This window comes from Nocardia sp. NPDC055053 (genome assembly GCF_053608285.1).
This window is the reverse complement of the sequence record NZ_JBSGVD010000008.1, coordinates 173015-226599: the sequence shown is the minus strand read 5'-3', so window position 1 is coordinate 226599 and position 53585 is coordinate 173015. Positions and strand designations below refer to the sequence as shown.

Sequence of the window (53585 nt, the reverse complement as noted above, 5' to 3'; positions counted from 1 at the left end):
ATTCGCATGACAACTCCTGTGTTCCGGTGATGTCGCGCCCAGCGGCGACGACCACACCGACGCTAGGAATCCCGATAGGCACCCGCGGGTGCCTATCGACGGTGGCAGGCTGGTTCGCATGACCGCCGTACCGGCCGAACCGACGGAGTATCCGCCCTACGGGGACTTCGAGGCCGACTGTCCAGCCAGGATGGGCGTCGATCTGTTCGGGAATTCCTGGTTGCCCGTGATCGTGTACATGCTGCGCGATGGTCCGCTTCGTCACAGTGAGCTGCGTACCGCCGTCGGGGGGATCAGCCAGAAGATGCTCACCCAGACGTTGCGGCGGATGGAGCAGATGACGCTCGTACGCAGGCAGCGCTACGCCGAAGCGCCGCCGCGGGTCGAATACGAACTCACCGAGGCGGGCCGCGATCTGCTCCAGCCGATTTATGCGCTCGGCACATGGGTCGAGCGGCACGGTGCCGTGGTGACCCGCGCGATGTACGGCGAACCGCCGGATTGACACGCCCGGCGACGCTCCAGGTGCCCGCCGGGTGAACGGCGCGAGAACACCACGCCAAGGGCCTGTGACCTGCGCGAAACTTCGACGACCCGCCACCGCTACGTCGGTCGGCACTCGTACGATCAAAGCGTGAGTGTTCCGCAGGCCGTGCTGTTGGCAGTCCTCGCGGCTGTCGTCGGGCTGGCAGTCGGGGGCCTGCTGATCCCGTATGTCAACGCCAGGCACGCCGCCCGCACCCAGGAAGACACCGGGCTGACGATGTCGCAGGTGCTCGATCTGATCGTGCTCGCCTCCGAGAGCGGCATCGCCGTCGTCGACGAATACCGCGACGTGGTGCTGGTGAATCCGCGCGCCGAGGAACTCGGCCTGGTCCGCAACCGGCTGCTCGACGAACGCGCGTGGGCCGCGGTGGAGAAGGTGCTCGACACCGGGGAGTCCGCCGAATACGACCTCACCGCCAAGAACCCGCTGCCCGGCCGTGGCCGGATCGCCGTGCGCGGCGTCGCCCGCAAGCTGTCGCGCGAGGAGACCAGCTTCGTCGTGCTCTTCGCCGACGACGACTCCGAGCAGGCGCGCATGGAAGCGACCAGGCGCGATTTCGTCGCCAATGTCAGCCATGAGCTCAAGACGCCCGTCGGCGCGATGAGCCTGCTGGCCGAGGCCATGCTGGAATCCGCCGACGATCCCGACGCGGTGCGCCACTTCGGTTCGCGCGTGCTGGCCGAATCGCGGCGCCTCGGCAAGATGGTGACCGAGCTGATCGCGCTGTCGCGGCTGCAGGGCGCCGAGAAGCTGCCTGATCTGGCCGTCGTCGACGTCGACACCGTGGTGCAGCAGGCCGTCGACCGGTCGCGCACCGCCGCCGAGGCCGCCGGCATCACCGTCAGCACCGACCGGCCCAGCGGGCTGGAAGTGCTCGGCGACGAGACTTTGCTGGTCACCGCGCTGTCGAACCTGGTCGAGAACGCCATCGCGTACTCGCCGCAGGGCTCGCACGTGTCGGTGAGCCGGTCGTTGCGTGGCGATCACGTCGCGATGGCAGTCACCGACCGCGGCATCGGCATCGCCAAGGAAGACCAGGAACGGGTGTTCGAGCGGTTCTTCCGCTCCGACAAGGCCCGCTCGAGGTCGACCGGCGGCACCGGGCTCGGCCTGGCCATCGTCAAACACGTGGCGGCCAACCACAACGGTGAGATCACCCTGTGGAGCAAACTGGGCACCGGCTCGACGTTCACGCTGCGCATCCCCGCCCATCTGGAAACCGATGGGGACGAGGACGCGGAGCAGACGCCGGAGCTCGCCACGAGAGAAACCATCGTCCAGCGCACCCCTGCTGGACGAACGAACGGTGTGGAGGCACGCAGATGACGAGTGTGTTGATCGTCGAAGACGAGGAGTCGCTGGCCGATCCGCTGGCGTTCCTGCTGCGCAAGGAGGGCTTCGACGTCACCGTCGTCGGCGACGGTCCGTCCGCGCTGGCCGAATTCGATCGCTCCGGCGCCGACATCGTGTTGCTCGACCTCATGCTGCCCGGCATGAGCGGCACCGATGTCTGCAAGCAGCTGCGCACCCGCAGCGGCGTTCCGGTGATCATGGTGACCGCGCGCGACAGCGAGATCGACAAGGTCGTCGGCCTGGAACTGGGCGCCGACGACTATGTCACCAAGCCGTATTCGGCGCGTGAGCTGATCGCCCGCATCCGCGCCGTGCTGCGTCGTGGCGCCGGCGACGAGATGGACTCCGGCAGCGAGAACGGCGTGCTGGAGGCGGGCCCGGTGCGGATGGATGTGGACCGGCACACGGTGCACGTCAACGGCGGACAGGTTACCCTGCCGCTCAAGGAGTTCGACCTGCTCGAGTACCTGCTGCGCAACTCCGGCCGGGTGCTCACCCGCGGCCAGCTGATCGACCGAGTCTGGGGCGCCGACTACGTCGGTGACACCAAGACCCTGGACGTGCACGTCAAGCGCCTGCGCTCCAAGATCGAGGCCGACCCGGCCAAGCCGGAACACCTGGTCACCGTGCGAGGCCTGGGTTACAAGCTCGAAGCCTGACAGCAACCCATAACGAAAACAGAGTCCCGTCGGCCTCCGACGGGACTCTGTTCGTTCAAGACGGGATAACCGATCCGGCGAGAACATCGGTAACTCACCGGGTACGGGCAAAGCCGCTCAGCCACCTGACCGCCAGCCGCGTACCCGGGTCTCCCCGCGCCTAGATCTGGCCAAAAGTCGCGGAGAGGCGGCTACAGCGCGCTCCAGGCGGCGCCGATGGGGGTGTCGATCTTCTTGAGCGGGAGCCAGCCGAAGGCGTCTTCCTGCATGCAGTCGTAGATCGGCACGTCGGCGCCATTGCCGCGGCAGGCGATGGTGGTGGAGGTGCCGGTGGCGCTGACGATGATGTACTTGCCGTTCTTGGCGGCGTCGAGCGCGGCCGGGTCGTTGTAGTTCACGAAGCTCGAGGTGAAGTCGGCGTACGCGGCCGGATCACCGTTCGGCTCGGCAGTGGCCAGGCCGGTCATGGAGAGGGTGGCGCCGATCACGAGGGTCGCCAGGGAAAGCGCTTTCTTCGACATGAACAGCGATCCAACCCGATCTTGATGACATTTGCACGACCTACACATGAACCAGCAGGTTGCGAGGATTTCACGCTGACTGATCCGAAATGTGATCCTCGGTTCGCATTCGCTCGGCTTCGACCGTCGCCGGATGCACCGCGATCAGGCCGAGACCCTCGCGCCTGCGGCAGAGCCTGGCCAGTTCCTCGTAGGCGGGCGCGCCGAGCAGCTCGCGCAGTTCCGGGCCGTAGGACTGCCACACCGGCTTGGCGCCGACGTGCGCGTCGGGGGAGCCGGTGCAGTACCAATCCAGGTCGAGGCCGCCGGGGCCCCAGCCGCGGCGGTCGTACTCGGTGACCACGGTGCGCAGGATCTGTTCGCCGTCGGGGCGCTCCACCCAGTCCTGGGTGCGGCGGATCGGCAGCTGCCAGCAGACGTCGGGTTTCACCTCGAGCGGTTCGATGCCCTTGCGCACCGCCATGATGTGCAGCGCGCAGCCGGGGCCAGCGGCGAAACCGGGGCGGTTGAGGAAGATGCAGGCACCGTCGAAGCGGCGGGTGCGCAGGGCGGGTTCGTCCTCGAGCTCGTCGAGTTCGAGGTAACCCTTCTTGACCACCTTGCCCTTCTCGGTGGCCTCGCCCATCAGCTGCCAGTCTTCGGGTGTGAGCATCTTCACAGCAGCCGCCAGGCGCTTGCGGTCGTCCTTGTCGGCGAGGAAGGCGCCGTGCGAGCAGCATCCGTCGTCGGGGCGGTCGGCGATGATCCCCTGACAGGCGGGTGTGCCGAATACACACGACCAGCGCGACAGCAGCCAGGTCAGGTCAGCGACGATCTGGTGCTCGTCGTTTGCTGGGTCGGTGAACTCGATCCATTCGCGCGGGAAGTCGAGCTCGACCTCGGGGCTCGGATCGATCTTTCGCCCAGGTCGGAGCCCGGTCTCCGCGGAGCCAGATGCGCCTTCGGTCACAACTGATGACGCTAACAGTTCAGTCGCCTGGCCTGTAGGACGGGATCACCAAGTACCGTATTCCTGTGCGGCTTGGTGTTCTCGATGTCGGAAGCAATACCGTTCACCTGCTCGTGGTGGACGCGCATCGTGGTGGACACCCGATGCCGATGAGCTCGTCGAAGTCGGCGTTACGGCTGTCGGAGAACATGGACGGCGACGGGCGGATCACCGAGGCCGGTGAGGCGCGGCTGGTCGCGACCATCGCCGAATTCGCCGATCTGGCCCGCAGCTCCAAGTGCGTCGAGCTGATGCCGTTCGCGACCTCGGCGCTGCGTGAGGCGAGCAACTCCGAGGAGGTGCTGGCCCGGGTTCGCGCCCTGACCGGTGTCGATCTGGAGGTGCTCTCCGGCGAGGACGAGGCAAGGCTGACGTTCCTCGCGGTGCGCCGCTGGTTCGGCTGGAGCGCCGGTCGCATCATCAATCTCGACATCGGCGGCGGCTCGCTGGAGATGTCCAACGGCGGCGACGAGGAACCCGACGTCGCGCTGTCGCTGCAACTCGGCGCGGGCAGGCTCACCAGGGAGTGGCTGCGCGACGATCCACCGGGCAAGCGCAAGATCGCGGTCCTGCGCGACTGGCTCGACGCGGAACTGGTCGGGCCGAGCAAGACCCTGCTCGAGCCGGGCAAGCCGGAGCTGGCCGTCGGCACATCGAAGACGTTCCGTTCGCTGGCCAGGCTGACCGGTGCGGCACCCTCGGCCGCAGGCCCACGGGTGCGCCGTACACTGACCAGCTCCGGTTTGCGCCAGCTGATCGCGTTCATCTCCCGGATGACCGCGTCCGACCGCGCCGAGCTGGAAGGTGTGAGTTCGGACCGGTCCCAGCAGTTGGTGGCCGGCGCACTGGTCGCGGAGGCGAGTATGCGGGCGTTGTCGCTCGACAGCATCGAGATCTGCCCATGGGCGCTGCGTGAAGGCCTGATCCTGCGCAAACTGGACAGCGAGCCCAATGGAGGCCCGGTCATCCTGCCGCCGGCCGAACCGGTGGCGAGAGCGGAGTCGGCATGAGTGGTGAGGATTCGAAACAGCTATCCGTCGCCGAGCTGCTCGCGCGCAATGCCGCGCAGGGCGCCTCGGCGCCGTCGGGTGGCGGTGGCCGTCGCAGACGCAGCGGGCGTGGACTCTCGGTCAACGATCTGACCGGTGAGAACGCGGCCGTCAAGCCGAACTCGCACGCCGCGCCCGCGCCAGAACCGGCCGCCCCGACCTACCAGCCCGCGCCGGAACCGGCGAGTTACGAACCACCCGCGAGCTATGCAGCGCCCGCGAGTTATGAGCCCGCGCCGTATCCGCCGCCGGGCCCGGCCGAGCCGGCGTTCTCGCCGATGTCAGGGCCGATCACCCGCTTCGACCCCCACTCGGGGTTCTCCGCTCCCGACCCGAACGATCCGCTCGGCGTGGCGGGCTCGCGCCCGTCGTCCGACCCGTTCGGTCCGTTCCGGGCCGAGGCGCGCGACACCTCGGCACGCGATACCCCGGCCCGCGCCAACGGACGTGGTCCCGGCAGGCTCGGCGCGCCCGGTTCTGCGCAGCCGGTCGATCCAGGCATCGCCGAGATGTTCGGCTCCGGCGCGCTGCCCGCGGTGCCGGGAGCCGCCGGTGGCCGCCGGCGTAAGCCCGATCCGGAAGAGATTCCCGAGCCGCCGCAGGCGCCCCCGGTCACCGGTGGCCGCGCCGCGCGCAGGCGGGCAGCCGAGGCCGCGGAGGAAGCGGCCGCAGCGCCTGTCGCGGAGCCGTCCGGTTACGCGCCCGCCGGCTATGACTACGAGCCCCCGAGTGCCTTCAACGGCCGCCAGGACGCGCCACCGTTCAACGGTTATCCGGGCGCCGATGCACCGGCCTTCGGCGGCTACCCCGATGCGGGACCTGCCTTCGGGCCACGTCCGGATTCGGTCCCCGGCTTCGGCGGTTTCGCCGATGTCGACGCGGCTCTCGGTCGGCGCCCGGACGACGCCGCCCAGGCCTTCGAGCCCGCTCCGGACGCCCCGCAGGCGCGGGGGACCGGCTGGCCGCAGGCTCCCGAGGCCGATCAGCGGCCGTCGCTGGATCGGCGACGGTCCGCACCCGATGCCGGGAAGAAGAGCGGACTGCCGTCGTGGTCGGCGCGCAGACATCGTCCCGACGACGCGGAGTCCGCACCCGACAGCGGTGGTTTCGCCACGGCCGCGTGGTCGCCGGTCAGCCAGGAACAGCCCCTGATCGCCGGTCAGTCGGTGGCCGGTGACCTGCTGCGGCAGCGCGCCGACGACGCCGACGCGCGCACCGAGGTCTATCGCGTCGGCGGCGAGCAGCCGGGCGCCGACCCCGACACCGACGACTACGCCGAGTCCGACTACGTCGACCGTGACTACGCCGACAACGACTACTCCGACGCCGAGTACGACGACGGCGAGTACGACGACGAGGACGACTACGACGACTACGAGCCCGAGTCGAAGCCGACCAGGGCGAGCAGGCGGGCCGCGACCAAGGCCGCCGCGTCCAAGGTGGCGCGCCGGGCCAAGTCGCGCGCGGCGAGCCGGATGGCCGCGAGCCGGGCGGGTGCGAGCCGGATGGCGGCAGGCCGGGCCGGTGCCCGCTCCGCGCGTAGCGCCACCGACGACGCCAACCGCCGTCAGTGGCTGATCCTCGCCGGGCAGAGCGTCGGCGCCGCGGTCGCGGGCATGTTGCTGTTCAAGGGTTTCGAGACGATGTGGGAGACGCTGCCGTGGGTGGCGCTCGCCCTCGCGATGGTCGTGATCCTCGGACTCGTCGCCCTGGTCCGGGTGCTGCGCCGCACCGACGACATCTTCAGCACTGTGATCGCCGTCGTCGTAGGCGTCTTCGTGACGCTGGGACCGCTAGCCTTTCTCCTCAGTACCAGCTGAAGCAGGGAGTGGGCTGTGGGGAACGCGCGGGCGGACATCGGAATCGGGCTGTCGACGGCGTCGGTATATCCGGAGAACACGCAGGCGGCGTTCCGCTACGCGGCCGAATTGGGTTACGACGGTGTGGAATTGATGGTGTGGGCCGAACCGGCCAGCCAGGACATCGCGACCGTGCAGTCCTACGTCAAGCGCTACGGCGTTCCGGTGCTCGCCGTGCACGCGCCGTGTCTGCTGATCTCTCAACGAGTTTGGGGCGCCGACCCGGTGGCCAAGCTGGAACGCAGCGTGCGCACCGCGCAGGCGCTCGGCGCCGACACCGTGGTGGTGCATCCGCCGTTTCGCTGGCAGCGCCGCTACGCCAAGGGCTTCGCCGACCAGGTCGGTGAGCTAGAGGCGAGCTATCCGGTGAAGGTCGCGGTCGAGAACATGTTCCCGATGCGGGCCGACACCCTGTTCCGCGAGGGCGCGGTGCGCAGGCTGGAACGCCGATCGGGGCCGGGCCGGGCGGTCAGCGCGTTCAGCCCGTCGTTCGATCCCACCGACATCGGTTTCCAGCACTACACCCTCGATCTGTCGCACACCGCGACCGCGGGCGCCGACGCGCTGGAGCTGGCGCGGCGGATGGGCGATGGCCTGGTGCACCTGCACCTGGCCGACGGTCGCGGCGCCGCCCACGACGAGCACCTGGTCCCCGGCGAGGGCACCCAGCCGTGCGCGCAGCTGTGCGAGTACCTGGTGCATACCGGCTTCACCGGGCACGCGGTGGCCGAGATCAACACCCAGACCGCGCGGACCACCGCCGAGCGCTCGGCGCTGCTGGGGCGCACGCTTGATTTCGCGCGCAGGCACCTCACCGGCGCGACCCACGCCGACCGCACCTGACACATCACACCGCCGCGCCATGGTGGTCGCCGCTGCCTGCTTGTACGCTGTACGAATTGCCATTGCACAGCGACCAGGAGTGACGATGACGCGAGAACTCGCGACCGACGCGCCGTTCAGTCAGGTGGTCGACCTGACCGAGCTCCCCACCACCGATGCCGACACCGGGCGCTACGTCGGCATCATCGCGCCCACCTGGACCATCGGTCCCAAGGTGCACGGCGGCACCATGGTCGCCGCCAGCGCCGCCGCGGCCACCCGCTGGCTCACCGAGGCGGACCCCGCGCTCGCGCAGATGGCGCCCATCTCGGCCAGCTCCGACTTCCTCGGCGCCCCCGAGCCGGGCGAGGTCGAGTACGCGGTCCACATCCGTAAGAAGGGCCGCCAGATCTGCCTCGCCGACGCGGAGCTGATCCAGGACGGGCGCACGCTGGTGCGCACCGCCTTCACCTTCGGCCACCTCGACGCCGACGGCGCCCGCTGGAGCGACACCGGCACCGACATGCCGGCCGAGCCGGACGCCACCGCGCTCGAGTACACGCCCGATTCGCCGATGGGCAAGATCGTGCACGTCGGCGAGGTGTCGCGGGTCTACCTCGACGCGAACTGGGCCGACTTCGCCCGCGGCGAGACCGGCCCGCCCCGGGCGCGGCTGTGGATCCGTCCGCTCGACGGCGACGAGGCCGATCCGCGCGTGCGCGCCGCCTTCGCCATGATGGCCGCCGACATGAGCCCGCCGGTGCCGATGAACCTCGGCCACTTCGGCTGGTCGCCGACCGTCCAGATGACCACCTACCTGCGCCGCATCCCCGCCCCCGGCTGGCTGCGGGTCATCGCGACCGCCCGTGAGGTCGGTGAGCGCATGTTCGACGAGGACCAGCTGGTCATCGACTCCACCGGCGCCGTCGTCGCCCAGAGCCGCCAGCTAGCGCTGATCCCGGCGGCGCGCTAAGGGACACCGCACCACTAACCTTGTCTGTATGACGAGAATTGCGGTGGTCGGTGGCGGGCGGATCGGTGAGGCGCTGGTCGCCGGATTGCTGGAATCCGGCAGGGCGACCAAGGATCTGGTCGTCGTCGAGCCGGTCGCCGCGCGGGCGGCCCAGCTCGCCGAGCGGTTCAAGATCCGGGTGACCGGATCGGTCGCCGACGCGGTCGTCGGGGCCGACATCGTCGTCGTCGCGGTCAAGCCGGGCGATGTCGACTCGGTGCTCACCGACCTGTCCAAGGCCGACCTGGATACCGGCCGGGAGCAGGTGCTCGTCTCGCTGGCGGCGGGCGTCACCACCGCGCGGCTGGAGTCCAAGCTGCCCGCGGGCTTCGCGGTGGTCCGGGTCATGTCGAACACGCCGATGCTGGTCGGGCAGGGCATGAGCGTGCTCTCCGCGGGCCGCTACACCGATGCCGAGCAGCTGGAGATCGTCGGCGAGATGCTGGAGGCCGTCGGTCAGGTGGCGACGGTGCCCGAAGCCCAGATGGACGCGGTCACCGCGGTGTCGGGCTCGGGACCGGCGTATTTCTTCCTCGTCGTCGAGGCGATGATCGATGCGGGCGTGAGCCTGGGGCTGACGCGCGATGTGGCCAGCCAGCTGGTCGTGCAGACCATGATCGGCTCGGCCGCGCTGCTGGACGAGACCGGGCAGAGCGCTGTCGATCTGCGGGCCGCGGTCACCTCGCCCGCAGGCACGACGGCGGCGGCGCTGCGGGTGCTCGAGCGCGGCGCGTTGCGGTCGGCGTTCATCGAGGCGCTACACGCCTCCAAGCAACGTTCCGCGGAACAGGGCGCGTCGCACGAATGACGATCGGGTACCCGGGATGAAAACCGATTTCTCACACCCGTCGCAGTAATCCCACTGGTCCCGCTAAGCTCGTAGAAGCACGTGCGTGTCTGTTCCGCCGGTGGGGAAGCCGGTGGCGCGGACGTGCCGGAGGTCAATGGTGCCATGATGTCTGCGAACAGAATGTCTGCAAGTAATTCACCGGCGTCGGGCGGTGGATCGGGTCCATCCGGTCCGCGGGCCGGCTCCACGCAGGGACAACCGGTGATCGGCGGTGGCACACAGTTTCTTACCGTCGCCGAAGTCGCCGATCTCATGCGGGTGTCGAAGATGACGGTGTATCGGCTCGTGCACTCGGGTGAACTGCCCGCGGTGCGGGTCGGCCGCTCGTTCCGGGTGCACGCGAAGGCGGTGCACGACTACCTGGAGACGTCCTACTTCGACGCGGGTTGAACCAGCCCGCCAGGTACAAGGGCGGTTTCGTCACTGCTCGGGTGTCCCGGTAGCATGAACCCTCGGTTCGTGTCCGCCTGCCGGTGGCACCGCTTCGTGGTGTCCGGTGCGCCCCGGCGGCGCGGGCACCAGACGACGCACGCGACACCGCGTGTGTATGCCGAGTAGAGAAACGCGAGGAAACCCTATGGGTTCTGTGATCAAGAAGCGCCGCAAGCGTATGTCGAAGAAGAAGCACCGCAAGCTGCTTCGCCGCACGCGTGTTCAGCGGCGCAAACTCGGCAAGTAAGCCTGCGTGCCTACGCGAGCCCGTCACCTTCGGAGGTGGCGGGCTTGTGTTTTCTTACAGCGTCATCGTTAAAAGCTTGTTGATCGTGTCGGTGGGTGGCGCGAATGCGGCTACTCTGGTACGCGGGAAAACACTAGAAGCAGGGGGCTTTGAGTGGGGCCAGGTCCGAGTTCTGATACACGGGAACGACACGTACCGAAGGTAGTGCTGGTGACCGGAGCCAGCCGCTTCTTCGGTAGCAACGTCGCGTCCCGGCTCGCCGCGGAACCGGGTGTCGAGCGCGTGATCGCCGTCGACACGATGACCCCGAGCCGGGAGCTCCGCCGTCGCATGGGCAGCGCCGAGTTCGTGCGCGCCGACATCAGGAATCCGCTGATCCGCAAGGTCGTCGAGGGCAACGACGTCGACACCGTCGTGCACGCGGCCGTGCTCAGCCGTCCGCCCGCCGGTGGCGGTCGCGCGGTGATGAAGGATCTCAACGTCCTCGGCACGATGCAGTTGCTCGCCGTGTGTCAGAAGGCGCCGTCGGTGCGGCGCGTTGTCGTCCGGTCGTCCTCGGCGGTGTACGGCTGCAGCGCCAAGGATCCGGTGAAATTCACCGAGGAAATGGGCGCGCGTACCCCACCGCCCGGTTGGTTTGCGCGCGACATGATCGATATCGAAGCGCTGGTGCGCGGAATGGCGCGGCGCAGGCCCGATATTTCCGCATCGATTCTGCGTTTCGCGCCGATCGTGGGTCCCCGGCTGGCCGATCGCGGCGTGCAATATCTGCGTTCGCCGATCACGCCGACCGTGCTCGGTCGCGAAGCCAGGCTGCAATTGCTGCACGAGGAAGATGCTGTCGCCGTACTGGTGCACGCCGCATTACGCGCGCGCGGCGGCACCGTGAATATCGCGGGCGACGGCGCGCTGGCCATGTCGCAGGCGATCCGCCGGGCAGGGCGCATAGTCGCGCCGGTGCCGTTCTTCGTTTTCCGCACTGTCGGGCGCACGCTGATGGGCCCGGTCATGCGCGGATTCAGTGGCGAACAACCCGACTACTTCTACTTCGGTTGCGGGCTCGATACGACCCGCATGCGGACCGAACTCGGTTTCACCCCCCGCTGGACCACGGTCCAGGCATTCGACGATTTCATCGCGGGCGCAGCGTTGCGGCCCGTCTTCGATCCGGCATGGATCGACGCCGCAGAAACCAAACTGCTCGGCCTCATCGGGGCCGGTTCGGGAGCGCATACATGAACGAGGGAGCGAAAGTAATTCGTCTCGACGTGAATGTCGAGGCCCGACAACGACCACCGGCGCGGCGCTGGCCTGACCAGCCGGTGCAGGCCACCCCGGTCACCTCGCTGAGCGAACGCAGGCCCGGCATGCCGACCAGGCCGCCGAAGACCCTGTCCGAGGTCGTCCGTGACGCCCTCGGCGCGCAGATCGAGAGCGCCGCTGAGTTCGCCCGGCGCAGGTTCGCGGGCGACTACCAGGTCGACGAGTTCGGCTACGACGAGCACCTGCTCGAGTCGGTCATCCTGCCCGCCCTGCGGCCGCTGGCGGATTACTGGTTCCGGGTCGAGGTCGCGGGCATCGAGAACATCCCCGCGTCCGGTGGCGCGCTGATCGTCGCCAACCACGCGGGCACCGTGCCGCTCGACGGGCTGATGCTGCAGCTGGCCATCCACGACAAGCATCCGAGCAGGCGCGCGTTACGGCTGCTGGCCGCCGACCTGATCTTCGAGCTGCCGATGCTCGGTGCGCTGGCCCGCAAGGCCGGGCACACGCTGGCCTGCCACCCCGATGCCGAGCGTCTGCTGCGTTCCGGCCAGATCGCGGGTGTGTTCCCCGAGGGCTTCAAGGGCGTCGGCAAGAACTACGCCGACCGCTACAAGCTGCAGCGCTTCGGCCGCGGCGGATTCGTCTCTGCTGCCGTGCGCACCGGGGTACCGATCATCCCGTGCTCGATCGTCGGCTCCGAGGAGATCTACCCGAAGCTGGCCGACATCAAGCCGCTGGCCCGCCTGCTCGGCCTGCCGTACTTCCCGGTGACCCCGCTGTTCCCGCACCTTGGCCCGCTCGGCGCGATTCCGCTGCCGTCGAAGTGGTACATCGAATTCGGCGAGCCGATCGCCACCTCGGCCTACGAGCCGGAAGAGGCCGACGACCCGATGACGATGTTCGAGGTCACCGACCAGGTGAGGGAAACAATCCAGCAGACCCTCTACAAACTGCTCGCCAAGCGCCGAAACACCGTGATGGGCTAGGGCGCGACCCGCTGATCACGTGAGGACGTGGGTAACTCCCCACTCACCTCCCAGGTGCCCCATGCATGACGCGAGCCCGAGAGCGAACTGTCGAGCTCCCGGACGGCACGCAAAATTCGCGGGGAGGCGGGACAGTCAGCCTGCTCGTTTGCGGGTGATGGCTGCCGCGACCGCGCCGCCTGCCGCACCCAGCGCGAGCGCGGTGGGGACGCCGATCTTGGCGGCCTTGCGGCCGGTGCGGAAGTCGCGGATCTCCCAGCCCCGGTTCTTGGCGACCTCGCGCAGGTCCGAGTCGGGATTGATCGCGACCGCGGTGCCGACCAGCGACAGCATGGGCACGTCGTTGTGGCTGTCGGAGTAGGCCGTGCAGCGCTTGAGGTTGAGGCCCTCACGGATGGCCAGGGTGCGCACCGCGTGCGCCTTGCCGAGGCCGTGCAGGATGTCACCGACCAGCCGGCCGGTGAACTTGCCGTCGACGCTCTCGGCGACCGTGCCGAGGGCTCCGGTCAGGCCGAGGCGCTTGGCGATGACGTTGGCCAGCTCCACCGGCGTCGCGGTCACCAGCCAGACCTGCTGGCCCGCGTCCAGGTGCATCTGGGCGAGCGCGCGGGTGCCGGGCCAGATCTTGTCGGCGATGATCTCGTCGTAGATCTCCTCGCCGAGCGCGGCGAGTTCGGCGGTCGGGCGGCCCGCGATGAAGCTGAGCGCCTTCTCCCGGCCCGAGGCCATGTCGGAGGAGTTCTCCTTGCCTGTGACCCGGAACTTCACCTGCTTCCAGGCGACGTCGACCAGGTCGGAGGTCTTGAAGTATTTGCGCGCGGCCAGCCCGCGGGCGAAGTGCACGATCGAGGCGCCCTGCACCAGGGTGTTGTCGACGTCGAAGAACGCCGCCGCCGTCAGGTCACGCGGTACCTCGGGGCCCGCGCCGTCGCCCTGTTCGGCGAGTTCGGCATCGTGCAGGGTGAGCGCGGCGTCGGCGCTGGCCTCACCGGCCAGGTTGGCGCGCAGCTCCTCCTCGCTCGGCCCGAACGGGCTGCGCGGCAGCCGTGCGAACTGTTCCTGCAGTTCCTGGCCGAGGCGGCTTGGCTGCCACCGCGCAGGGAACTCCCCGAATCGCCCTGCGACGAATCCGGCCCTAGCCACCTTCGAACGTTCCGGCACCAGTACCCTCCGCTAGTCGCGCGAACCATGTCCACAGTAACCGGATTCACCGACAACCCGCGGCGGGCTCGAGGATTAAATAGAGCTCATGACTAATCCCACACCCACCGTGACCCTGTTGACGCGAGCCGGTTGCGGCCTGTGCAGCATCGCACTGGCGCAATTGGAGACGATCTGTGGTGATTTCGGTCTCCCGGTGCACACCGTAGACGTCGACGAAGCCGCGGTCAGCGACCCCGGACTGCGCGCCGAATACGGTGATCGGCTGCCCGTGGTCCTGTTGGACGGCCGTGAACACAGCTATTTCGACGTCGACGAGCCACGTTTGCGGGCCGACTTGAGCCGTTTCGCTGGTCGCGGCGGAAAATGAGGCCAATTTCACCGACTTTGTGAACGCCTGCACAAGCGGTTACGGTGGTGGCACGCAATCCGCACCGCCGCCCCAAGCAGCGGCGGTGGCCGGGTTTGCACAGCCCCCATGGCACGCGTCGCGCTCGCGACGCAGTGACCCACACCGGTGAACGAACGACAGGAACCGGACCGCGATCAGGCCCGGCACGAGGAGCCGACGACGTGACAGAGCAGCATGAGACGCCAGGTGGCGTCTCCGGCAAGGCTCTTCAGAGGGATATCCCCCAGGCCACGGTGACTCGTCTTGCTACTTATCTCCGGGTTCTCGCCGGGTTGGCCGACGAGGGTGTAGCCATCGTATCGAGTGAGGAACTCGCTGTCGCGGCGGGTGTCAATTCGGCCAAGCTGCGCAAGGATCTTTCCTTCCTCGGACCCAACGGCGTGCGGGGTGTCGGCTATGACGTAGCCAAGTTGCGCACCAGGATCGAAGATGTGCTCGGTCTGTCGCAGGGACATCGGGTGGTGCTGATCGGTGCGGGCAATCTGGGCCGCGCGCTGGTCGGCTACGGCGGCTTCGGGGTACGTGGCTTCACCGTGGTCGGGATCTTCGACAACGACCCCGCGGTGATCGGTCAGACGTACGCCGGTCTCGTCGTGCGCGATATCGAGCAGCTCACCGAGCAGATTCCGGCGCTCGCGCCGACCATCGCGGTACTCGCCGTGCCGGACGAGGCCGCCCAGGACGTGTGCGACGGGCTCGTCGCCGCCGGGCTCCCGTCGATCTTGAGCTTTGCCCCGTGTGCCCTGCGCGCGCCCGCCCATGTGGAGGTTCGCCGCGTCGACCTGGCGATGGAGCTGCAGATGCTCTCCTTCGACGCCGCCCGCAACGACGCGCCCGCCCTGCCGGAGGTGGCCCAGGCCGGGTCCGGCCGGATCGCGCGCCGGGTGCCGACGCAGAACCATCCCGCCCTCACGCACCCCGCGCCGGTCGAACCGGCGCGCGGCAGGCCGCAGCGACGCACCGCGCCGCACTCGGCCACCCCGCATTCGGCAACGGAGCCAAGCACCAAGGGATCGGTGATCACGCCATGAGCGAGCGCCAGCGAGCGAATCAGCAGGCCAGCGCGCGGACGCGCATGACGGCGCCGAGCGCAAGCGAGGTGCGGTCATGAGCGTCCTGCTCGTCGGAATTTCTCATCGGAGTGCGCCGGTCTCGGTGCTCGAGAAGGTCGCCATCAGTGAGGCCGACCGCCCGAAGCTGGTCGACCGGCTGCTCGAGTCGAGCCATGTGTCCGAGGCGATGATCGTCTCCACCTGCAACCGCGTCGAGATCTACGCCGTGGTCGACGCCTTCCACGGCGGGCTCGGCGAGGTCAGCGAACTGCTCACCAAGCATTCCGGCCTGCCGCTCGGCGATCTGACCAGGCACGCCTACGTGCGCTACAGCGAGGCCGCGGCCGAGCACCTGTTCGCGGTCGCCAGCGGCCTCGACTCGATGGTCGTCGGCGAGCAGCAGGTGCTCAGCCAGATCCGCAGCGCCTACGCCAGCGCCGACGGGCAGCAGGCGGTCGGGCGCACCCTGCACGAGCTGGCCCAGCACGCGCTGCGGGTCGGCAAGCGGGTGCACTCGGAGACCGGGATCGACCGGGCGGGCGCCTCGGTGGTGTCGGTGGCGCTGGACCGGGCGCGCGGCGTCGTCGGCGAACTCGCGGGCCGCACCGCGGTGGTGCTCGGCGCCGGTGCGATGGGCGGGCTGGCCGTCGCGCATCTGTCGCGGGCCGGGATCGGCCGGATCCTCGTTGTCAACCGCACGCTCGACCGCGCCCAGCGCCTCGCCGAGACCGGTCGCAGCATGCACGGCGTCGATGCCGAGGCCGTCGAGATGGCGCGCCTCACCGAGGCGATGGCGGCCGCGGACGTCGTCATCACCTGTACCGGCGCGGTCGGCGCGGTCGTGACATTGGCCGACACCCACCGCGCGCTCGCGGACCGGGCCCGCACCGACGCCGCCGAACATCCGCTGGTCTTCTGCGACCTCGGTCTGCCCCGCGACGTAGAGCACGCCGTGGCGGGTCTGCCCGGTGTCGCCGTCATCGACATCGAATCGCTGCAGCGCGATCCGGCCGCGGGCGCCGCGGCCGACGACACCGCGGCCGCGCGACAGATCGTCGCCGACGAACTCGCGAAATATCTTGCCGGGCAACGCATGGCGGAGGTCACCCCGACGGTGGCCGCACTGCGTCAGCGCGCCGCCGAAGTGGTGGAAGCCGAACTGCTCCGCCTGGATTCGCGGCTACCCGACTTGGCCGATCCGGCTCGCGACGAGGTGGCGCGCACCGTGCGCCGCGTCGTCGACAAGCTGCTGCACGCGCCGACGGTGCGCGTCAAGCAGCTGGCATCGACGCCGGGTGGCGACAGCTACGCCGAGGCGTTGCGTGAGCTGTTCGAACTGAAACCCGGTGCGGTGCAAGCGGTTGCCGCTCCCATGGAGGTCGCTGCGGGCGAGTCCGCGCTGGCCGACGACTTCACCGCAGGACACCTCGGCGATGGGCAGGACTCATGATCACGACAGTGCAGGAAGAGGACACCGTGACCGCAGGCAGCAGCAGTGCGCCGTGGCGGATCGGCACGCGCGGCAGCCTGCTCGCGCTGACACAGGCGGGCACCATCCGTGATGCGCTGATCGCGGCGGGTCAGCCGGCCGAACTGGTCGTGATCAAGACGCCCGGTGATCTGTCGTCGGATCCGGTCCAGAAGATCGGCGTCGGCGTGTTCACCTCGGCGCTGCGCGACGAGCTCGCCGCGGGCGGCATCGACATCGCGGTGCACTCCTACAAGGACCTCCCCACCGCGCAGGACCCGCGCTTCACCATCGCCGCCATCCCGCCCAGGGAAGACCCGCGCGACGCGCTGGTCGCCCGCGACGGACTGGTCCTCGGTGAACTGCCCGCCGGCGCGAAGGTCGGCACCTCGGCGCCGCGGCGCGCCGCCCAGCTGCGTGCCCTCGGCCTCGGCCTCGACATCGTCCCGCTGCGCGGCAATATCGACTCGCGGTTGCGCAAGGTGAGCGAGGGCGAACTCGACGCGATCGTCATCGCCCGCGCCGGTCTGTCCAGAATCGGGCGGACCGACGCGATCACCGAATCGCTCGAGCCGGTGCAGATGCTGCCCGCTCCCTCGCAGGGCGCCCTCGCGGTGGAATGCCGCAGCGACGACCCGCAGCTGATCGAGATCCTCGCAGGTCTGGACGACGCGCCGACCAGGGCCGCCGTGCTGGCCGAGCGTTCGCTGCTCGGTGAGCTCGAGGCGGGCTGCACCGCGCCGATCGGCGCCATCGCCGAGGTCGTCGAGTCGATCGACGAGGACGGCCGCATCTTCGAGGAGCTGTCGCTGCGGGCCTGTGCCGCCGCGATCGACGGCTCCGACGTCCTGCGCGCCTCGATCGTCGGCGCGCCGCGCGACGCCGAGGAGCTCGGTCGCGCACTCGCGCGCGATCTGCTGGATCTGGGCGCTCGCGCTTTGCTGAGCGTCGCGGACGAGCCGGAACCGGAGGTCGGTTCCCCCACACAGGCGGTGAACACCCCCGCCCCAGACTTCACCAATTCCAGCCCGATGGAGAACAACCGATGAGCAGCCGAGGCACCAAGAAGCAACCAGGGCGGATCCTTTTCGTCGGATCCGGCCCCGGCGACCCGGCCCTGCTGACCGTGCGCGCCCGTGAGGTGCTCGAGCGGGCGACGCTGGCGTTCACCGACCCCGATGTCGACAAGGGCGTGCTCGCGCTGATCGGCATCGCCGTCGAGGCGGGCGAGGACGGCGAGCGTCCGGTGGACGTGCGTCCGGCCCTCGGCGAGCCCGCCGAGGTGGCCAAGACGCTGATCGCCGAGGCCCGCGGCGGACACGATGTGGTGCGCGTCGTCGCAGGCGATCCGCTGACCACCGATTCGGTGATCAACGAGGTCAACGCCGTCACCCGCTCGCACATGGTGTTCGAGGTGCTGCCCGGCCTGCCGAACGGCTCCGCGGTGCCCAGCTACGCGGGTATCGCCCTCGGCTCCGGGCACACCGAGGCGGACGTGCGCGGCGAGGTCGACTGGGCCGCGCTGGCCGCAGCCCCCGGACCGCTGGTGCTGAGCGCCACCTCTGGGCACCTCGCCGAGACCGCGAGCGCGCTGGTCGAACACGGCCTTGCCCCGCAGACTCCGGTCGCGGTGACCGTGCGTGGCACCACCCGTCAGCAGCGCACCATCGAGGCGACGCTGGCCACCCTGAACAACGCCGCCTCCGAGCTGGTCGGCCCGCTGGTCGTCACGGTCGGCAAGGAAGTGGACAAGCGCTCGAAGATGTCGTGGTGGGAGTCGCGTGCTCTCTACGGCTGGACCGTGCTGGTGCCGCGCACCAAGGACCAGGCCGGCGAGATGAGCGAGCGGCTGGTCACCCACGGCGCCATCCCGATGGAGGTGCCGACCATCGCTGTCGAGCCGCCGCGCAGCCCCGCGCAGATGGAGCGCGCGGTGAAGGGCCTGGTCGACGGCCGCTACCAGTGGGTGGTGTTCACCTCCACCAACGCGGTGCGCGCGGTGTGGGAGAAGTTCGCCGAGTTCGGCCTCGACGCGCGGGCGTTCTCCGGTGTGAAGATCGCCTGTGTCGGCGAGGCCACCGCGGAGAAGGTGCGCTCGTTCGGCATCAACCCCGAGCTGGTGCCGAGCGGGGAGCAGTCCTCCGAGGGCCTGCTCGCCGACTTCCCGCCCTACGACGACGTGTTCGACCCGGTCAACCGGGTGCTGCTGCCGCGCGCCGACATCGCCACCGAGACCCTCGCCGAGGGCCTGCGTGAGCGCGGCTGGGAGATCGACGACGTCACCGCCTACCGCACCGTACGCGCTTCGCCGCCGCCCGCGGAGACCCGCGAGATGATCAAGACCGGCGGCTTCGACGCGGTCCTGTTCACCTCGTCCTCCACGGTCCGCAACCTGGTCGGCATCGCGGGCAAGCCGCACGCGCGCACCATCGTGGCCTGCATCGGCCCGAAGACGGCCGAGACCGCGATCGAGTTCGGTCTGCGCGTGGACGTGCAGCCCGAGACCGCGCAGGTGGGTCCGCTGGTGGAGGCGCTGGCCGAGCACGCCTCGCGCCTGCGCGCGGAGGGCCTGCTGCCACCGCCGCGGAAGAAGAGCCGCCGCAGCAGCAGCCGCTAGTCCGCGCAGACACCCCGAAGGCCCGCCCACCGTGGCGGGCCTTCGGCGTATCCGCGTCATCGGCTGTAGCGCAGCAGCGTGCGCACCAGCCGGCAGGTGGCGTCGGACGGTGGGCGTAGTTCGATCTGGTCGGCGGTGCGCCGGATCGTCTCGTTGGTGGCCTGGTTCGGCAGATACACCCCGGAATCCAGGAGCGCGATCGTCAATCGCATGGCCTTGAGCCTGCGGTTGTGCGCCACGTACCAGCGACGCGGCCTGCCCGCGGGCAGCCGCTTCTTCTCCAGCGGCACATACGGCGCGGTGATGAACGTGGACTTCGATGCGGCAATGGCGTTCATGGCGTCCTCCCGTCGCGAATGGGTCCCGCCCCCGATCGTCGGGAACCCTCGAACACGCTTTCGATTGTAGCGAGGGGGTCCGACAAGTTTCGTCGATCTCGCGCGGAAGCCATTGAGCTCCAGTGGGATTCGAGTTTATCCACAGGTTCACCGCGGCTCGTCGCCGGGCGGCTGTCGGACCCGTGTGGTCTAGTGGGCCGCGGATGTCACGGGAGGAGACGCGATGACGGTGGACGAGATCGGCAAGCGCCTCGACGCCCATGTCGAGGCCGATGAACTGCTCGGCCTGGCCTGGCTCGTCGCGACCGGCGACCAGGTATCGACCGGCGCGGCAGGTCATCTGGACCTTTCGCGTGCCGCGCCCGTGCGCACCGACACCATCTTCCGCATCTCCTCGATGACCAAACCGGTCACCGCCGCCGCGGCCTCGATCCTGATCGACGACGGCGTGCTCGACCCCGCCGAGCCCGTCGATCGTCTGCTGCCCGAACTCGCGGGCCGTCGCGTGCTGGCGCATCCGGCCGCCGAGATCACCGATACCGTCGCGTCGCGGCGCCCGATCACCGTCGACGACCTGCTCACCTTCCGGCTCGGCTGGGGCATGGATTTCGCCGACTTCGCGCCCAAGCCGCTCGACGCCGCCTGGAGCGAGCTCGGCCTCGGCTGGGGCCCGCCGACGCCCGCGCAGATGCCTGCGCCGGACACCTGGCTCGAACGGCTCGGCACGCTGCCGCTGCAGTACCAGCCGGGGGAGCGCTGGCTCTATCACGTCGGCGCGCCGATCCTGGGCTTCCTGGTCGCCAGGGCCGCGGGCAAGTCGCTCTCGGAGTTCCTGGCCGAGCGCGTCTTCGGCCCACTCGGCATGGTCGACACCGGCTTCTCCGTTCCGGCGGCGACCATCGACCGCTTCGGGCCGCACTACGCCGACCGGGACGGCACGCGCATCGTCTTCGACCCGGTCGACGGACAGTGGAGCACACCACCCGCGTTCGAGGGCGGCGGCGACGGACTCGTCTCCACGCTCGCCGACTATCACCGGTTCGCCCGCATGTTGCGCGACGGCGGCGAACTCGACGGCACCCGGATCCTGTCCGAAGCGGCTGTGGCCGCGATGACGCGCGACCACCTCACCGCCGAACAACTCGCCCGCGGCGGGCCGAACCCGGACGCCAGCGCGGGCTGGGGCTACGGGGTCGGTGTCCAGCTCAGCGACCTGCCGGACGGCCCGCGCGCGGGCTCGTACGGTTGGTCCGGCGGCCTCGGCTCGACGTGGTCCAACGACGGTGCGGTGACCGGCATCCTGCTCACCAACCAGACGTGGAGCTCGGCCGGTCCACTCCCGGTGTTTGCCACGTTCGAGTCGATCTTGGGCGAGGTGGCCCGTGCCGGCGAGGCCGCGTAGGCGCCGACGCGAGGCCGCGCGCGCAGGCGTATTCTCCGGTCTATGACCGCTTTCGACCGCCCGCGGCGGTTGCGCAGGACTCCCGCTATGCGTCGGCTCGTCGCCGAAACCACGCTCGAGCCGCGTCAGCTGGTGCTGCCGATGTTCGTCGCCGACGGGATCGACGAACCGCGTGAGATCAGCTCGATGCCCGGCGTGTATCAGCACTCGCTCGACTCGCTGCGCAAGGCGTCCGTCGAAGCGGTGACCGCCGGTGTCGGCGGCCTGATGCTGTTCGGCGTGCCGCGTCCCGAAGACAAGGACGCCACCGGCAGCCAGGCCAGCGACCCCAACGGCATCCTCAACCGCGGCCTGCGCGCGCTGTCACAGGAGGTCGGCGACGCGACCGTCGTCATGGCCGACACCTGCCTGGACGAGTTCACCGATCACGGCCACTGCGGTGTCGTCGGCACCGACGGCGCGGTCGACAACGACGCCACCCTGCACCGCTACGTGGAGATGGCGCTGGCCCAGGCCGAGGCAGGCGCCGATCTGCTCGGCACCAGCGGCATGATGGACGGCCAGGTCGGCGCGATCCGGCGCGGACTGGACGCGGTCGGGCGCACCGACACCGCCATCCTGGCCTACGCGGCCAAGTACGCCTCCGCTTTCTACGGCCCGTTCCGCGAGGCCGTCGGCTCGTCGCTGGAAGGCGATCGCCGCACCTACCAGCAGGATCCGGCCAACCGCCGCGAATCGCTGCGCGAACTCGATCTCGACCTCGCCGAGGGCGCCGACATCGTGATGGTGAAGCCGGCGATGTCCTACCTCGACATCCTGCGCGACGTCGCCGACCGCTCGACGGTCCCGGTGGCCGCGTACCAGATCTCCGGCGAGTACGCGATGATCACCGCCGCCGCCGAGCGCGGCTGGATCGACCGCAGGGCATCGGTCCTGGAGTCGCTGATCGGCATCCGGCGGGCGGGCGCGGACATCGTGCTCACCTACTGGGCGACCGAGGCTGCACACTGGCTGTCGTGATCGTTCCACCGCACAAACCCGAAACCCGCCCGATACCCGAGGACGTCGGCACCGCACGCCAGCTGTGGTGGGCCGTCGCCGGGCTCGGTGTCGTGTACACCGGTGCCGGGATCGCCACCATGACCGGGCAGCGCGACGAGCTGAGCAAGCAGTTTCTCGACGAGATGCACAAGTCGGACCCGAACTTCCCGGCTTCGACCGTCGATGTGATGGTGCTGGTCGCCTTCGTGCTGACCGCGATCGTCGGGCTCGTGCTGGCCGGGGTGACCGTGCTGATCGCCCAGCAGCTCGCCCGCGGTAAGTCGTGGGCGCGCACGGTGCTCACGGTCGTCGCGGTCTGGCTCGGCCTCGGCGCTGTCGCCACGATGTTCGCCTTCACCGGCGACACCTCGGTGGCCACGATGATCGCCGGTGGCACCGCGATCGTGCAGGGCGTACTCGCGGTCGGTGCCGCGTATCTGAGTTACCGGCCGGACTCCACCAAGTACTTCCAGCTGAACCGCCGGTGAACGCGAGGTAGACCCCCGTCGTCTCGGGCGCCGGATCGCCGCAGTGTATGGTGAGCATGGTCACAGTGATTTGGGGTACTCACTGTGACATAGCCGGTAGGGAACCGGCGGAGCGGAGGCAATGATGCGCGTGGTGATCGAGCAGCCACACAGCCTGCGACGCGATCTGCTGGTCATCGGATTGATGGTTCTGCTCGCCGTCGTCACCATCGCTCTCGTCCTGTTGCCGAGCCTGGTCAGCTGATCCCTCGTCGCAGTACCCCCATGGTGTTGTTCTCCGAGCCCGGCGCGCGATGGCGCGCGGTCGCCTACGGTCCGTTGCTCTGCGCTGTCATCCTGCTGGTGGAATGGCTCGCGGGCGCGACCCCGCACTGGTTCGCCCTGGGTTTCTGCGCCGTCGCGATCGGCGGTTTCACCGTCCTCCAGGTGATCGCGGGACGCACCCATGGCCGGGTCGAACTGACCGGTTCCACGCTGCACCAGGGTGTCGAATCGCTGTCGCTGGCCGAGGTCGCTGCCGTGCTCCCCGCCGAGGACGACGACGCCGCGCAGGCCAACCCGCTCGGTGCGCTCAGCGGCGTCCCGCGCCGTCGCCGCGGTATCGGCTTGCGCCTGGTCGACGGCCGGGTCGTGCAGGCGTGGGCGATCGACCACACCGGCCTGCGCTCCGCATTGGGCGCTGCCCTGGCAGGATCGCAAGGATGAGACGCTGGATCGCCGCCGCGCTGTTCGAGCTCGGCCTGGCCGTGCTCTGCCTGGCCTGCGCGGCGTACAGCTGGAGCCATGCCCGGCGCACGACCGAATACATCACCGCCGACGATCATCCCGCGTTCGAGGCGGTCCGCTACGCGCCACCGCTGCTGATCCTGGCCACCGGTCTGGTGATCCTCGCCGGCGTTCTCGTCATCGATGCCGTCGCCAGACTCGTGGCCGGATATGTAGCGCCGCGCGTTACCGAAACGATGCACTGAGCGAGGCCGAATTTCGATGTGCGCGTTGGGGTTCGGCGCGGATCTCGACGCTCGCGCAGCGGGCAGTGCACGGAGGAACACCGATGACCAAGCTCACCGCAGGATTCTGTACCGCGGCCGCGGCCGTGGCGGCGATCGCCCTGGCGGCGGCACCCGCCCAGGCCGCCGGCCTGCCCCTGACCCCCATGGTTGCCGAGCCGGCCGCTGGTGGCTTCGCCCCGGAGACCGGCTCGAGCGGTATCTACAACGGCATCATGTGCCAGCTGCACACGATCTCGGCCGAAGTTCCCTGCATGTACACCTAATTCCAGTGCTGGTAGACGTCGACGACGCGCCCGCCGCGCGTGCCCGGCGCGTTCAGGTACACGGTGACGGTGCCGTCGGGATGGCTCGCCGCCTCCGTCACCACCTGACGCAGGGTGGCGCGGATGCCGCCGTCGGCGTCGCGGTGGAGATTCGTGTCGGCGTGCAGGCCCGCGCCGATCCGGTTGGCGGGCACGAACATCGCGATCAGCGCCGGAATCGGACCCGCGCCGAGCGCGACGGTCTCGTCGTGGCTGAACTGGGCACCGATCCGATCCGGCTGGGCCTGCGGCGCGAAGGCGGCGGCCGAGCCCGCTCCGAAGACCACCGCGGCCGCGACGAACCCTGTACCGAGGGCAGTGCTGGTGACGCCGAAACGCATGAAATACCCTTCCGCTGTCGCTGATGTCGAACCGCTCAGTGCCTGAGCAGCCCGCAGCGTAGCCGCAGGCCAACGCGCCTTGATCGAAATCATCAGCGTCTGGGGGCGGCGTGTCGGGCGTGTCGCCGGTGGGTCGCTGCGGTCTGGGTCACTGTGCTCCACCCTGTCGTCCGGCGCGCCGAGGCGAGCTGAGAGACTGGAATCCGTGAGTTCTTCTCCGCGCGCGACCAGGTCATCGGTGCCGGTTTCCGCCCAGCTCTTCGAGCGGGCTGCTTCGGTGATCCCGGGTGGTGTCAATTCCCCGGTCCGTGCGTTCAACTCGGTCGGCGGAACCCCCCGGTTCATCGCGTCGGCCAACGGCTACACCCTCGTCGACGCAGACGGCAACGACTACGTCGATCTGGTCTGTTCGTGGGGCCCGATGATCCTGGGTCACGCGCATCCCGCGGTCGTCGAGGCGGTGCAGCGGGCAGCGACGGGCGGGCTGTCGTTCGGCGCGCCGACCGAGGCCGAGATCGAGCTGGCCGAGGCGATCGCCGCGCGGGTCGAACCGGTCGAGCGGGTCCGCCTGGTCAACTCCGGCACCGAGGCGACGATGAGCGCCGTGCGGCTGGCCCGCGGCTTCACCGGCCGGACCAAGATCATCAAGTTCGCCGGCTGCTACCACGGCCACGTCGACGCGCTGCTGGCCGACGCGGGCTCCGGCGTCGCGACGCTGGGTCTGCCCACGTCGCCCGGCGTCACCGGCGCGCAGGCCGCCGACACCATCGTGCTGCCCTACAACGACCTCGCCGCCGTCGCCGCCGCGTTCGAGGCCAACCGCGGCCAGATCGCGTGCGTCATCACCGAGGCCGCCGCGGGCAACATGGGCGCGGTCGCGCCGCTGCCCGGTTTCAACGAGGGCCTGCGCACGCTGGCGCACGACAACGGCGCGCTGCTGATCATGGACGAAGTGATGACCGGTTTCCGGGTCAGCGCGTCGGGTTGGTACGGCCGCGAAGGCGTCGCCGGTGACCTCTACACCTTCGGCAAGGTGATGAGCGGTGGCCTGCCCGCCGCCGCGTTCGGCGGTCGCGCCGAGATCATGAACAACCTCGCCCCGCTCGGCCCGGTCTATCAGGCGGGCACCCTCTCCGGTAACCCCGTCGCCGTCGCGGCAGGCCTGGCTACGCTGCGCGCCGCCGACGCCGAGGTGTACGCGGCACTGGACCGCAATGCCGATCGGCTCGGCTCGCTGTTCGCGAAAGCCCTGACAGAGGCCGGTGTCGAGCATCAGGTCCAGTTCGCAGGCAATATGGTGAGCGTGTTCTTCGCCGACCGCCCGGTGACCGACTATGCCGCCGCCAAGGCGAGCCAGACCTGGCGTTACCCAGCTTTCTTCCATGCCCTGCTCGACGCGGGCGTGTACGCGCCGCCGAGCGCGTTCGAGGCCTGGTTCGTCTCCGCGGCGCTCGACGAGGACGCGTTCGACCGTATCGCCGCCGCTCTGCCCGCCGCCGCCCTCGCGGCCGCGGCCGCAACCCCCGAAGGATCCCCAGCGTGAGCTCCGACCAGCCCGACGCAGAATTCGCCACCCCGGTCGACGGTGACGAGGCGCCCCATCCCGCGCCCGCCGCCGCGCCGCCCGGCCTCGACGACGACCCGTCGACCGTCGAAACCATCGTGCATGTGCTCCGCCACGGCGAGGTGCACAACCCGAACGGCATCCTCTACGGCCGCCTGCCCGGTTTCAGCCTCTCGGTGGCAGGCCGCTCGCAGGCAGGCGCCGTCGCCCGCTCGCTGGCCGACCACGACATCTCGCTGGTGATCGCCTCCCCGTTGCAGCGCGCCCAGGAAACCGCGGCCCCGATCGCCGCCGCCCATGACGTGATCGTGCGCACCGACGAGAACCTGATCGAAGCGGGCAACACCTTCGAGGGCCTGCGCGTGTCCGTCGGCGACGGCGCGCTGCGCAAGCCGCGGCACTGGTGGAAGCTGCGCGACCCGTTCACCCCCTCGTGGGGCGAGCCGTACCTGCAGATCGCGCATCGCATGCTGGCCGCGGTCAACAAGGCCCGCGTCGAGGGCGCCGGTCACGAGGTGGTCCTGGTCTCGCATCAGCTGCCCGTGTGGACGCTGCGCCGGTTCCTGCAGGGCCAGCGGCTCTGGCACGACCCGCGCAACCGGCAGTGCTCGCTCGCCTCGCTGACCTCGCTGGTCTACCACGGCGATACCCTGGTCGACATCGTGTACTCCGAACCAGCGGGCGCCTCCGACCCTTCGGTTCACGGCGCATGACACGCTCCACCACGTCGGTCTCCGTCCGCAGCCATCCGCTGCGGGCGATCACTGCCGTCCTGTCCGCGCTGCTGGTGATCGTCGCGGCCGCGGGCTGTTCGACAGGTACCGATGCGGTGGCGACCGGTGGCGGCACCTTCGAATTCGTCTCACCCGGTGGTAAAACCGATATCTATTACGATCCGCCCGCCGCGCGCGGGACGATCGGCACGCTCTCGGGGCCCGATCTGATGAACGAGGGAAGGACCGTCTCGGTCGAGGATTTCCCGAACCAGATCGTGGTCGTGAACCTGTGGGGACAGTGGTGTGGCCCGTGCCGCGCCGAGTCGCCCGCACTCGAAAAGGTCTACGCGGCGACCAAAGACAAGGGCGTCGCGTTCCTGGGCATCAACGTCCGCGACCACCAGCGCGACAAAGCCCAGGATTTCGTAGTGGACAACAAGATCGAATACCCGTCCATCTACGACCCGTCGATGCGAACCTTGCTCGCTCTCGGCGGAAACTTTCCCACCAGTGTCATTCCGACCACGTTGATCCTGGATCGTCAGCACCGGGTCGCCGCGGTCTTCCTTCGCTCGCTATTGGCAGAAGATCTGCAGCCCGTGGTCGAGCGCATCGCCGCCGAGGAGAAGCAGTGAGCCGTCGTCGTCCCGGAAATCTGACCGCGTGCCGCCCCCGCCAGGGTGCCCGCCGCATGGGAGCGGGGTGGACCGTCGACGATCGCTGGGCGGGCATCGCGACCGTCCCGCGCAGCGTGGCCGGTGCGGGCCTGTTCGATTTCGGTCCGGCCGAGCCGGCCGAGACCGAGCGCACCCTGTCGTTGCCCCGCGACGAACAGCGTGACGAGGACAGCACCGAGTGATGGTGCTCGCCGCAGTCGGGGATTCCTTCCAGCAGACGGCGGCATCGGGTCCGTTGCTGTTGGCGCTGGGTGCCTGTCTGCTCGCGGGCCTGGTGTCGTTCGCTTCACCATGTGTCGTGCCGTTGGTGCCGGGGTATCTGTCGTATCTGGCCGGGCTGGTCGGTGCCGAGGCGCCACCGGCCACGGCCGCGCAGGCAGGTGTCCTGACCGCGCAGCGCCGCAGCGCGAAGATGCGCGTCGCCGGTGCCGCCGGACTGTTCGTCGCCGGGTTCACGGTGGTGTTCGTGCTGGCCACGGCCACCGTGTTCGGCGTGATCCAGACCCTCAACGTCAACCGGGAACTGCTGCAGCGCATCGGCGGTGTGGTGACGATCCTGATGGGTCTGGTGTTCATCGGCCTGGTGCCCGCGTTGCAGCGTGACACCAGGATGGAGCCGCGCAGGTTCACCAGCATCGTCGGCGCGCCTCTGCTCGGCGGGGTGTTCGCGCTGGGCTGGACGCCGTGTCTCGGCCCGACGCTGTCCGGTGTGATGGCGGTGTCGGCCGGTACCGAGGGCACGACGGCGGCGCGCGGTGTCGTGCTGATCGTGGCGTATTGCCTCGGGCTCGGGCTGCCGTTCGTCGTGCTGGCGTTCGGGTCGGCCGGTGCGTTGCGCGGGGTCGGCTGGTTGCGGCGCAATTCGCGCACCATTCAGGTAATCGGGGGTGTTCTGCTCGTCGCCGTCGGCGTCGCGCTGGTCACGGGGGCATGGGATCAGTTCGTCGGCTGGGTGCGTGACGGGTTCGTCTCCGAGGTGACTCTCCCGATCTGATGACTGACACACTGACTCCTCCGACCACCCCCACCCCGCCCGTCCGGCAGTCGCTGCCGGGCCGTGCCTGGGCCCTGGTCCGCAACACCTGGCGCGGCCTCACCAGCATGCGCACCGCCCTGGTGCTGCTGTTCCTGCTGGCGCTGGCGGCCATTCCCGGCGCCCTGCTGCCGCAGCGCAGCCTGAACGCGCAGAAGGTCGACCAGTACATCGCCGACCGCCCGACCCTCGGTCCGTGGATGGACCGGTTCGAACTGTTCGACGTGTTCGGCAGCTTCTGGTTCACCGCCATCTACGTGCTGCTGTTCATCTCGCTGGTCGGCTGCATCCTGCCGCGCTGCTGGGACCACTACAAGGCACTGCGCACCCCGCCGGTGGCCGCGCCGCGCAATCTCGGCAGGCTGCCGCACCACTTCAGCGAGACCGTCGACCGCGACGCCGGGGACGTTGTCGAGCAGGCGCGCGGACAGCTGCGCGGCTGGCGCGTCGAGGTGCGGCCGGGCAAGCGCGACGGCGAGGTGACGCTGTCCGCGGAGAAGGGCTACCTGCGCGAGTTCGGCAATCTGGTGTTCCACCTGTCGCTGGTGGGGCTGCTGGTCGCGATCGCGCTGGGCAAGCTGTTCGGCTACGAGGGCAATGTCATCGTGATCGCCAACAACGGCCCCGGCTTCTGCACCACCTCGCCCGCGGTGTTCGACTCCTTCCGCGCGGGCAATACCAACGACGGCACCGGCATGACGCCGCTGTGCATCAAGGTGAAGGATTTCAAGGCCGACTACCTGCCCACCGGCCAGGCCGAGATGTTCCGCTCGAACATCGAGTACCAGGCGGGCCAGGACCTGAGCACCGATACCTGGCGCAGCACCGAGCTGCGGGTGAACCATCCGCTGCGTGTCGCCGGTGACCGTGTCTACCTGCAAGGTCACGGGTTCGCGCCGACGTTCACCGTCACCTTCCCGAACGGGCAGACCCGCACCGAGACCATCCAGTGGCGGCCCGACGACGCCCAGACGTTCCTGTCCAGCGGTGTGCTGCGGATCGACCCGCCCGGCGGCATGTACGCCACCGACGAGGAACGCCGGCAGAACCAGATCGCCATCGAGGGCCTGTTCGCGCCGACGGCGATGTTCCACGGCAGCCTGCTCACCTCGTCGTTCCCGACGATGGACGATCCGGCCGTCGCGGTCGACATCTACCGCGGCAACACCGGCCTCGACACCGGCCGCTCGCAGTCGCTGTTCTCGCTGGACCCGGAGATGATCAAACAGGGTCGCCTCACCAAGGAAGCGCGGGTCAACCTGCGTCCCGGCGAGTCGACCACGCTGCCCAGCGGCGCGAAGGTCACCTTCGACGGCGCGCAGGAGTTCGTGAACCTGCAGGTCTCGCACGATCCGGCGCAGCAGTGGGTGCTGGTGAGCGCGCTGACGATGATGGCCGGTCTGCTGGTGTCGCTGCTGGTGAAACGCCGCCGGATCTGGATCCGGGCGTACCCGGCCGAGGCCGCGGCGGGTACCGTGGACCAACGACGGACCGTAGTAGAGATGGGCGGTCTGGCCAGAAGCGATCAGGCGGGCTGGGGCGGCGAATTCGACCGGCTGCGCGCGCGGGTACTGGACGCGGAAACGGAGAACTGATGCCGATCGACGAAACGCTGTCGCGCTACAGCGACTTCGCCTTCATGTCGGCCATGGCGGTCTATGCCCTGGCGACGGTGCTGCTGCTCGTGCAGTACGCCTCGGCGCGGGCCAAGCAGGTCGCGGCGCGCGAACTGGTCACCGCGGGCGCGCCCGCCGACCCGTCGCTGCCCGGCCGCATCGAGACGCCGGTAGCGAAGCCGACCGCCGAGCGCCTCGGCAACATGGCGTTCGCGGTGCTGCTGGTCGGCGCGGTGCTGCACGTCGGCTCGATCGTGCTGCGCGGATTCGCCACCCATCGCTTCCCGCTGGGCAACATGTACGAGTTCACCACCATGGCCACCGCGGCCGCCGTGGTGATCGGCCTGTACTTCCTGCGCGACCAGCGCTACCGGTCGATGTGGGTTTTCCTTCTGGTCCCGGTGCTGATCCTGATGTTCCTGGCAGGCACGGTCCTCTACGCCGACGCCGCGCCCGTCGTCCCGGCGCTGCGCTCGTTCTGGCTGCCCATCCACGTCACCATCGTCAGCATCGGCAGCGGCGTCTTCCTGGTCTCCGGCGTGGCCAGCCTGCTGTACCTGTACCGCATGCGCCAGCCCGCGGGCGAAGAGTCGAACACCATCTTCGGCACCATCGCCCGCCGTCTCCCCGACGCCCGCACCCTCGACCAGCTCGCCTACAAAACCACCATCATCGGCTTCCCCCTCTTCGGCGCGGGCGTCATCCTCGGCGCCATCTGGGCCGAAGCCGCCTGGGGCCGCTTCTGGGGCTGGGACCCCAAGGAAACCTGCTCCTTCATCGCCTGGGTCCTCTACGCGGCGTACCTCCACGCCCGAGCCACCTCCGGCTGGCGCGACACCAAGGCCGCCTGGATCAACATCGCCGGCTTCGTCGCCATGCTCTTCAACTTGTTCATCATCAACATGGTGATCTCGGGTCTGCACAGCTACGCCGGGCTGAACTGAACCGGCGAATCTTGTAGTCGCGCACGTAGCATCGGGCGATGCGACCGCGGTGGCTCATCGATCTGCACGAGGAATTCCCTGGCTCGGCCATTGTCGCGGCCGCGCTCGATGATGCTCTGATCGTCGAGCCGTATGACGTGATGATGGGGCGCTGGCCGGATGTCGAGGAGGGGCGCGCGGTCGTCGGATACGGGACCATGCCGACGATGACGCGGTTGCGACGCGAGCCGCGGCTGGGTGAAGCGGTGTTCGACGACTACAGGACGTTGCGCTGCTCGTCGTACTACCGGCACGTGTACGACCTGCTCGGGCGCACCGCCGTGTTCGTGCCGTTCTCGGCGATTCCCGGTCTGCCGTTGCGGCGCATGTTCGGCAGTGAGCAGGTCTTCGTTCGGAGCGACACGAACTACAAGCTCTTCCCCGCGGGTGTGCATGCGGTCGCGGAGCTGGATCGCTTGGTCCAGTCCTATGTCGAGCACCGAGACGAGCTCGTCGTCGTGTCCGAGGTCATGACCTTCGAGCACGAGTACCGCTGCTTCTGCCGGAACGGGCGTTTCTTCTGCGGAAGCTCGTATCCGCTCGAGCCATACCTCCCCGTGCCCGACCATGTACGCACCTTCGCGGAGACCGTGGCGGCGCGCATGCTCGCGCAGGGCTCCACCATGCTCACTGTCGACGTCGGCGTCGGTCCCGACGGCGCACTGCGCCTCGTCGAGCTCGGCGGCGTGAACAGCTGGGGCATCTACGGTTCGGACGTCACCGACTTCATCGCCGCGATGGAGGCTGAGGCACTCGCCCGCGCGGAGTCGTCCTGAGCAGGACTCGAAAATCTGTTGAGGATCCGTGGTCGAGGCGTGTTCAGTGGGCGCATGGGAATTGCGCGGCGGGGAACACGAATTCTGAATCTGGACGGCGAACGCTATCGGTGGGTCGTCTCGCCCGATGACGAGCCCGGTTTGGCGATTGTCGTCGAGGTCGCCGAGGGACATGGACAACGCATGGTCACCTGGATGGATCACGGCACGATCATCACTCCACGCGTGGTCGCGGGGGCCATTCACCGAGCATTGCGTCGGGGCTGGACGCCGAGGGAGCGGGGCACCGAAGTCGTCTATCGAGTCAGGAGCGAGTCAACGGCCGCCTGATCGCATCTGACCACGACAAAGGCCCGGTGCTCGGGGAGCGGGTGATCGGGATCAGCAGTAGTAGCAGATCTTGTTGGCCGGGAGTTCTACGTGGCAGTTGAGGCAGACCGGCTTGCGGACCGGTTCCGGCTTGGGGACGGTCACGCTGCGGGAGGAGGCCGAGGTGCGCTTGGGCTTGGTTGCGGCTTCGGCTGCTTCGGCGGTGGCGAGGTCCTGGGTGGTCTGGTGGCGCAGGGCCGCGACCTTGGGGGGGAGGGTGGGGAGGCCGCCGTCGGCGGGGAGGTCGGTGGCGTAGTGCTGGTAGCACTGCCAGCGGGCGGCGGCGGCGTGCATTTCCAGGTCGTCGGGGATGGGCAGGCCCGCGAGTTCGAGGATGTAGCGGTAGCCGGTGCCCACCGTCTGGTTCTTGCGCACGCACAGCGCGCTCAGCGGCGGTTCGTTGTTCTTGTGACAGTGCTCGGCGACCTTGTCCAGCACGACCGGCAGCCAGTGCTGCCACTTCACCTGCGTGCGGATCCCGGATTCCTCCTGGACCAGCTCGGCCAACTCGGTGTTGACGATGAAGTTGTTGAACCTGGTCGCGGTGTCGGCGAGCACCTCGTGTGCCGCGCGAGTCCACGCCGACCTGGCCTCGGTGAACGTCACGGCGCTGCCGTCGGCCGCGCGCCAGGTGGTCGGAATGGAACTCTGCTGCACATCGATCACCGGAATACGTTATCTACCCGGGTTTTTCGCGGTGCATCGGGGGTATGTGGGTAAGCTCACGCGCGCGAGCGTTACGGCTCGGACGGGCCGGAGTCGTCGCGGTGCTGCTTGCCGAGCCGCCACAGGAATTCCGGATCGTCGTCGGGGCCGAGGATCGGTCTGCGCGGAGATGGGCCGGGCTTCTGGGGTCCGAACGCCTTCCAGCACAACACCGCGACGGCCGCGATTGCGATGAGGGCCAACAGGTACGTCACGTCGCTCACCTCCTGCTATCGAGGGTAGCCGTGTCCGCGCCGTGTGCACATCCGCAACGGAAGGGAAATTTCCGGCAAACGCGAGCCCGCAGTGGACTCGCGTCGGCCGGTCCGGTCAGCGGGGTGCTGCCTCGGTGGTGAGCGATTTGAGCAACTGCAGAACCTCGGACTCGCGGAATCGGCGATGTCCGCCCGGCGTGCGCAGCGAACCGAGCCTGCCCGCATGAGCCCACCGGGTGACGGTCTTGGGGTCTACGTGGAACATGGCGGCCACTTGGCCTGGTGTCAGCAGAGTGTCCTGGCCGCCGACGGTGATCGCAGTCATAGCTAACCTCTCCGTTCTCGACAGTTCCCTCATCAGATGGCGTCATCGTCGCACTGCGACCCCCACGTAGTCGAACCACCTACTTTTGGTAAAGGGGAAGTAATAGACAAAAGCCGCGAACGGGGCCGCATCGGCCCAGGCCGCGCGGGGTTACGCTGTTGTCGTGAGTGAAGCAACTGGTCAGCAAGGCAATGGCGCGGGGAAGCGGCTGGTCCGCAATCTGGCCCTCTACACGCTGGCCCGCCTCGGGCTCGTCGTGGTGATCGCCGCGGTGATCGTCGGTGTCGCCAAGCTCATCGGCGTCGAGGTGCCGATCATCGTCGCGGCGCTGTTCGCGCTGATCGTCGCGATGCCGCTGTCGCTGACTCTGTTCAAGAAGCTGCGCACGAAGGTCAACGAGGACATCGCCATCGTCGACGCGCGCCGCCGCCAGGACAAGGCACAGCTGCGGGCCAGGTTGCGGGGTGACGACGACGGGTCCGCCGCGTGAAATACCTCGACCGCAGCGCTCCGCGTGACTGGGTCGACAATGCCGTCCGGCTGATCGACGCCGACTCCCAGCGTTCCGCCGACACCCATCTGCTGCGGTATCCGCTGCCCGCCGACTGGCCGGTGCAGCTCTACCTCAAGGACGAGTCGACCCACATCACCGGCAGCCTCAAGCACCGGCTGGCGCGGTCGCTGTTCCTGTACGCGATCTGCAACGGCTGGGTCACCGAGGGCACGACAGTGGTCGAGGCGTCGTCGGGGTCGACGGCGGTGAGCGAGGCCTATTTCGCGAAGCTGCTCGGCCTGGATTTCGTCGCGGTGATGCCTGCGAGCACCTCGCCGCAGAAGGTCGCGCTGATCGAAGCCCACGGCGGCCGTTGTCATTTCGTCGAGCGGGCACCGGAGATGTACACCGAGGCCAAGCGCCTCGCCGCCGAGACCGGCGGGCACTTCATGGACCAGTTCACCCACGCCGAGCGCGCGACGGACTGGCGCGGCAACAACAACATCGCCGAATCCATCTTCGAGCAGCTGGCGCTGGAGACCCATCCGGTGCCGGAGTGGATCGTGGTCGGCGCCGGCACCGGCGGCACCAGCGCCACCATCGGCCGCTACATCCGCTACCGCAGGCACGCGACGCGCCTGGCCGTCGTCGACCCCGAGCATTCGGCGTTCTTCGGCGGTTACGAGACCGGTGACGCGGGCTACGAGACCGGAATGCCGTCGCGGATCGAGGGAATCGGCCGTCCGCGGGTCGAGCCGTCCTTCGTCGGGCAGGTGGTCGACCGGATGATCGTCGTGCCGGACGCGTCCTCGGTCGCCACCGCGCGCCACGCCAGCACCGTCCTCGGCCGTCGCGTCGGCGGCTCGACAGGCACCAATCTGTGGGGCGCTTTTCATCTCGTGTCCGAGCTGCTGGGCGAGGGTCGCAGCGGCAGCATCGTCACTCTGCTGTGCGACGGCGGTGACCGGTACGCGGGCACCTATTTCGACGACGCGTGGGTCGGCGGTCAGAACCTCGACCTGACCAGTTCGACCGCCGTCCTCACCGAATTCGCCGCGACGGGTCGCTGGAACGGCTGATTCCCGTCGGCGAAACCTGACCGGGGATGTCAGGTTTCGCCGTCAGGATCGATGTCCATGACGACCCGCTATTACACCGCAACCAGCCTCGACGGCTACATCGCAGACCGGGACAATTCGCTGGACTGGCTGATGGCCGTCCCCGACGCCGACCCGGCGACGGGCGATGTGGGGGAATTCCTGCTCGGCGTCGGTGCCCTGTGCCTCGGGTCGACGACCTACGAGTGGATGGCGGCCAACAATCCGCCCGAGACCTGGTACGAGAACTACGGCGACCGTCCGACCTGGGTTTTCACCCACCGTGAGCTGCCCGAGTTGCCCGGGGCGAACGTGCGTTTCGTCGCGGGTGAGGTCGGGGCGGTGCACGAACAGATGGTCGCCGCCGCCGCTGGACGCGACATCTGGATCATCGGTGGCGGCGACCTCGCCGGACAGTTCGCCGATGCCGGGCTGCTCGACGAGGTGATTGTCGGCATCGCGCCGGTGACTCTCGGTGGCGGCGCGCCCCTGCTGCCACGCCGCATTCTCGCCGATCGGATGCGCCTGGTCGACGTGGAGCGCATGGGTCAATTCGCCAAGCTCGTCTACCGATTGAGCTGACGTCTGTCGTCAATTTTTGTTGACAAAACCCGGATCTGTCAATCAAAATTGACGCCATGACCGATGCAACAACGCTCGCCTCGGCGGCGGGCAATCCCGATCCGGCGGTCGGTCTGCGCGCGGTGCTCGCCCTGCGCAGGCTGGCCGACCGGCTCGAATCCATCCAGGTGGCCAATGCCAGGGCCAACGGCTGGTCGTGGCAGGCGATTGCCGAAGCGCTCGAGGTGAGCAAGCAAGCGGTGCATCAGAAGCACAATCGGAAGGGCGGGACCCGCTGATGTTCGAGAAATTCACGCGAGATGCCAGGGTGGCGGTGGTGAGCGCCCAGGACGACGCCAAGGAGCTGGGCGCCAAGCAGATCGGGCCGCAGCATGTGCTGCTCGGCGTGGTGTCCAACGCCGAACCCGGCCTGCGGGCGGTGCTCGACGCGCGCGGCATCACCGCCGACGGTGTGCGCGCCGCTCTCGCCGAACGTGCGAGCGTGACGCCGCTCGGCGCCGACGACGCCGAGGCTCTGCGCTCGATCGGCATCGACCTGGACGCGGTGCAGGCCAGCATTGCCGAGAACTTCGGCCCCGAAGCCTGGGACCGCGCCGAACCGGAGGTCAAGCGCGGCGTATTCGGCCGGCTGCTCGGCACGGGGCACATCCCGTTCACCGGCACGGCCAAGAAGACGCTCGAACTCGCCCTGCGCGAGGCGATCCACCGCAAGGAGCGCGAGATCTCAACGGCCTACCTGCTGCTCGGGATCCTGCGCGCCGCCGACCCGGCCACCACCGACCTGCTCGGCGGCCGCGACGGAGCCTCCGCGCTGCGCACCGACATCTACGGAATGCTCGACCGCGCGGCCTGAGTTCCGCGTCGGGTATGTGTCAGTCTCGCCGCTATGTCCGTTTCCGGGCATAGCATGGCGTGTATGCAGCTAGCAATACGGTTGGTCATCAACGCCATTGCCATCTGGGCCGCGGCCGCGTGGATCGACAACATCGATATCTACGTGCCGCCAGAGTGGTCGTCCGAGTGGGGGAACTGGGGCAAGGCCCTGGTCCTGCTCATCGTCGCCCTCGTGTTCACGGGCGTCAACGCCGTGATCAAGCCGATCGTGAAACTTCTGTCGCTGCCGTTCGTGATCCTCACGCTGGGCCTGTTCCTGCTGCTGGTGAACGCGGCGATGCTGTGGCTCACCGCCAAGATCACCGAGATCACCGACTACGGCCTGCGCGTCGACGGCTTCTGGGCAGCCCTGTGGGGTGGTGTGATCATCACGCTGGTCAACTGGGTGCTCGGCATCCTGGTACCGGACGGCGACTAGCAAGCGGCTGCTCGGGCTCCGCTGAATTGCCGGACGGCGACTAGCAGGCGGCTGCTCGGGCTCCGCTGAATTGCCGGACGGCGACTAGCAGAGACGGCTGCTCGGGCTCCGCTGAAGTGCCGGACGGCGACTAGCCGAGTCCGACGGCCAGCGCGCTCAGCGCCGACCAGGCCAGCAGTGCCAGCCCGGAATCGCGCAGGGCGGGAATCAGTTCCAGCCCGCCCTTGCCCGTACGCACGGGGGCGTTGGCCCGGATCGCCAGCGGCAACGCCAGCAGTCCGGCCAGCGCCAACGGCGTGCGGGCGATCAGCGCGAGGCTGATCACGAACGGCGCCGCGAGCAGCACCAGATGCAGGGTGCGGGTGCGCGCGTCGCCGAGTTTCACCGCGAGGGTGACCTTCCCGGCCTCGGTGTCGGTGGGGATGTCACGCAGGTTGTTGGCCACCAGCACCGCGCTGGAGAACGCGCCGACCCCGATCGCGAGCAGCAGCCCGACCCAGTCGACCCGCAGCGCCTGCACGTACTGGGTGCCGAGCACCGCGATCAGGCCGAAGAACACGAACACCGCGATCTCGCCGAAACCGCTGTAGCCGTAGGGTTTGCTGCCGCCGGTGTAGAACCAGGCGCCTGCCAGGCACAACGCGCCGACGAGCACCAGCCACCACGCGGTCGTCACGGCCAGCACGAGCCCGGCGACCGCGCCGATCGCCAGGCTCAGCACGGCGGCATTGCGGACGGCGGTGGGGGAGGCGAGTTTCGAGCCGACCAGCCGCAGCGGGCCGACCCGCACGTCGTCGGTGCCGCGAATGCCGTCGGAGTAATCGTTGGCGTAGTTCACCCCGACGATCAGTGCCAGCGAAACCAGCAGCGCCAGTATCGCTTTCCACCAGACGGCCCCGTCGATCGATGCGGCGGCGCCGGTACCGGCGAGTACCGGCGCGATCGCGTTGGGCAGCGTCCGCGGCCGGGCGCCCTCGATCCATTCCGCTGCTGTAGCCATGGATCGAGCCTAGCCCTGGGGAACCTACTAGGCGGATTCGGCGATCGTCTTGAGGCGGGCCAGGCCCTTGTCGAAGTCCTTGCCGATCAGGTTGTCGATCGGGAAGACCTTGCCGAGCACGCCCATCAGGCCCGAATGCGTTCCGTTCATCTTCCAGGTCACCTCGGTTCCGCCCGCCGCCGGTGTGAGGCCGAAGGTGACGAAGTTGGTGGCCTTGAACGGCTTCTCGAAGGCCAGCTCGATCCCGATCTCGCGCTCGGCGTCGGCCTTGATCTCCATCGCGCCCGCACCGGCCTTACGATTGCCGCGCCAGGTGTAGCGTGCGCCGACGCCGGATTCGGGCCCGGTGTAGGTGCGCGCGAGCTGCGGATCGGAATCCTCCCAGGGCGACCACAGTCGCCACTGACGGAAGTTGTCGATGAAGCCGTGGATGCGTGCGGGTTCGGCGGCAATGGTTGTGCGCCGGGTCACCTCGAAGTCGCCCATGCGCGCCAGCCTAAGCCGACGTACCGACAATTTCGCGGCGTGCGCGGGTGGTGTCGCGTTCGCGAAGGGAGCTCGTCGCCGCGCTCGCCTACGATGACTTCCGGCATGTCTGCACAGCATCTCGGCCCCGACGGGCCGCCTCCCACCGCCGCGGTGGCCGTCTTCCCCCTCGTCGTGGGGGTGCTCGGCGTGATCGCGATCCGGCGTGGCGGCGCCCTGCTCGCGTTGCCGGGCGCCAGGGCGCGGTTGCTGCTCGCAGCACTCGCCGTGCGACCTGGCCGGGCCCGCAGCGCACAGTCGCTGGTCGACGAAATCTGGGGTGATCAGCCGCCCCGCGCCCCGATGAATGCCTTGCACACGCAGGTCTCCCGGCTGCGCGCCCTGCTGCCCGAGGGCGCGCTGGAGATCGGCCCCGCCGGCTATCGGCTGACCCTGCCCGCCGACAGCGTCGACCTGACCGCGGCCACCGCCCTGGCCCGCCGCGCCGACGACCAACTCGCCTCGGGTGACACCGCGGCGAGCCTCGCCACGATCACCGCCGCCCGCGCGCTGTGGCGCGGCGAGCCCGGCGCCGACCTCCCCGATTCCGGCCCCGCCGCCGACCTGCGCGCCGCCGCCGACCAGCTCACCCGGGACCTCGACCGCACCGAACTCGCCACCCACGTCGCCCAGGGCGACCTCGCCGCAGCGATCCCCATCGCTCGCGCCGCAGCGGCCGCCCAGCCACTGGACGAGCCGACCCATGCCACCCTGATCCGACTCCTCGCCCTCGACGGACGAACCAACGAGGCACTCGAGGTGTTCGCCGCCTACCGCCTCCGGCTGATCGAGGAACTCGGCGCCGACCCGGGACCCGCCCTGCTGGCCCTCAACACGGCGGTTCTGCGTGGCGACCCCGTCGACCTGCCCGGTTACCGGCGCCACGTCGTTATCGCAACCGCGAGCGGTGATCCGGCCATCGTCCGGGTCGCCGAGAACGCCCATCGCCTCGCCGGCGACAACCCTGTTTCCGATGGTCATCGCCCGCCCGCGGAATCGGAACAATCGTCCAGCTTTGCGGGTCGAGGGCGCTCGAGTGAATCGTCCGCGCCGGACGCCGTGTCGCGATCGCTGCGCGGTGGGGCCGACAGCGGTCGATGGCGGGATCCAGCTTCGCGCGGGTTCCCGTCGACCGGTCCCGGTGTGGGGGAGGCGGCGCCCGGGCAAGGGCCGCAGGCAAGTGGCGCCGGCGATCCGTTCGATCGGCCGAACGGGCTACACCGGCCGTCCACCGCTGTCGGCCTTCGCGCAGCTCCCAACGAATTGCTCGGCCGCGGCGACGATCTCGACGCGATCGCCGAGCTCGTGCACCGCTCGCGGGTGACCACCCTGCTCGGCCCCGGCGGCACCGGCAAGACCCGGGTGGCCAACGCGGTCGGTGAACGGCTCACCGGCACGCTGCCGGTGGTGCTGGTCGAGCTGGCGCCGGTGCAGGCCGAAGCGGCGGGGTCGATGACGCGCGTCGAGATCGAGGCGGCGATCGGGCACATGATGGGGCTGGGCGAGGTGATGCGCGAGCCGGGTGGACTGCGTCTGGCACGGCAGGTCGACGCGCGCAGACGGTTGCGTGAGGCGCTCGACGCGCGGCCGATGCTGCTGATCCTGGACAACTGCGAGCACGTGATCGAGTCGGCCGCCGAACTGGTCGCCGATCTGGTCGGCAGTTGCGGCCAGCTGACCGTTCTCACCACCAGCCGGTCGCCGTTGGCGATCACCGCCGAATCGGTCTATCCGCTGGCACCGCTGACGGTCGACGCGGCGGGCTCGCCCGCGACAGACCTGTTCGCGGCGCGTGCGCGCGCGGTGCGGCCGGACGCGCGACTCGACTCCGACACCGTGGCCCGGCTGTGCCGCACGCTCGACGGCTTGCCGTTGGCGATCGAACTGGCCGCGGCGCGAGTCCGCACGATGAGCGTCGCTGAGATCGAGTCCAGGCTCGAACATCGATTCGCGTTGCTGCGCAGCGGCGATCGGGCCGCGCCGCAGCGGCATCGGACGCTGCACGCGGTGATCGCCTGGAGCTGGAACCTGCTCGACCCCGACCAGCAGGTCGTGCTGCGCAGATTGTCGCGGTTCCCGGCCGGATTCACCCTGTCCGCGGCGGAAGTCGTCGCGGCGGGTGCCGACGTCGCCGCGGCGATCGACGGACTGGTCGGTCAGTCGCTGCTCACCGTGCTCGACGACCCCGACGGCACCGGCATCCGCTACCGAATGCTCGAGACGGTGCGCGAGTTCGGCGCCGAGCAACTGGCGGCCGTCGACGCCGCGACCGAGGCCGCCGAGACCGCGCTGGTGCGTGACCGGATGGCCAGGTGGGCACGGGAATTCGCGACCGGTGCCGTCCGCGATTACCGCGCGGGCCACCAGGTGCCGACGGTGCTCGCGGTGACCGCCGAGCTCGACAATCTGGTCGCGATCCTGCGCACGGCCACCGCGCACGGCGACGCGAACACCGTGTACATGGTGTTCCCGGTGACCGCGACGGTGTGGGTGATGCGCGGCGCACACCTCGAGTTCATCGGCTGGGCGGTGCGCCTGGTCGCGATCGCGCCCCCCGTACCGGTGTCGAGCGAGGACGCCGACCTCCAGATGGTCACGCACATGCTGACCTGCCTGCACCTGATGTTCCACAACGGCGGCGACGTGCGACCCGTCGCGCTGGCCCGGCTGCGGGCCCGGCGGCTGCTCGCCCACCCCGGCCTCGACCCAGCTCTGCGGCTGCTCGGCAGGCTGATCACCGTGCGGCCCGACGGCTTCCGCATCGGCCGGTTGTTCGCCGACGGCGTCCGCTCGGCGGACCCGACCGAGCGGGTCGCCGCCCTGGTCGGCCGTGCCAACTTCTGGGAGAACGCGGGCAACGTGCCGGGCTCGGTCCGCGACTCGCTCCGCGCGCTGGCCGATCTGGAGAACGGGGACGTCTGGGGCAACTCGATGGTGTACCAGCACCTGGCCCAGCTGTCCGGCCAGTCCGCCCGCTACGACGAGGCGGTGACGTACTACCGCAGGGCGCTGGAGCAGATGCACCGCTTGCGCGTCCACGACGAGATCCTGGAGAGCCGGTGCTTCCTGGTCGCCGCCCTGCTCGGCAGCGGCCGCCGCGAAGAGGCGAGGGCGGAACTGGAATTGGTCCTGCGTTCCGACGATTCGGGGGTGGGCCAGGTCGACGACCCCACCGTCCGCCGCAATCACCGGCTCTCGACCGTCGCGTCCGCGGTGGCCGAACTGGAACTGGCCGACGGCGACATCGACGCCGGGCTCCGGCACTACCACCGGGCGCTCGATCTGCTCGGCTGGCCCGAGTACGAACTCAGCCCCGGCCCCGGCGCGATGATGGTGTCGGCCGCCGCGGTCGGCGCCCACGTGCTGCACGGCAGAGCCGACGCCGCCGCCCAACTGGTGGCCCAGATCGTCGCGACGACCGAGCAACGCTCGTCGCAGTACCTCGACCTGCCGCAGATCGGCGCGGTCGCGTGCGCCGTCGGCTCCTACCTGCTGGCGACCGATCCCGGTCGGCCGGAAGGGTTCGAACTGCTCACCCTCGCGGCCGCTTCGGTGGCCAGGCAGGACTCTCCGTCGATGGAGCTGGCCCGCCACCTCGCGATGCACCGGGACGTGGTGGGCGATGTCGCCGCGGCGCAAGTCGCGCACCGTGCCGCGGGCGTGCGCCGGCTCGCCGCCGCCACCCGCATCGTCGAGATCGTCAGCCGGCTGGACGGACACGGCAACGGCACCCGACCCTGACGGATCGGATGCCGTTGCGATAGAGGGGTTCAGGCCCTGCGCATGTAGGCGCGCACGGTGAGCGGCGCGAAGATCGCGATCACCACGAGCGAACCGACCAGCGACCACACCAGGTCGCTGCTGTAGACGTTGGCGTTCATCAGGTCACGGCAGGTGTTGACCATGTAGTACACCGGATTGGCGTGGTTGATCGCCTGCATCCAGCCCGGCATGGTGCTCACCGGCGCGAAGGCGCCGGACATGAACGTCAGCGGGAACATCACCATCATCGAGATGCCCTGCACGGAGGCGGCACTCTTGCCGGTGACACCGACCAGCGCCCACACCCAGCTGATGGCGAACGAGCAGACCACGACCACCAGGCAGGCCGCGATGACGCCGGCGAAGCCGCCGCCGGGCCGGTAGCCCAGACACAGGCCGACGATGATCGTCAGCGTGGAGGCGATGCCGTAGCGCACCATGTCGGCCAGCAGCGCGCCGGCCAAGGCCGAAACCCGGGCGATGGGCAGGGATTTGAAGCGGTCGAACACGCCCTTGTCCATGTCCTCGCGCAGCTGGGTGCCGGTGACCACCGAGGTGAGCACGACGGTCTGCACGAGAATGCCGGGGATGAGCACGGGCAGGTAGCTGTCGACGCTGCCCGAGATCGCGCCGCCGAAGATGTAGGTGAACAGCGCGGTGAACAGGATCGGCTGCACCGTCACGTCGAACAGCTGCTCGGGATTGTGCTTGATCTTGAGCAGGCCGCGGTAGGCCATGGTGAACGAGGTGGAGATCGTCTCGCGCAGCCCAACCCGATCGCTGACATCGGCGATGTCGTCGGTGGGCGCGGGGGCGGTGAGGACTGCGGTCATGCCGCGCTCCGTTCGGTGTCGTCGGATTCGTCGGCCGGGTGGCCGGTGATGGTGAGGAAGACCTCGTCGAGTGTCGGCTTGGAGACGGTGATCTCCTCGACGCCGATCTCCCAGTCGCGCAGGCGGATCAGCAGGTCGGCGGTGAGGTTCGGATCGGGCAGTGGCGCGGTGAGCCTGCCCGCCTCCGGGCTGATCTGGGCGGTGACGCCGAGGAAGTCGCCGACGATGCGGCGGGCCTCGTCGAGCTGCTCGCGGTCGAGCAGCGTCAGGTGCACCGAGGAGCCGCCGATGGAGGCCTTGAGCTCGTCGGCGGTCCCGTCGGCGATCACCCGGCCGTGGTCGATCACCGCGATCCGGTCGGCCAGCTGGTCGGCCTCGTCGAGGTACTGGGTGGTGAGCAGCACGGTCGCGCCCTCGGTGACCAGCCTGCGGATGGTGTCCCACATCTGGGCGCGGGTGCGCGGGTCGAGGCCGGTGGTCGGTTCGTCGAGGAACAGCAGTGGTGGGGTGGAGATGAGGCTGGCCGCGAGGTCCAATCGCCTGCGCATGCCGCCGGAGAAGTTCTTGAGCGGCTTGTTCGCCGCCTCGGTGAGGTCGAACTCCGCCAGCAGTTCGACGGCCCTGCGGCGGGCATCGGGCCTGCTCAGCCCGAGCAGGCGGGCGAAGATGATCAGGTTCTCGGTGGCGGAGAGCATCTCGTCGACCGAGGCGTACTGGCCGGTGACGCCGATCAGCGAGCGCACCGCGGTGGGCCGCTCGACGACATCGTGGCCGAAGATCCGCGCGCTACCCCCGTCGGGACGCAGCAGGGTCGCGAGCATCTTGATGGTCGTCGTCTTGCCCGCGCCGTTCGGTCCGAGCACCCCGTAGACCGAGCCGCGCGGCACCGCCAGGCTCACCCCGTCCACGGCCCGCTGGTTGCCGAACACCTTGACCAGACCGTCCGCCTCGACGGCGAGCGCTGAAGTGGGTGTGTAAGTCATGGGACCTACGGTGCAGGTCCCGCCTTGCACGGCCCTTGCACCGCGCTGTCGACCCGCTGGCGCCCACCCGAGGTCTTTTCCCGTTCTCGGCCGCCTCGATCTGGACTGACCGGAGGGCGCGACGAAGGAGTGCCCGGAGGGAGGGAAGATCGAGGCCGAAAGGCCGAGAACACGCGCGCGCCAGCGCGCCTTCTACAGAGCCAGCAGGTGTTCGCGCAGAGCGGCGCGGTCGGGTTTGCCGGGGCCGCGCAGCGGGATCTCGTCGAGCACGGCCAGCTCACGCGGCGCCGCGATCGAATCGAGCTCGGCGACGACATGGGCGCGGATCTCGTCCAGCGTCGGCGCGGCACCGGGTGCTGGCACGATCGCGACCGCGACCCGCTGACCAAGCCGCTCGTCGGGCAGGCCGAGCACGATGCACTCCCTGATCCCGGGGTGATTGGCCAGCACGGCCTCCACCACCTGCGGAATCACCAGCAGACCGCCGGTCATGATCGCCTCGTCGAGGCGGCCGGTGATCGAGAGCACGCCGTCTTCATAGGTGCCGGCGTCCTCGGTGCGGAACCAGCCGGGTTCGGCGAAAGCGGGGTGGTCGGGCAGGTTGCGGTAGCCGCGGGCGATCATCGCGCCGCCGAGCAGCACCCGGCCGTCCTCGATCCGCACCTCGGTGCCGTCGAGCGGCGCGCCCTCGTAGACGCACCCGCCGCAGGTCTCGCTCATCCCGTAGGTACGCACGACGGTGATGCCGGCGTCGAGCGCACGTTCGTAGACGGGCAACGGTGTCGCCGCGCCGCCGACGAGCACGCCGTCGAGCTCGGCCAGCGCCTTGGCGGCCACGGGCGAATCCAGCGACTTGATCAGCTGCGTCGGCACCAGCGCGGTGTAGCGGCGCGGCCCGCGCATCGCGGCGACCGCGCCGGCCAGCGCCTCGGGCAGGAACCCGCCCGACACGTCGAGCACGGTCGGCTCGGTGCCTGCCAGGATGCTGCGCAGCAGCACCTGGATGCCCGCGATGTGGTGGGTCGGCAGCGCCAGCAGCCAGCTGCCTGGCCCGCCGAGCCGGTCGTGGGTGGCATTGCCGCTGGCCCGCAGGGCCTCGGCGCCGAGCAGCGCGCCCTTGGGGATGCCGGTGGTGCCGGAGGTGGTCACCACCAGGGCGACATCGTCGTCGATCGGATCGCCCGGCTTGAGCGCGTCGGAGAGCCTGCGCGCCTCGCGGCGATCGGTGGTCGGAATCGGCAGCCACGCCGGGCCGTTGCCGTCGAGCGCCTGACGCAGATGGGGAAGCACTTCGCCGACACCGGAACCGGTCGGCATCTGCAGCGTCCGCAGGGTTCTACTCACGCCACCACCTCCCGATGCAGCTTGTTGCGCTCCCTCACGGCTTCGATCGTGTCATGCGACCGACAAGACCCGGCCAACGGGTCGGTTTGCCGGGAAACGGTTCGCCAAAAGGCAGGCATAGCGACTGCGATTCAGTAGATGGACGACGACTCGCACTGCGGTCCGGACGACGGAGGTCGGGCGCTTGCTCGCAGCTATCGTGCGCGGCCGGACCCGGATCGGCAACTCGGGTCCGCCGCGACAACGACTCGTTCACTCCGCCGACCAGCGCGGATCCCGCCGGATCGGATGTTCGGCGGGAACCTGCACCAGCACGATCGCCACACCGTCCGGGTCGCGCACCCACATCTCCCACAGTCCCCATGGTTCGAGCACCGGCGCGCGCTCGATCGCAATTCCCTTCAGCGCCAACTCCGCCGCCGCGTCGGCCACATCGCGCACCTGCAGCCAGATCGCGCCGTCGAAGCGGCCCGGCTCCCCGCTGCCGCCGTGCGCGGCGACCTCGAGCAGCCCCTGCCCGGCGTAGAACACGGTGCCGCCCGGGTACTCCCGCGCGATCGCCAGCCCGAGGCCGTCCCGGTAAAAGGCCAGCGTGGTGGCATAGTCGCTGGGCCGCACGATGATCCGGCTGTTGAGAATTTCCATGGGAGGAGTCCGTTCTCAGAAGTACCAGGGGTAGGGCGCCCAGTCGGGCTTGCGCTTCTCCAGGAACGCGTCGCGGCCCTCGACCGCTTCGTCGGTCATGTACGCCATCCTGGTCGCCTCGCCCGCGAAGAGCTGCTGGCCGACCAGGCCGTCGTCGAGCAGGTTGAACGCGTACTTCAGCATCCGTTGGGCCTGCGGTGATTTGCCGTTGATGTCGGCGGTCCACTCCAGCGCGACATTCTCCAGCTCGTCGTGGTCGACGACCTTGTTCACCGCGCCCATCTGGTGCATCTCCTCGGCCGTGTACGGCCTGCCGAGGAAGAAGATCTCGCGGGCGAACTTCTGCCCGACCATCTTCGCCAGATACGCGCTGCCGTAACCACCGTCGAACGAGCCGACGTCGGCGTCGGTCTGCTTGAACCGCGCGTGCTCGCGCGAGGCCAGCGTCAGATCGCAGACCACGTGCAGGCTGTGCCCGCCACCCGCCGCCCAGCCGTTGACCAGCGCGATGACGACCTTGGGCATGAACCGGATCAGCCGCTGCACCTCGAGGATGTGCAGCCTGCCCGCGCGCGCGGTGTCGACGGTGTCGGCGGTCTCGCCGTCGGCGTACTGGTAGCCGTTGCGGCCGCGAATGCGCTGGTCACCGCCGGAGCAGAACGCCCAGCCGCCGTCCTTGGAGCTCGGTCCGTTGCCGGTGAGCAGCACCGCGCCGACATCCGGCGACATCCGCGCGTGATCGAGCGCGCGGTAGAGCTCGTCGACGGTGTGCGGGCGGAACGCGTTGCGCACCTCCGGCCGGTCGAACGCCACCCGCACCGTGCCCTGCTCGATATGTCGGTGGTAGGTGATGTCGGTCAGGTCCTCGAACCCGGGGACGGGCCGCCACAGCTTCGGATCGAAAGTCACGACCACGATTATTGCCCTATCGCCCGGCGGACCGGTACGAGGTCGTAACACCGCAGCTCGAGCGGTCGGCGCGTGTTTCGCGCACCCGATGCGTATAGTTGCGGCTGCTCGTTCAACGAACCGATCCGGAGGAACCTGAAAGTGGTTGCAGCGCTGTCTGAATCCCTGCTCGACGACACCAAGCGTCCGGCTTTCCTTGCCGACGCCGTCGAGGTTCTCGACGCCGAGGTCTCGGACAAAGGTGGTGCGTCCGGCCTGGCGGTGAAGGGTGGCTACGCGGCGGTCAAGAAGATCAGCCCGACCATCGTTCCCGACGCGCTGGCGTCGCTCGCGCCGAAGCTGCTCGACCAGCTCCAGCCGTACTGGGCCGAGTTCACCGCCTCGGGTGCCGGCACCTTCGCCGACCTGCTGACCGCGAAGTCCGACGAGGTCGCCGAGTCGCTGCTGGCCGTGACCGACGCCCGCGCCGAGTCGTCGAGCCGTCCCGCCCTGCAGAAGGTGTACTCCTCCATGCGTGGGTCGGCCAAGAAGCACGTCGTCGAGGCCCTGCCCCGCGTGGGCGACCTGGTGCAGAAGCACGCGGGCTGAGTCCCATGGCGGGGTAGCCCCCGCGAGTTCTGTCTCGTGAGGCCGGTGCGGTTCGAACCGCACCGGCCTTTCGCGTCCCCGTGTGACCACACTCACGTAACGGGGGTGTGGTGGGTGCCCGGCCACACCGATGCCCGGTCGCGGGTAAATTCCGCGCTGCGAAGTGTGAGCCACGCCACTCCGTAGATGAACGGCAGGGAAAGGGCGAGTGGCCGCCGATTCCCCGCCTTCCGCGCGTGCAGCGAATGACTGGCTATCACGGCCATGTATCGATTACCTTGCCAATCGAGCGGGATTCGGAAATGAATATTTCCCGAAATACTCCTTCTGCTCGGTACGGACGTTAAAAGACTGCATTGCGCAGGTCGAAAGGAAGTCGATCATGATCTCTCGCAAGACTCTCGCCACCGCCGGTGTCACCGCTGCCGCCGCTGTCATGTTCTTCGGCCCGGCCGTCGCCAGCGCCGACACGGGTTCGGCCACCGGATCTGCCGAGCTCGCCGGGGTGGCCACCGGCTCGGCCGGCGTGCTCAGCGGCTCGGCCGCCGGTTCCAGCGTGCTCGAGTCGGGCAGCGGCGCGATCGACAGCGGCACCTCCGCCGTGGTCAACATCATCGAGGCGATCACCGGCATCCAGGAACTCACCGCGCCTGCCGCGTGATCTGATCGAGATAGCGACCTGCTCCTCTTCGAGATGGTCTTGAAATCTGGCGACGGGTGCGAAACCCGTCGCCAGATTTATTTCGGAATTGTTGATCTAGTTATCGGGCAGAACCCGCCTGCGATGGCTCCGGCGGCGTTGACGGCAGTGCGCGACTCGGCGCGGTGACCTAGCCAACGCGGGCCGGGGGCAGACGGGGGTGCCCCCGTCTGACACTCTGGGATTGTGAATCCGTCAACTGCGCAGGCACGAGTGGTCGTCGACGAGCTCGTGCGCGGCGGCGTCCGCGAGGTGGTGCTGTGCCCCGGATCGCGTAATGCCCCACTGGCCTTCGCGCTGCAGGCGGCGGACGCGGCCGGGCAGCTACGGCTGCACATGCGCATCGATGAGCGCACCGCGGGCTTCCTCGCGGTCGGGCTCGCGGTGTCGTCCGGGCGCCCGGTGCCGGTCGTGATGACCTCGGGTACCGCGGTGGCCAACCTCGGGCCCGCGGTGCTGGAAGCCAACTACGCGCGGGTGCCGTTGATCGTCGTCAGCGCGAACCGGCCCTACGAGATGCTCGGTACCGGCGCCAATCAGACGGTCGAGCAGCTCGGGCTGTTCGGCAGTCAGGTCCGCGCCACCATCAGCCTCGGGCTCGCCGAAGCCGAGGCGGGCGAGTCGGCGTATCCGCGCCAGAACAGCGTGTGGCGCTCCTCGGTGTGCCGGGTGCTCGCCGCGGCGCGCGGAACCCGTTCCGGCAACGCCGGTCCGGTGCAGTTCGACATCCCGCTGCGCGAGCCGCTGGTCCCCGAGCTGTCCGACGATCCGCTGCCCGCGGGCCGGGCCGGCGAACGGCCATGGACCTCGACCCAGTACGCCACCCTCGATGTGCCGCTCGACATCGACCTCACGCCCGACACCGTCGTCATCTCCGGGCACGGCGCGCGGTTGCTGCCCGAACTCGCCGAGCTGCCGACGGTGGCCGAGCCGACGGCGCCGATGCACGGTCCCGCCCTGCACCCGCTCGCCCTGTCGCTGCTCGCTCCGACGCAGGCGATCATCACCGGCCGCCCGACCCTGCACCGCCAGGTCTCGCGGGTGCTCGCCGATCCGGATGTCACCGTCTTCGCGCTGACCACCGGGCCGCGCTGGCCCGATGTCTCCGGCAATGTCGTCGGCACCGGCACCCGCGCGGTGACCACCGGCGCGCCGCGCCCGGAGTGGCTGGCGCGCTGCGCGGAGCTGAACCGGCAGGCGCAATCGGTGGTGCGCGACGAACTGTCGGCGCATCCGAAGGCGACCGGCCTGCATGTGGCCGCCGTCGTCATGGACTCGCTGCGCGACGGTGACCAGCTGCTGCTCGGCGCGTCGAACCCGGTCCGCGACGCGGCGCTGGTCTCGCACCCGCGGCCAGGTGTGCGGGTGCTGTCCAACCGCGGTGTCGCCGGGATCGACGGCACCGTCTCCGGCGCGGTCGGCGCCGCGCTGGCCCACCCGGGCCGCACCGTTGCGCTGATGGGCGATTTGACCTTCCTGCACGACGCGTCGGGCCTGCTGATCGGGCGCGGCGAACCGCGCCCGGACAACCTCACGATCGTCGTCGCCAACGACGACGGCGGCGGCATCTTCGAACTGCTCGAACAGGGCGACCCGCAGTACGCCGGCGTCTTCGAGCGGGTCTTCGGCACACCGCACGGCATGGATCTGGCCGCCCTGTGCGCCGCCTACCGGATCCCGCACCGCCAGGTCGACCCCGACGAGCTCGCGGTGGAACTGGTCGGCGACGCACACGGACTGCGCGTGCTCGAGGTCGCGACCGAGCGCTCCAGCCTGCGCGAACTGCACGCGACCGTCCGGGCGAAGATCGCGGGCTAGGTCCGCTACGGCTCCTCGCCCTCGACGAACTCGTCGTCGAACGGGACGGCGATGGTCTGCTCGATCACGTCGGCGGGGTTCGCGCTGAAGGCATCGCGGTCGACATTGGCCGCCACTTGATCGGAGTAGCCGCCGGCATCGGAGAAGGCGGGGTCGTCAGGGTCGCCGGCGGTGAAGGCCGTCTGTTCCTGTTCGATCCGATCGGCCTCGGGGACCTCGTCCAGCGGCCGGGCGGTTTCGTGGTCGATCATCGGTGCTCCTCGGTCGTCGCCTCGCACGTATGTCGCTGATCGTTGCGCCATCCAGCGTGCGCCGATTCGGGCCGCTCGGCAACCCGCGCGGCGATGAGTTTGCGGTGCTCGGTCCGTCTGTACTGGTGTAGGCAGTCCGTCCTCGCTCAGGAGCGCACATGGAACCGCAGTTCGACTTCGCCCCCGCCGCCCGCACACTCGCCACCGTCGTCGCGGGCATCGCCGACGACCAGCTCACCGCGCCGACGCCGTGCGTCGACGCCACCGTGGGAACGCTGCTCTCCCACGTCGTCGGGCTGACCGAGGCGTTCCGGCAGGCCGCGGCCAAGGAGTCCGACGGCCGGTCGGCGCCGCCAAGCCTCGACGACCCGCTGCCCGCAGGCTGGCGCGCCCTGATCCCCGCGCAGCTCGACGCGCTGACCGCCGCGTGGCGTGCGCCCGCGGCCTGGGATGGTGACGCCGAGGCCGGTGGCGTCGTGCTGCCCGCCGCGGTGATGGCGATGGTCGCCCTCGACGAGGTCACCATCCACGCCTGGGATCTGGCGGTCGCCACCGGGCAGTCCGTGACGGTCGATCCCGGTTATCTGCCGATCCTGCACGAATTCCTGCGCGACACCGACCCGTCCGGCACGCCCGGACTGTTCGGCCCGGTGGTCGCCGTTCCCGAGGACGCGCCCGCCTTCGAGCGCCTGCTCGGCCTGACCGGTCGCGACCCCGGCTGGCGGGCGACCGTGAACGCAACGGACCGCCGGGTTTGATACGGTCGCACCACGTTTGACGTTCGACCTGGGGGGTTTCGTTGTGCTGCAAATTGTTCTGATCCTGATGGCGCTGGCCGGGATCTTCTCCTGGATGGCCTTCGCCAACGGGAGCGTGCTCGTCGGGGTGATCTTCGCGCTGCTGGCGCTCGCGCCGCTCCTCGCGCTCGTTGTCGCCATGGTGCGCAAGCGAACCGGAGCGACGGGGCCGCTGTTCGGCAAGTCCAAGGCGGTGGGGGCGATCGCGCTGGTGACCGTCGTGTGCGCCGTCGGTTACGCGGTGTACTGGACGTTCTGGACGCCCAAGGAACACGAGGGCACGCTGGCGAACATCGGCGACATGGAGCCGGCCTGCCACGACATGGGTGGCAAGTTCTTCCCGACCGCGGCCGAATTCACCGGGCCGGCACCGCATCCGGTTGTCGCGTTCGTCGATGAGCAGGTCGGCACGTCGAAGGCCGAGATCGGTGGCTTCGACACGCCGCGTGAATGGGGCGGTCGCGACCTGAAGCCGGCCGACGTGCAGTTGATCGCCTGCCTCGACGAACCCGACGACGGCAAGTTTCTCACCGACTGTGAGTTCACCGGCAGCAGCCTGCCGCTGTACCAGGGCCGCTACGACGTGACCATCCGCGAGGCCAAGACCGGTCGCAAGGTCGGCACCGCGCAGATGTCGGGCAAGTCGACGCCCGATTGCCCGTTCTCGGCGCTCACCAAGGGCGACAACCCGAAGATCCACACCGAGCCCGATCTGGCCGAATACCAGCGCGTGCTCGGTCGATTCGTCTCGAAGTAGGCACTCAGCGGACGAAGGCGCCGCCGATCGTGGCGAGGGCGGCTGCCCTGGCCGACTGGTCGGCGGCGGCCTCGTCGATGGGATCGCCGCTGGCGAGCAACCGGTAGTACAGCGGCGCGGAGACCGCGGACAGGACCGCCCGCGCGTCGGTGCCTGCGGGTGCTTCGCCGCGCGCGACCGCGGCGTCGACGCAGGGCGCCCATTCGGTGAGCCGGGTGTCGTAGAAGGTGTGCAGCGCCGCGGCGGTGACCTCGTCGCAGGTGGCCGCGGCGATGACGGCACGGAACAGATTGCCCTGCCGTTGGTCGGCGAGGGTCTTGGCGACCAGCCGGGCATTGGCCGTGAGGTCGTCGAGCAGAGTGCCGGTTTCGGCGCGGGGCAGCGACTGCTCGGCCATGTCGACCAGCAGGTCGGCGACCAGCCCCGCCGGGGTGCGCCAGCGGCGATAGACCGTGGTCTTGCCGACCCCGGCCGTCGCGGCGACCTCGGCCAGATCGAGGTGGGCGAAGCCGCGGTCGGCGAGCAGATCACCGGCGACCTGCAGCACGGACTCGCGGACCCGGGCAGTGCGCCCACCTGGGCGAACAGATCCCGGCCAGGCGACATCGTGATTCATAACGGAACTCCTGTTTCATTTAGTGCGGATCGGGTGTACTGTCCGAAGTGTTAACGGAACTATAGACCCCTTAGGAGTTCTCATGGAGTACCGGCGGCTCGGCGCATCGGGTCTGCTCGTTCCCGCGCTCGGATTCGGCGCGGGCACCTTCGGCGGACGTGGCGCCCTGTTCAGCGCCTGGGGCGATACCGATGCGGCGCAGGCCAGGCGCCTGGTCGACATCAGCCTCGAGGCCGGCGTCACCCTGTTCGACACGGCCGACGTCTATTCCGACGGCGCCTCGGAGGAGGTGCTCGGCGCCGCGATCAAGGGCAGGCGCGAGCAGGTGCTGTTGTCGACCAAGTCGGCCCTGCCGACCGGCCCAGGCCCGCACGAGGCCGGCGCGAGCCGCGCCAGGCTGATCCGTGCCGTCGACGCCTCCCTGCGCCGCCTCGGCACCGACTACCTCGACCTGTTCCAGCTACACGCCTTCGACGCGGGCACCCCGCTGGCGGAAACCCTCACGGCCCTGGACGATCTCGTGCGCGCAGGAAAGATCCGCTACCTCGGCGTGTCCAACTTCGCCGGCTGGGAATTGATGAAGGCACTGGCCACCGCCGAGGAGCTCGGCCTGGAAAAGCCCGTCGCGCACCAGGTCTACTACTCGCTCGTCGGCCGCGATTACGAATGGGAACTGATGCCACTCGGCGCGGACCAGGGCGTCGGCGCGGTCGTCTGGAGCCCGCTGGGCTGGGGCAGGCTCACCGGCAAAGTCCGTCGCGGCCAGCCACTCCCGGCGGGCAGCAGACTGCACGAGACCGCGCAGGCCGGCCCACCCGTCGACGACGAACACCTCTACGACATCGTCGACGTCCTCGACAACATCGCCGCCGACACCGGCCGCAGCGTCCCGCAGATCGCCCTCAACTGGCTACTCACCCGCCCGACCGTCGCCACCGTCCTGATCGGCGCCCGCAACGAGGAACAGCTGCGCCAGAACCTGGGCGCCGTCGGCTGGCAGCTCGACCCGGAACACCTGGCCGCCCTGGACGCGGCAAGCTCGACCACACCCCCGTACCCGTACTACCCCTACCACCGGCTAGCCGACTTCACCCGGCTGAACCCGCCTGCCGTGCGGGCGGCGTGAGATCAGTACACGTCGCGGACGTAGCGCTTTTCGGCGACGAGTTGCTTCTTGAAGGCCAGGGCGCCTGCTTCGTCCAGCTTGCCGTGGATCTGGGCGATGCGTAGCAGGGTGTCGTCGACGTCCTTGGCCATGCGGGCCGCGTCGCCGCAGACGTAGAAGTGGCCGCCGTCGCGCAGCCACGACCACAGCTCGGCGCCGTGCTCGATCATCCTGTGCTGCACGTAGATCCGCTCGCGCTGGTC

The 53585-nt window shown here is 69.3% G+C and carries 64 protein-coding genes (2 of these 64 running past the window's edge); 45 read left to right on the top strand and 19 right to left on the bottom strand.

What is annotated here, in order from left to right:
* A protein-coding gene (locus tag ACWF82_RS11515) for an NADPH-dependent F420 reductase (RefSeq protein ID WP_452500326.1) crosses the window boundary here: on the bottom strand, window positions 1–8 show its beginning. It extends 769 nt beyond the left edge of the window; 8 of the gene's 777 nt are visible here — the first part of the coding sequence; it begins with the start codon at window positions 6–8; the stop codon falls past the left edge of the window.
* Window positions 9–118: 110 nt separating this feature from the next.
* Here ACWF82_RS11515 and ACWF82_RS11510 point away from each other — a divergent pair, with 110 nt between their 5' ends.
* The 3 genes from ACWF82_RS11510 to ACWF82_RS11500 all read left to right on the top strand — a co-directional run bounded on the left by ACWF82_RS11510 (window position 119) and on the right by ACWF82_RS11500 (window position 2559).
* Window positions 119–505, top strand: a complete 387-nt coding sequence (locus tag ACWF82_RS11510) for a winged helix-turn-helix transcriptional regulator (protein WP_452500324.1) — start codon at window positions 119–121, stop codon at window positions 503–505.
* Window positions 506–634: 129 nt separating this feature from the next.
* On the top strand, window positions 635–1873 hold the full coding sequence (locus tag ACWF82_RS11505; protein WP_452500322.1) for a sensor histidine kinase: 1239 nt from the start codon (window positions 635–637) through the stop codon (window positions 1871–1873).
* Window positions 1870–2559 carry a response regulator gene (locus ACWF82_RS11500; RefSeq protein WP_452500320.1) on the top strand — a complete coding sequence of 230 codons (690 nt, stop codon included), beginning with the start codon at window positions 1870–1872 and terminating at the stop codon, window positions 2557–2559. The genes ACWF82_RS11505 and ACWF82_RS11500 overlap by 4 nt, the downstream gene beginning before the upstream one ends.
* Window positions 2560–2750: 191 nt before the next feature.
* On the opposite strand, the gene ACWF82_RS11495 is transcribed toward ACWF82_RS11500, so the two are convergent.
* Together ACWF82_RS11495 and ACWF82_RS11490 are read right to left on the bottom strand one after the other, a co-directional pair.
* A complete protein-coding gene (locus ACWF82_RS11495) occupies window positions 2751–3080 on the bottom strand; it encodes a hypothetical protein (protein ID WP_452500318.1) in 330 nt (109 codons plus the stop codon).
* A 70-nt stretch (window positions 3081–3150) separates the two neighbouring features.
* Entirely contained in the window at window positions 3151–4029 is an 879-nt protein-coding gene (locus ACWF82_RS11490) for a hypothetical protein (RefSeq protein ID WP_452500316.1), read from the bottom strand.
* Window positions 4030–4094: 65 nt separating this feature from the next.
* Between ACWF82_RS11490 and ACWF82_RS11485 the strand changes: the two genes are divergently transcribed.
* From ACWF82_RS11485 to ACWF82_RS11445, 9 genes are all read left to right on the top strand, one after another.
* Entirely contained in the window at window positions 4095–5078 is a 984-nt protein-coding gene (locus ACWF82_RS11485) for a Ppx/GppA phosphatase family protein (protein ID WP_452500315.1), read from the top strand.
* The gene (locus tag ACWF82_RS11480; protein ID WP_452500313.1) at window positions 5075–6937 is read left to right on the top strand and encodes a hypothetical protein; all 1863 of its coding nucleotides are present in this window, start codon (window positions 5075–5077) and stop codon (window positions 6935–6937) included. Before ACWF82_RS11485 ends, ACWF82_RS11480 begins: the two co-directional genes overlap by 4 nt.
* 15 nt (window positions 6938–6952) lie before the next feature.
* Entirely contained in the window at window positions 6953–7819 is an 867-nt protein-coding gene (locus ACWF82_RS11475) for a sugar phosphate isomerase/epimerase family protein (protein ID WP_452500311.1), read from the top strand.
* 85 nt (window positions 7820–7904) lie between these two features.
* A complete protein-coding gene (locus ACWF82_RS11470) occupies window positions 7905–8771 on the top strand; it encodes a thioesterase family protein (RefSeq protein WP_452500309.1) in 867 nt (288 codons plus the stop codon).
* 28 nt (window positions 8772–8799) lie between these two features.
* The gene (gene proC, locus ACWF82_RS11465; protein WP_452500307.1) at window positions 8800–9618 is read left to right on the top strand and encodes a pyrroline-5-carboxylate reductase; all 819 of its coding nucleotides are present in this window, start codon (window positions 8800–8802) and stop codon (window positions 9616–9618) included.
* A 162-nt stretch (window positions 9619–9780) separates the two neighbouring features.
* On the top strand, window positions 9781–10050 hold the full coding sequence (locus ACWF82_RS11460; RefSeq protein ID WP_452500305.1) for a helix-turn-helix domain-containing protein: 270 nt from the start codon (window positions 9781–9783) through the stop codon (window positions 10048–10050).
* A gap of 187 nt (window positions 10051–10237) precedes the next feature.
* Window positions 10238–10339: a 30S ribosomal protein bS22 gene (locus ACWF82_RS11455; RefSeq protein ID WP_003402602.1), complete on the top strand. Its 102-nt coding sequence runs from the start codon at window positions 10238–10240 to the stop codon at window positions 10337–10339.
* Window positions 10340–10543: 204 nt separating this feature from the next.
* Window positions 10544–11578 carry an NAD-dependent epimerase/dehydratase family protein gene (locus ACWF82_RS11450; protein WP_452500303.1) on the top strand — a complete coding sequence of 345 codons (1035 nt, stop codon included), beginning with the start codon at window positions 10544–10546 and terminating at the stop codon, window positions 11576–11578.
* Window positions 11575–12591 (top strand): lysophospholipid acyltransferase family protein, encoded by a 1017-nt coding sequence (locus ACWF82_RS11445; RefSeq protein WP_452500301.1) that lies wholly within the window; start codon window positions 11575–11577, stop codon window positions 12589–12591. The genes ACWF82_RS11450 and ACWF82_RS11445 overlap by 4 nt, the downstream gene beginning before the upstream one ends.
* Window positions 12592–12726: 135 nt before the next feature.
* Here the strand turns inward: ACWF82_RS11445 and ACWF82_RS11440 are convergent, their stop codons facing one another.
* Window positions 12727–13734 carry an HAD family hydrolase gene (locus tag ACWF82_RS11440; protein ID WP_452500299.1) on the bottom strand — a complete coding sequence of 336 codons (1008 nt, stop codon included), beginning with the start codon at window positions 13732–13734 and terminating at the stop codon, window positions 12727–12729.
* Between the two features lie 106 nt (window positions 13735–13840).
* Here ACWF82_RS11440 and ACWF82_RS11435 point away from each other — a divergent pair, with 106 nt between their 5' ends.
* The 5 genes from ACWF82_RS11435 to ACWF82_RS11415 all read left to right on the top strand — a co-directional run bounded on the left by ACWF82_RS11435 (window position 13841) and on the right by ACWF82_RS11415 (window position 19301).
* The gene (locus tag ACWF82_RS11435; RefSeq protein WP_379029014.1) at window positions 13841–14122 is read left to right on the top strand and encodes a glutaredoxin family protein; all 282 of its coding nucleotides are present in this window, start codon (window positions 13841–13843) and stop codon (window positions 14120–14122) included.
* A 203-nt stretch (window positions 14123–14325) separates the two neighbouring features.
* Complete coding sequence (locus tag ACWF82_RS11430) at window positions 14326–15195, top strand: redox-sensing transcriptional repressor Rex (RefSeq protein ID WP_452500297.1); 870 nt, start codon at window positions 14326–14328, stop codon at window positions 15193–15195.
* A 76-nt stretch (window positions 15196–15271) separates the two neighbouring features.
* Window positions 15272–16666, top strand: coding sequence for a glutamyl-tRNA reductase (locus ACWF82_RS11425; RefSeq protein ID WP_452500295.1), 1395 nt, complete (start codon window positions 15272–15274; stop codon window positions 16664–16666).
* Window positions 16663–17733, top strand: coding sequence for a hydroxymethylbilane synthase (gene hemC, locus ACWF82_RS11420; RefSeq protein ID WP_452500293.1), 1071 nt, complete (start codon window positions 16663–16665; stop codon window positions 17731–17733). The genes ACWF82_RS11425 and hemC overlap by 4 nt, the downstream gene beginning before the upstream one ends.
* Window positions 17730–19301 carry a bifunctional uroporphyrinogen-III C-methyltransferase/uroporphyrinogen-III synthase gene (locus tag ACWF82_RS11415; RefSeq protein WP_379308978.1) on the top strand — a complete coding sequence of 524 codons (1572 nt, stop codon included), beginning with the start codon at window positions 17730–17732 and terminating at the stop codon, window positions 19299–19301. The genes hemC and ACWF82_RS11415 overlap by 4 nt, the downstream gene beginning before the upstream one ends.
* Window positions 19302–19357: 56 nt before the next feature.
* Here the strand turns inward: ACWF82_RS11415 and ACWF82_RS11410 are convergent, their stop codons facing one another.
* Complete coding sequence (locus tag ACWF82_RS11410; RefSeq protein WP_378847925.1) at window positions 19358–19639, bottom strand: hypothetical protein; 282 nt, start codon at window positions 19637–19639, stop codon at window positions 19358–19360.
* A gap of 223 nt (window positions 19640–19862) precedes the next feature.
* Between ACWF82_RS11410 and ACWF82_RS11405 the strand changes: the two genes are divergently transcribed.
* The 6 genes from ACWF82_RS11405 (at window position 19863) to ACWF82_RS11380 (ending at window position 23846) form a co-directional block, all read left to right on the top strand.
* Window positions 19863–21041 carry a serine hydrolase domain-containing protein gene (locus ACWF82_RS11405; protein WP_452500290.1) on the top strand — a complete coding sequence of 393 codons (1179 nt, stop codon included), beginning with the start codon at window positions 19863–19865 and terminating at the stop codon, window positions 21039–21041.
* 42 nt (window positions 21042–21083) lie between these two features.
* A complete protein-coding gene (gene hemB, locus ACWF82_RS11400; RefSeq protein WP_452500288.1) occupies window positions 21084–22061 on the top strand; it encodes a porphobilinogen synthase in 978 nt (325 codons plus the stop codon).
* A complete protein-coding gene (locus ACWF82_RS11395) occupies window positions 22058–22570 on the top strand; it encodes a hypothetical protein (RefSeq protein WP_452500286.1) in 513 nt (170 codons plus the stop codon). The genes hemB and ACWF82_RS11395 overlap by 4 nt, the downstream gene beginning before the upstream one ends.
* A 264-nt stretch (window positions 22571–22834) precedes the next feature.
* Window positions 22835–23275 (top strand): hypothetical protein, encoded by a 441-nt coding sequence (locus ACWF82_RS11390; RefSeq protein ID WP_452500285.1) that lies wholly within the window; start codon window positions 22835–22837, stop codon window positions 23273–23275.
* Window positions 23272–23541: a hypothetical protein gene (locus ACWF82_RS11385; RefSeq protein WP_452500283.1), complete on the top strand. Its 270-nt coding sequence runs from the start codon at window positions 23272–23274 to the stop codon at window positions 23539–23541. The genes ACWF82_RS11390 and ACWF82_RS11385 overlap by 4 nt, the downstream gene beginning before the upstream one ends.
* An 83-nt stretch (window positions 23542–23624) precedes the next feature.
* Window positions 23625–23846, top strand: coding sequence for a hypothetical protein (locus tag ACWF82_RS11380; protein ID WP_189025524.1), 222 nt, complete (start codon window positions 23625–23627; stop codon window positions 23844–23846).
* Here the strand turns inward: ACWF82_RS11380 and ACWF82_RS11375 are convergent.
* Window positions 23843–24226 (bottom strand): hypothetical protein, encoded by a 384-nt coding sequence (locus ACWF82_RS11375; protein ID WP_452500281.1) that lies wholly within the window; start codon window positions 24224–24226, stop codon window positions 23843–23845. The genes ACWF82_RS11380 and ACWF82_RS11375 overlap by 4 nt on opposite strands.
* A 205-nt stretch (window positions 24227–24431) precedes the next feature.
* Here ACWF82_RS11375 and hemL point away from each other — a divergent pair, with 205 nt between their 5' ends.
* The 9 genes from hemL to ACWF82_RS11330 all read left to right on the top strand — a co-directional run bounded on the left by hemL (window position 24432) and on the right by ACWF82_RS11330 (window position 31921).
* Entirely contained in the window at window positions 24432–25769 is a 1338-nt protein-coding gene (gene hemL, locus ACWF82_RS11370; protein ID WP_452500280.1) for a glutamate-1-semialdehyde 2,1-aminomutase, read from the top strand.
* Between the two features lie 116 nt (window positions 25770–25885).
* Window positions 25886–26503: a histidine phosphatase family protein gene (locus ACWF82_RS11365; protein ID WP_378847931.1), complete on the top strand. Its 618-nt coding sequence runs from the start codon at window positions 25886–25888 to the stop codon at window positions 26501–26503.
* Window positions 26500–27141 (top strand): TlpA disulfide reductase family protein, encoded by a 642-nt coding sequence (locus ACWF82_RS11360; protein ID WP_452500278.1) that lies wholly within the window; start codon window positions 26500–26502, stop codon window positions 27139–27141. Before ACWF82_RS11365 ends, ACWF82_RS11360 begins: the two co-directional genes overlap by 4 nt.
* Complete coding sequence (locus ACWF82_RS11355) at window positions 27138–27365, top strand: hypothetical protein (RefSeq protein WP_126405499.1); 228 nt, start codon at window positions 27138–27140, stop codon at window positions 27363–27365. The genes ACWF82_RS11360 and ACWF82_RS11355 overlap by 4 nt, the downstream gene beginning before the upstream one ends.
* A complete protein-coding gene (locus ACWF82_RS11350) occupies window positions 27365–28177 on the top strand; it encodes a cytochrome c biogenesis CcdA family protein (RefSeq protein ID WP_189025531.1) in 813 nt (270 codons plus the stop codon). The genes ACWF82_RS11355 and ACWF82_RS11350 overlap by 1 nt, the downstream gene beginning before the upstream one ends.
* Window positions 28177–29811 (top strand): cytochrome c biogenesis protein ResB, encoded by a 1635-nt coding sequence (gene resB / locus ACWF82_RS11345; protein ID WP_452500275.1) that lies wholly within the window; start codon window positions 28177–28179, stop codon window positions 29809–29811. Before ACWF82_RS11350 ends, resB begins: the two co-directional genes overlap by 1 nt.
* Entirely contained in the window at window positions 29811–30776 is a 966-nt protein-coding gene (gene ccsB / locus ACWF82_RS11340) for a c-type cytochrome biogenesis protein CcsB (protein ID WP_452500273.1), read from the top strand. The genes resB and ccsB overlap by 1 nt, the downstream gene beginning before the upstream one ends.
* A gap of 38 nt (window positions 30777–30814) precedes the next feature.
* Window positions 30815–31591: an ATP-grasp domain-containing protein gene (locus tag ACWF82_RS11335; RefSeq protein ID WP_452500271.1), complete on the top strand. Its 777-nt coding sequence runs from the start codon at window positions 30815–30817 to the stop codon at window positions 31589–31591.
* A 54-nt stretch (window positions 31592–31645) separates the two neighbouring features.
* Window positions 31646–31921 carry a hypothetical protein gene (locus ACWF82_RS11330; protein WP_452500269.1) on the top strand — a complete coding sequence of 92 codons (276 nt, stop codon included), beginning with the start codon at window positions 31646–31648 and terminating at the stop codon, window positions 31919–31921.
* 51 nt (window positions 31922–31972) lie between these two features.
* Here the strand turns inward: ACWF82_RS11330 and ACWF82_RS11325 are convergent, their stop codons facing one another.
* The 3 genes from ACWF82_RS11325 to ACWF82_RS11315 form a co-directional block, all read right to left on the bottom strand.
* On the bottom strand, window positions 31973–32626 hold the full coding sequence (locus ACWF82_RS11325; RefSeq protein WP_452500267.1) for a hypothetical protein: 654 nt from the start codon (window positions 32624–32626) through the stop codon (window positions 31973–31975).
* A 71-nt stretch (window positions 32627–32697) separates the two neighbouring features.
* A complete protein-coding gene (locus ACWF82_RS11320) occupies window positions 32698–32880 on the bottom strand; it encodes a hypothetical protein (RefSeq protein WP_189025537.1) in 183 nt (60 codons plus the stop codon).
* Window positions 32881–32995: 115 nt separating this feature from the next.
* On the bottom strand, window positions 32996–33205 hold the full coding sequence (locus tag ACWF82_RS11315; protein WP_019049435.1) for a BldC family transcriptional regulator: 210 nt from the start codon (window positions 33203–33205) through the stop codon (window positions 32996–32998).
* A 163-nt stretch (window positions 33206–33368) separates the two neighbouring features.
* Between ACWF82_RS11315 and ACWF82_RS11310 the strand changes: the two genes are divergently transcribed.
* The 6 genes from ACWF82_RS11310 (at window position 33369) to ACWF82_RS11285 (ending at window position 36689) form a co-directional block, all read left to right on the top strand.
* The gene (locus tag ACWF82_RS11310; RefSeq protein ID WP_452500265.1) at window positions 33369–33695 is read left to right on the top strand and encodes a DUF4229 domain-containing protein; all 327 of its coding nucleotides are present in this window, start codon (window positions 33369–33371) and stop codon (window positions 33693–33695) included.
* Window positions 33692–34777: a PLP-dependent cysteine synthase family protein gene (locus ACWF82_RS11305; protein ID WP_452500263.1), complete on the top strand. Its 1086-nt coding sequence runs from the start codon at window positions 33692–33694 to the stop codon at window positions 34775–34777. Before ACWF82_RS11310 ends, ACWF82_RS11305 begins: the two co-directional genes overlap by 4 nt.
* A gap of 57 nt (window positions 34778–34834) precedes the next feature.
* A complete protein-coding gene (locus ACWF82_RS11300; RefSeq protein ID WP_452500261.1) occupies window positions 34835–35377 on the top strand; it encodes a dihydrofolate reductase family protein in 543 nt (180 codons plus the stop codon).
* Window positions 35378–35433: 56 nt separating this feature from the next.
* Window positions 35434–35655 carry a helix-turn-helix domain-containing protein gene (locus tag ACWF82_RS11295; protein WP_189025545.1) on the top strand — a complete coding sequence of 74 codons (222 nt, stop codon included), beginning with the start codon at window positions 35434–35436 and terminating at the stop codon, window positions 35653–35655.
* On the top strand, window positions 35655–36230 hold the full coding sequence (locus tag ACWF82_RS11290; RefSeq protein ID WP_452500259.1) for a Clp protease N-terminal domain-containing protein: 576 nt from the start codon (window positions 35655–35657) through the stop codon (window positions 36228–36230). Before ACWF82_RS11295 ends, ACWF82_RS11290 begins: the two co-directional genes overlap by 1 nt.
* Before the next feature lie 63 nt (window positions 36231–36293).
* The gene (locus tag ACWF82_RS11285) at window positions 36294–36689 is read left to right on the top strand and encodes a phage holin family protein (protein WP_379028937.1); all 396 of its coding nucleotides are present in this window, start codon (window positions 36294–36296) and stop codon (window positions 36687–36689) included.
* Window positions 36690–36819: 130 nt separating this feature from the next.
* On the opposite strand, the gene ACWF82_RS11280 is transcribed toward ACWF82_RS11285, so the two are convergent.
* Together ACWF82_RS11280 and ACWF82_RS11275 are read right to left on the bottom strand one after the other, a co-directional pair.
* Window positions 36820–37689: a 1,4-dihydroxy-2-naphthoate polyprenyltransferase gene (locus tag ACWF82_RS11280; protein ID WP_379308958.1), complete on the bottom strand. Its 870-nt coding sequence runs from the start codon at window positions 37687–37689 to the stop codon at window positions 36820–36822.
* A gap of 27 nt (window positions 37690–37716) precedes the next feature.
* Window positions 37717–38175 carry an SRPBCC family protein gene (locus ACWF82_RS11275; RefSeq protein WP_452500256.1) on the bottom strand — a complete coding sequence of 153 codons (459 nt, stop codon included), beginning with the start codon at window positions 38173–38175 and terminating at the stop codon, window positions 37717–37719.
* A gap of 105 nt (window positions 38176–38280) precedes the next feature.
* Between ACWF82_RS11275 and ACWF82_RS11270 the strand changes: the two genes are divergently transcribed.
* The gene (locus ACWF82_RS11270; protein ID WP_452500254.1) at window positions 38281–41955 is read left to right on the top strand and encodes an AfsR/SARP family transcriptional regulator; all 3675 of its coding nucleotides are present in this window, start codon (window positions 38281–38283) and stop codon (window positions 41953–41955) included.
* A gap of 29 nt (window positions 41956–41984) precedes the next feature.
* Here the strand turns inward: ACWF82_RS11270 and ACWF82_RS11265 are convergent, their stop codons facing one another.
* The 5 genes from ACWF82_RS11265 to ACWF82_RS11245 form a co-directional block, all read right to left on the bottom strand.
* Window positions 41985–42809 carry an ABC transporter permease gene (locus tag ACWF82_RS11265; protein WP_452500252.1) on the bottom strand — a complete coding sequence of 275 codons (825 nt, stop codon included), beginning with the start codon at window positions 42807–42809 and terminating at the stop codon, window positions 41985–41987.
* Window positions 42806–43792 (bottom strand): ATP-binding cassette domain-containing protein, encoded by a 987-nt coding sequence (locus ACWF82_RS11260; protein WP_452500250.1) that lies wholly within the window; start codon window positions 43790–43792, stop codon window positions 42806–42808. The genes ACWF82_RS11265 and ACWF82_RS11260 overlap by 4 nt, the downstream gene beginning before the upstream one ends.
* Window positions 43793–43984: 192 nt before the next feature.
* Window positions 43985–45109 (bottom strand): o-succinylbenzoate--CoA ligase, encoded by a 1125-nt coding sequence (gene menE / locus ACWF82_RS11255; RefSeq protein ID WP_452500382.1) that lies wholly within the window; start codon window positions 45107–45109, stop codon window positions 43985–43987.
* A gap of 279 nt (window positions 45110–45388) precedes the next feature.
* Window positions 45389–45781, bottom strand: coding sequence for a VOC family protein (locus ACWF82_RS11250; RefSeq protein WP_452500248.1), 393 nt, complete (start codon window positions 45779–45781; stop codon window positions 45389–45391).
* A 15-nt stretch (window positions 45782–45796) separates the two neighbouring features.
* The gene (locus ACWF82_RS11245; RefSeq protein WP_452500246.1) at window positions 45797–46690 is read right to left on the bottom strand and encodes a 1,4-dihydroxy-2-naphthoyl-CoA synthase; all 894 of its coding nucleotides are present in this window, start codon (window positions 46688–46690) and stop codon (window positions 45797–45799) included.
* Between the two features lie 141 nt (window positions 46691–46831).
* Here ACWF82_RS11245 and ACWF82_RS11240 point away from each other — a divergent pair, with 141 nt between their 5' ends.
* The 3 genes from ACWF82_RS11240 (at window position 46832) to menD (ending at window position 49796) form a co-directional block, all read left to right on the top strand.
* On the top strand, window positions 46832–47278 hold the full coding sequence (locus ACWF82_RS11240; RefSeq protein WP_452500244.1) for a DUF6918 family protein: 447 nt from the start codon (window positions 46832–46834) through the stop codon (window positions 47276–47278).
* A 382-nt stretch (window positions 47279–47660) separates the two neighbouring features.
* Complete coding sequence (locus tag ACWF82_RS11235) at window positions 47661–47939, top strand: hypothetical protein (protein WP_452500242.1); 279 nt, start codon at window positions 47661–47663, stop codon at window positions 47937–47939.
* Between the two features lie 225 nt (window positions 47940–48164).
* Window positions 48165–49796 (top strand): 2-succinyl-5-enolpyruvyl-6-hydroxy-3-cyclohexene-1-carboxylic-acid synthase, encoded by a 1632-nt coding sequence (menD, locus tag ACWF82_RS11230; protein ID WP_452500240.1) that lies wholly within the window; start codon window positions 48165–48167, stop codon window positions 49794–49796.
* Window positions 49797–49801: 5 nt separating this feature from the next.
* Here menD and ACWF82_RS11225 read toward each other — a convergent pair whose 3' ends face one another.
* Entirely contained in the window at window positions 49802–50047 is a 246-nt protein-coding gene (locus ACWF82_RS11225; protein ID WP_452500238.1) for a hypothetical protein, read from the bottom strand.
* A gap of 158 nt (window positions 50048–50205) precedes the next feature.
* Here ACWF82_RS11225 and ACWF82_RS11220 point away from each other — a divergent pair, with 158 nt between their 5' ends.
* The gene (locus ACWF82_RS11220; RefSeq protein WP_452500236.1) at window positions 50206–50805 is read left to right on the top strand and encodes a TIGR03086 family metal-binding protein; all 600 of its coding nucleotides are present in this window, start codon (window positions 50206–50208) and stop codon (window positions 50803–50805) included.
* A 43-nt stretch (window positions 50806–50848) separates the two neighbouring features.
* Window positions 50849–51601 carry a hypothetical protein gene (locus ACWF82_RS11215; RefSeq protein WP_452500234.1) on the top strand — a complete coding sequence of 251 codons (753 nt, stop codon included), beginning with the start codon at window positions 50849–50851 and terminating at the stop codon, window positions 51599–51601.
* Between the two features lie 4 nt (window positions 51602–51605).
* Here ACWF82_RS11215 and ACWF82_RS11210 read toward each other — a convergent pair whose 3' ends face one another.
* Complete coding sequence (locus ACWF82_RS11210; protein ID WP_452500232.1) at window positions 51606–52217, bottom strand: TetR/AcrR family transcriptional regulator C-terminal ligand-binding domain-containing protein; 612 nt, start codon at window positions 52215–52217, stop codon at window positions 51606–51608.
* A gap of 82 nt (window positions 52218–52299) precedes the next feature.
* On the opposite strand from ACWF82_RS11210, the gene ACWF82_RS11205 reads away from it, so the two are divergent.
* Window positions 52300–53343, top strand: a complete 1044-nt coding sequence (locus ACWF82_RS11205) for an aldo/keto reductase (protein ID WP_452500230.1) — start codon at window positions 52300–52302, stop codon at window positions 53341–53343.
* A gap of 2 nt (window positions 53344–53345) precedes the next feature.
* Here ACWF82_RS11205 and ACWF82_RS11200 read toward each other — a convergent pair whose 3' ends face one another.
* A protein-coding gene (locus tag ACWF82_RS11200) for a molybdopterin-dependent oxidoreductase (protein ID WP_452500228.1) crosses the window boundary here: on the bottom strand, window positions 53346–53585 show its 3' end. Its footprint extends 4002 nt past the window's final position; only the last 240 of its 4242 coding nucleotides appear in the window; the start codon falls outside the window, past its right edge — the gene reads right to left on this strand; its stop codon occupies window positions 53346–53348.

Excerpts from the sequence above, each read along its gene's own strand:
- ACWF82_RS11510 (WP_452500324.1), top strand. The coding sequence starts at position 119 with ATGACCGCCGTACCGGCCGAACCGACGGAGTATCCGCCCTACGGGGAC.
- ACWF82_RS11500 (WP_452500320.1), top strand. The coding sequence starts at position 1,870 with ATGACGAGTGTGTTGATCGTCGAAGACGAGGAGTCGCTGGCCGATCCG.
- ACWF82_RS11495 (WP_452500318.1), bottom strand. The coding sequence starts at position 3,080 with ATGTCGAAGAAAGCGCTTTCCCTGGCGACCCTCGTGATCGGCGCCACC.
- ACWF82_RS11480 (WP_452500313.1), top strand. The coding sequence starts at position 5,075 with ATGAGTGGTGAGGATTCGAAACAGCTATCCGTCGCCGAGCTGCTCGCG.
- ACWF82_RS11470 (WP_452500309.1), top strand. The coding sequence starts at position 7,905 with ATGACGCGAGAACTCGCGACCGACGCGCCGTTCAGTCAGGTGGTCGAC.
- proC (WP_452500307.1), top strand. The coding sequence starts at position 8,800 with ATGACGAGAATTGCGGTGGTCGGTGGCGGGCGGATCGGTGAGGCGCTG.
- ACWF82_RS11460 (WP_452500305.1), top strand. The coding sequence starts at position 9,781 with ATGTCTGCAAGTAATTCACCGGCGTCGGGCGGTGGATCGGGTCCATCC.
- ACWF82_RS11455 (WP_003402602.1), top strand. The coding sequence starts at position 10,238 with ATGGGTTCTGTGATCAAGAAGCGCCGCAAGCGTATGTCGAAGAAGAAG.
- ACWF82_RS11445 (WP_452500301.1), top strand. The coding sequence starts at position 11,575 with ATGAACGAGGGAGCGAAAGTAATTCGTCTCGACGTGAATGTCGAGGCC.
- ACWF82_RS11435 (WP_379029014.1), top strand. The coding sequence starts at position 13,841 with ATGACTAATCCCACACCCACCGTGACCCTGTTGACGCGAGCCGGTTGC.
- ACWF82_RS11425 (WP_452500295.1), top strand. The coding sequence starts at position 15,272 with ATGAGCGTCCTGCTCGTCGGAATTTCTCATCGGAGTGCGCCGGTCTCG.
- hemC (WP_452500293.1), top strand. The coding sequence starts at position 16,663 with ATGATCACGACAGTGCAGGAAGAGGACACCGTGACCGCAGGCAGCAGC.
- ACWF82_RS11415 (WP_379308978.1), top strand. The coding sequence starts at position 17,730 with ATGAGCAGCCGAGGCACCAAGAAGCAACCAGGGCGGATCCTTTTCGTC.
- ACWF82_RS11410 (WP_378847925.1), bottom strand. The coding sequence starts at position 19,639 with ATGAACGCCATTGCCGCATCGAAGTCCACGTTCATCACCGCGCCGTAT.
- ACWF82_RS11405 (WP_452500290.1), top strand. The coding sequence starts at position 19,863 with ATGACGGTGGACGAGATCGGCAAGCGCCTCGACGCCCATGTCGAGGCC.
- hemB (WP_452500288.1), top strand. The coding sequence starts at position 21,084 with ATGACCGCTTTCGACCGCCCGCGGCGGTTGCGCAGGACTCCCGCTATG.
- ACWF82_RS11390 (WP_452500285.1), top strand. The coding sequence starts at position 22,835 with ATGGTGTTGTTCTCCGAGCCCGGCGCGCGATGGCGCGCGGTCGCCTAC.
- ACWF82_RS11385 (WP_452500283.1), top strand. The coding sequence starts at position 23,272 with ATGAGACGCTGGATCGCCGCCGCGCTGTTCGAGCTCGGCCTGGCCGTG.
- ACWF82_RS11380 (WP_189025524.1), top strand. The coding sequence starts at position 23,625 with ATGACCAAGCTCACCGCAGGATTCTGTACCGCGGCCGCGGCCGTGGCG.
- ACWF82_RS11375 (WP_452500281.1), bottom strand. The coding sequence starts at position 24,226 with ATGCGTTTCGGCGTCACCAGCACTGCCCTCGGTACAGGGTTCGTCGCG.
- ACWF82_RS11360 (WP_452500278.1), top strand. The coding sequence starts at position 26,500 with ATGACACGCTCCACCACGTCGGTCTCCGTCCGCAGCCATCCGCTGCGG.
- ACWF82_RS11350 (WP_189025531.1), top strand. The coding sequence starts at position 27,365 with ATGGTGCTCGCCGCAGTCGGGGATTCCTTCCAGCAGACGGCGGCATCG.
- resB (WP_452500275.1), top strand. The coding sequence starts at position 28,177 with ATGACTGACACACTGACTCCTCCGACCACCCCCACCCCGCCCGTCCGG.
- ccsB (WP_452500273.1), top strand. The coding sequence starts at position 29,811 with ATGCCGATCGACGAAACGCTGTCGCGCTACAGCGACTTCGCCTTCATG.
- ACWF82_RS11335 (WP_452500271.1), top strand. The coding sequence starts at position 30,815 with ATGCGACCGCGGTGGCTCATCGATCTGCACGAGGAATTCCCTGGCTCG.
- ACWF82_RS11330 (WP_452500269.1), top strand. The coding sequence starts at position 31,646 with ATGGGAATTGCGCGGCGGGGAACACGAATTCTGAATCTGGACGGCGAA.
- ACWF82_RS11315 (WP_019049435.1), bottom strand. The coding sequence starts at position 33,205 with ATGACTGCGATCACCGTCGGCGGCCAGGACACTCTGCTGACACCAGGC.
- ACWF82_RS11300 (WP_452500261.1), top strand. The coding sequence starts at position 34,835 with ATGACGACCCGCTATTACACCGCAACCAGCCTCGACGGCTACATCGCA.
- ACWF82_RS11295 (WP_189025545.1), top strand. The coding sequence starts at position 35,434 with ATGACCGATGCAACAACGCTCGCCTCGGCGGCGGGCAATCCCGATCCG.
- ACWF82_RS11290 (WP_452500259.1), top strand. The coding sequence starts at position 35,655 with ATGTTCGAGAAATTCACGCGAGATGCCAGGGTGGCGGTGGTGAGCGCC.
- ACWF82_RS11285 (WP_379028937.1), top strand. The coding sequence starts at position 36,294 with ATGCAGCTAGCAATACGGTTGGTCATCAACGCCATTGCCATCTGGGCC.
- ACWF82_RS11280 (WP_379308958.1), bottom strand. The coding sequence starts at position 37,689 with ATGGCTACAGCAGCGGAATGGATCGAGGGCGCCCGGCCGCGGACGCTG.
- ACWF82_RS11275 (WP_452500256.1), bottom strand. The coding sequence starts at position 38,175 with ATGGGCGACTTCGAGGTGACCCGGCGCACAACCATTGCCGCCGAACCC.
- ACWF82_RS11270 (WP_452500254.1), top strand. The coding sequence starts at position 38,281 with ATGTCTGCACAGCATCTCGGCCCCGACGGGCCGCCTCCCACCGCCGCG.
- ACWF82_RS11265 (WP_452500252.1), bottom strand. The coding sequence starts at position 42,809 with ATGACCGCAGTCCTCACCGCCCCCGCGCCCACCGACGACATCGCCGAT.
- ACWF82_RS11260 (WP_452500250.1), bottom strand. The coding sequence starts at position 43,792 with ATGACTTACACACCCACTTCAGCGCTCGCCGTCGAGGCGGACGGTCTG.
- menE (WP_452500382.1), bottom strand. The coding sequence starts at position 45,109 with ATGCCGACCGGTTCCGGTGTCGGCGAAGTGCTTCCCCATCTGCGTCAG.
- ACWF82_RS11250 (WP_452500248.1), bottom strand. The coding sequence starts at position 45,781 with ATGGAAATTCTCAACAGCCGGATCATCGTGCGGCCCAGCGACTATGCC.
- ACWF82_RS11235 (WP_452500242.1), top strand. The coding sequence starts at position 47,661 with ATGATCTCTCGCAAGACTCTCGCCACCGCCGGTGTCACCGCTGCCGCC.
- ACWF82_RS11225 (WP_452500238.1), bottom strand. The coding sequence starts at position 50,047 with ATGATCGACCACGAAACCGCCCGGCCGCTGGACGAGGTCCCCGAGGCC.
- ACWF82_RS11220 (WP_452500236.1), top strand. The coding sequence starts at position 50,206 with ATGGAACCGCAGTTCGACTTCGCCCCCGCCGCCCGCACACTCGCCACC.
- ACWF82_RS11210 (WP_452500232.1), bottom strand. The coding sequence starts at position 52,217 with ATGAATCACGATGTCGCCTGGCCGGGATCTGTTCGCCCAGGTGGGCGC.
- ACWF82_RS11205 (WP_452500230.1), top strand. The coding sequence starts at position 52,300 with ATGGAGTACCGGCGGCTCGGCGCATCGGGTCTGCTCGTTCCCGCGCTC.